The following is a 56250-nucleotide window of genomic DNA, read 5'->3' as shown; positions in this document are numbered from 1 at the left end:
CCGTGGAGGTCCTGCTGATCGCGCTCGCGCCCGACGTCGACGCCCGGTTCGAGCGCTGCTACGGCTACCTCAACGACGACGTCACCTGCCGCCACGCCACCATCGGGCTCGCCCTCGGCCTCTGCGGCGTCCCGGTCGCCTCCGCGACCGCCCGCCGTCTGTTCTCGGCCGACGCGCCCTTGCGGTCCGGCGGCCTCCTGGAACTCCTCGACACCGCGCGCCCGTATCCGACGCGGGGACTGCGCGTCCCCGACCGGGTCACCGCGCACCTGCTGGGCGACGACGGTCCTCCGGACCCGGCCGCCGTGCCGCCGCTGGGCGACGGCACGTTGGCCCGGACCGTGGACCGGCTCGTCCGGCTGCTCGCGCACCCCTGGCCCGTCCACCTGCGCGACAGCGGTGACAGCACCGCCGACACCGCGGCCCGGGCGGCACTGGATGCAGCGGGACGGCCCGCCCTCCATCTGGACCTCGCCGCGCTCGACCACGAACCGCACCCGGCCGGGTCCGTGCGGGCAGCGCTGCTCGAAGCCCGGCTGCGCGGCTGCGGGTTGATCGCCGGTCCCGTCGGCTCCTCCGACACCCGGCGCGTACGCGACCTCCTCGCCCCGCTCGCCGATGCGCCGGTCCCCCTCGTCCTCACCGGAAGCAGGCCGTGGGACGCCCGCTGGACGGACACGCCCCCGGTCCTGGCCGAGTGCCCTCCCCTCACCCAGGCCGAGCGCACCGCGCTATGGCGGCACGAACTACGCACCCGAGCAGCCCCGTTGCCGGCAGCCGACGAGGCCGCGGCCGCCGGTGCCCGGTACCGGGCCGGACCGGCCCGCATCCGCGCCATGGCCGCGGCCGCCCGCCGGCAGGCGGCCGCCCAGGGCGTGGACGTGGACGCGGACGTCGTCCGCGCGGTGGCCCGCTGCTGGCACGGCAGCGCCCTCGAACGCCTCGCCCGGCCCGTACGTCCCTCCGTCACCTGGGACGATCTGGTGCTGCCCGAGCGGACGCACGAGCAACTGCGCGACCTCGTCCGGCGCGTGCGCCACCGCGACCGGGTCCTCGGCGAGTGGCGGATGCGGCCGGGCGGGGGGCGCGGACACGGCGTGAGCGCGCTGTTCAGCGGTGGCTCCGGGACCGGCAAGACCCTGGCGGCCGAGGTGGTGGCCGCGGGCCTCGGTCTCGACCTGTACGTCGTCGACCTGGCCACGGTCGTCGACAAGTACATCGGGGAGACCGAGAAGCACCTGGAGCAGATCTTCGCCGCGGCCGACGCGGACGAGGCGGTCCTCCTCTTCGACGAGGCCGACGCCGTGTTCGGCAGGCGCACCGCCACCCAGGACGCCCACGACCGCTACGCCAACACCGGAACCTCCTACCTGCTGCAACGTCTGGAGTCCTTCGCCGGCCTGGCCGTGCTGACCACCAACATGCACGCCAACATCGATCCGGCGTTCCTGCGCCGCCTCGACCTCGTCGTCCACTTCCCTGCGCCGGACGAGACCCGGCGCCAGGCCCTGTGGGACCGCTGCCTGGGACCCGCCGTGCCCCGGGCCGCGGACGTCGACCGGGCCGGACTGGCCTTCCTCGCCTCGGCCTTCGACCTGACCGGCGGCGCCATCCGCTGCTGCGCCGTCACCGCCGCCTACCGCGCCGCCGACGACGGCCGCCCGCTGGCCATGGCGGATCTGCTGGCGGCCGTCCGCGAGGAGTACGCCAAACTCGGCCGCTACGTGGACGAGTCCGCCTTCCCTCCGGAGGTACGGCCATGAGCCCCGGCCCCCTGCCCGCGCCGACCACTACCGGCCCGGAACCGGCCGCCCCGGAGCCCGCACCGCCCGTCCCGGAGCCGGCGGCGGACACGGCCACGACGCTGACCGAGCGGCTGCGCGGCCTGCAGCAGGAGGCCGGCAACGCCGCGACCGCGGCCCTCGCCGGACCGGCCCGGCAGGGCGCCGCCGTGCCGCCGTTCGGCCACCGCCGCCTCCTGGCCTCGCCGGGCTGGCACCAGGCGGCCGAGCTGTACGAGCAGCGGCTCGGTGCGGCCCTGGCCGCCGCGCCCGAGGTCCGCCGTGCCGCCCGGACCGCCGTGCTGCGGCTGTACGAGGTCCTGAGCCGGGGCTTCACGCCGGAAGCGGCCGCGGGCGCGTTCGTCCAGGACGACCCGCACAGTGCCGGCCAGGTGGGCACCGCAGGCGATCCCGGGGCGCGGCTCCTGCAGTGGACCGCGCCGGACTCGTCCGCCGGCGTCCGCGAGCTGGTCACCGCCTTCTACAACGCCGCGTACTACAAGTACGGCCCCCAGCCCCGGCCGCACCCCGACGAGCGTGCGGTGTCGCTCAAGACCCTCCTGCACCGCATCGTCCTCGACGGGGACCTGGGCCTGGCCCGCGAACTCGGTCTGGACACCGAGGGCTTGACCGCCCAGCACGCCTATCTGACCGGACACGCCCGTGCCGTCCTCGCCCGCCTCCCGCACGACGTGCGGCGGCTGTTCGACGAGGACGTCTTCGCCCTGGGGAACCTGACGATCCAGCAGGGCGCGGGCACCGCTCTTTCGATGGGGCGCAGCCAGCGCGGCCGTTCGGAGCGCCCGGACCAGGACACCGCACCCGGCAAGCGGACCCTGCGCGACTACCGGGACCTGGGCGTGCCGTTGAGCGAGGCCGAGACCGCTCACGCCCGGCGCAGCACCACGCCTCTGTCCGTGGAGGGCGTCACCGACGACCTCGCCCCGGCCCGGCACGAGGTCACCGCCGAGGACGTGTGGATGGCGATGACCGAACCGGGTGAGGAGGGACCGGAGTTCCCCCTGCCGTGGGCCCCGGGCCAGGCCGTCTTCGCCATGAGCGCCAAGGACGACTGGTACCGCAAGCACCACGGGCGCGGCGCGCCCCTGGTGGCGGGCATCTCGGGCACGACCACGCGCATGCTCGGCGCGTTCCGCTGGCTGCGGGTCGTGCCGGGCTCCGGCGGCTCGGAGCTGTCGGAACGGGAGTTCCTCCTCGCCGTCGCCGCGTGGATGCTCACCGGCCGCGACCACTCGCTGTACGAGATCCTGCGCGGCGCCAAGGCCGCCGGCCTGCCCGGTCTGGCGGGCCTCACGGCCTCCTCCAAGGACGTGCCGCGGATGTACCGGGACTTCGACGCGTTCGCCCGGGACGTCCTGCCGTCGGCGGCCCTGCCCGAGCTGCCGTACGCCGCGCTGTACGAGGAGAAGGCCCGCGCCGCGCCCGCGCACGGGGGCCTGGTGACCATGGACGACCGGACGGTGGTCACGGCGCGCCGCACCCGCCGGGCCCTGCTCCGGCCGCAGCCACGCGCCGACCTGACCGACTGGCTGGCGGGACAGGGCCTTTCGGGCCCGGAGGCGGACACGGAGCGCGCCCGGCTGGGGGCCGAGTTGCGGCTTCCGTACCTGCTCGCGCTGGCGGAGTACACCGGCGGCAACCACCAGCTCGTCAACCGCGTCCTGTCCATGCCGTCGGCCCTGGCGACGACGGGCGTGCACCGGCTCGTCGACGAGATGATCTCGCTGTTCACCGAGGGGCAGACGGTCGAAGTGCCGTACGCCACCTGGCGCGACGCGGAGCTGCAGCGCCTGATCGACGCCTACCGGGCGCCGGGGCTCGACGACGCGGAGCGCAGGGAGCGTCTGGAGCCCGTCCGCAGGCGCATGCATGCGCTTGCGGAGACCCTGCGGGCGGAGGCCAAGACCCATGCCGACATGCTCACGGAGTCCCTGGGCAAACTGCCGCCGGTACGGGGCGTGGTGTACCGGGCGGGCTGGGAGCTGCTGCCCCGGAAGCGGTTCACGTTCGACGAGTTCACCAGCACCAGCCGCGAGCAGAAGGAGGCGGAGAAGTTCCTGCCGCTCCAGCATCCGACCGCCCGGGGCCGCCGGGTGCTGTACTGCCTGGAACTGACCGGCCACAGCGGCCGGGACATCGCCTTTTTCTCCCGGGAGCCGGACGAGAGGGAGGTGCTGCTGCTGCCGAAGGCGGCCTTCACGGTCAACATGCGCAGCCGCGGCCTGGACACGGAGGTCGGCGGCCGGCACCTGCAGTACGACTTCGTGTGGGCGACGGAGGTCGTGGGCGCCGCTGGCTGACTGCGGCGCCCACGGCCTCCGGCCTACCCGGCCGTCACCGGGCGCGTGCGGGGGCAGGTGAGGGTTGCGGATCCCCGGTACTCGGACACGGGGTCCAGGCCGCCGGCCTGGTTGCTCGCCTTGGCCTCCACGGTGAAGAGCACTTCGAGCGGTCCCCCGTTGACGACGACTTCCGTCGCGCCGTTGCCCGTCCTCGCGTACTTGGCGCGGTCTCCGGCGGGAACCTTCAGCTGGACCCGGACGGTTCCGGGATTCGGGAAGGACGGCGGTGCCGAGTAGGGGACGGGAGGGATGACCATGGACTCGATGTCGTCCGGTACGCAGGCGGGCAGCCCTTCGATCCGGAATCCCGCCGTGCCCCGCGGGACGGGAATCGGGGGCGGCGGGACGAGCGTTGCCAGAGGCGTCAGGGTCGGCAGGAGGGTGACAGTGTCGCTCTGCCGCACGACGACCTTCTGCATGGACGCCGCCTCAGCTGCTCTGGCCGGGCTGGCCGGCGATCTGGGTGATGGTGAAGTGGACGAACTCGGCCGGCCGCACCGGCGCAACGCCGATGTCGCAGATCACCTTGCCGGCGTCGATCGTCTCCGGCAGGTTGTTCGTCCGGTCGCAGATGACATAGAACGCCTCATCCGGCGTACGCCCGAGCAGTGCGCCCTGACGCCACTGATCGGTCAGGAAGCTCACCACCGAGTGCCGCAACGTCGCCCACAGACGGTCGTCGTTCGGCTCGAACACCGCCCACGTACTCGACTGACGAATCGAGTCGGAGAGGAACGAGACGAGCCGACGTACGTTGAGGTACTTCCAGTCCCTGCTACTGGACCGCGTCCGCGCACCCCACACCAACAACCCCCGCCCCGGGAACACACGGAGGCAGTTGACACCCTTGTCGTTGAGTGCCCCGTTCTGGTCGTCGGTCAGGAGGGTGGGGATGCTGAGCACCCCGCGCAGGTTCTGGTTGGCCGGGGCCTTGAACACGCCGCGTTCGCTGTCCGTACGGGCCCACACCCCGGCCAGGTGCCCCGACGGCGGCACCGTGCGCCGCACCCCGTCCACCCCCGCGACCTCGACCCACGGGTAGTACAGCGCCGTGAACTCCGCATCGACCGAATCCGGTGAGGCCAGCTGATCGTCGACGAACGTCTTGAGCGGCTCGACCAGTTGACCGGGAGGTGCGTCGACGACAGCGAGCCTGTTGCGCAGTTGGGTGCAGTGCGCGAGCACCTTGTCGATGAGCACCTTGCCAGTCGGCAGCACCGGGGGCGGCGGGGCGGCCGCATCGGTCGCGGCCACGGTCATGTCCCAGAGGCTGGGCACCGCCACCATGGTGACTTCCGGCACCGTCTCCAGGCCGCCCAGTCCCGTCCGGGCCTCGGCGTCTCCCCCGAGGCCCGTGTCGGTCACCACCGCGTCCGGGTTCAGGAAGCCGACGACGTAGCAGGAGGTGCCGCCGTTGGCGAAGAACCCGTACACCGCCTCGGCGAGCGTGAAGCACCGCTGGAGCACCTGGATCTTCTGGAGATCACCAGAGGCCAGGGTGCCGTCCTTCTGCTTCTTCAGCAGGGCGGCCAGTTCGTCGCCCAGCTCCTTGATGCTGTAGCGATCGACGAACTCCTGCCACCCGTTGATCGGTTGGGGAATGATGCGCTGGTCGACGGTGAACGGCGGGGTCGGCCGTTCCGGGGGCGGGACGTCGGACAGCTTGGTGTATCCGAGGAAGGCGGGCGTCGAGGTGCCCACCCCGACGATCATGCGGACGCCGCTGGACCTCTCGGTGACGTAGACGCCCGGGGGTTTCGGGTTCGTTGCCATCGCTGCTGCTCCTTCCGGCTGCTTGGCTACTCGGCCACTCGGTTACTCGGCTACTCGACGGAGATGTCCTCGTAGGTGACCGTCACCTGTTCCGTCGCGGTGCCGGAGTTGGCCGCCCCGAGCTGCGGGCCCTCCCAGCGGGAGGCCCAGGCGTTGGTGAGGTGGATACGGCGCACGGTCTGCTTCTGCGCGTCCTTCAGGGCGATGGTGATGTTCTGACGGGCACTGTCCAGGTCGGCGTTGACCAGGGTGGCCTTGATCCAGTCGGTGAACGCGGTGCTCTTGTCCATGCCGCGGGTGATCGTGATCTCGCCGGTCTTCCGCGCACCCGGCTGTTTGCGGACGATCAGCTCGCCGGTCGCGGACACCTGGCGGGTCTCGACCACGTCCTGTTCCAGGGTCAGTCCGGAGACGTCCTGGACGGTCTCGACCTGGAACTTGCCCAGTTCGATGGCGAAGGTGTTGCTGCTGAAGGTGTCACCGGTCAACACGTGCGTGGCCTCCCTGAATCTCAGCTGCCTTGGCCGGGCTGGCCGGCGGTCTGGGTGATGGTGAAGTGGACGAACTCGGCCGGACGCACCGGCGCGACACCGATGTCGCAGATCACCTGACCGGCGTCGATCGTCTCCGGCAGGTTGTTCGTCCGGTCACAGATGACGTAGAACGCCTCATCCGGCGTACGGCCCAGCAACGCACCCTGACGCCACTGGTCCGTCAGGAAGCTCACCACCGAGTGCCGCAACGCCGCCCACAGACGGTCGTCGTTCGGCTCGAACACCGCCCACGTACTCGACTGACGAATCGAATCGGAGAGGAACGAGACCAGCCGACGCACATTGAGGTACCGCCAGTCACGCGAGCCCGACCGCGTCCGCGCACCCCACACCAACAACCCCCGCTCGGGGAAGACCCGGAGGCAGTTGACGCCCTTGTCGTTCAGCTCGCCGTGCCGCTGGTCGGTGAGCCGGACGGGCAGTGCCAGGACGCCGCGCAGGTTCTGGTTGGCCGGAGCCTTGAACACGCCGCGCTCGGCGTCCGTACGGGCCCACACGCCCGCCAGATGCCCCGACGGCGGCACCGAGCGCTGCGCCCCGTCCACCCCCGGCACCTCCACCCACGGGTAGTACAGCGCCGTGAATGCCGCATCGTCCGAATCCGGCGACGCCAGCCGCGTCAGGAACTGCGGCACGTCGGCCGGTGCGGTGTCGGGCGGAGGCTCGCAGAGGGTGAGCCGGTTGCGCATCTCGGCGCAGTGACCGACCACCTTGCCGAGGATCGTCGCACCGACGTCGGGTGCCGTGCCCCGGCTCCACAGATCCGGCACCGCGACCATGGTCACGTCCGGGACGCTCTTCAGCCCGGCAAGACCGGTGCGCTTGTCGGGGTTTCCGCCGACCTCGCCCGCGAGGTCCTTGGTGGGGTCGAGCCGGAGGATGTAGCAGGAGCTTCCCCCATTGGCGAAGAAGCCGTAGACGGCCTCGTGCAGGCTCACGCCGCGTGCCTCGTCGAAGCACTGCTTCAGAAAGACCAGTTCACTCTGACGATGCCGCAGGGACGCCTCCTTCTCCCCCGCGGCGATCCACAACTGGTACTCGTCGGGGAAGGCCGGCTTCACCTTGGCCGCCGCGGCTTCCGCCGCCTGCCGGTCGGATGCGCTGACGCTCTCACCGGCCCAGTCGGCCGTCTGCACTTCGACGAGCTTGGCGAATTCCTGTTCAGTGACGGGCGGATGCTCGCCGGTGGTGGACTTCTGCCGGAGGGCCTCCTCCCGTTCCTCCAGCTCCGCTTCCGCGTCCTCGATGACCTCGGCCAGTCTCTCCAGCTCACGCGCCAGCTCCTCCGGCCCCATCGGCGACCGGAAGTGGAACTTGTCCACGAACTCGGACCAACTGCCGACCGGTGTCGGAGGCGTCGACGCCTCCGGCCCTCCGACGGTGTAGCCGAGGAACGCGGGTGTGGACGTACCCGCTCCAGCGATGGTCCGGACCCCGCTCGGGCGCTCCGTGACGAACACTCCGGGTGCCAAGGGACGAGCAGCCATGCCCAGTTTGCCCCTCTCTTCGGGAATGCGTATGTTCAGCGAACCAGCCTCCCGGACATCGCGCACGCAAAGAAGGGAAGCTACGTCAGATGTCGTAGCAGCACGGTCTCCCACCCGGTGTGAACAAGCCATCTGCCGGCGGGCTCAGCGTCCGGTGCCGTGGGCGGCCCGGTAGTCGCTGGGGCTCAGGCCGTGGGCCGCCTTGAAGACTCGGCTGAAGTGGGCGGGGTCCATGAACCCCCAACGGGCCGCCGTCGAGGCCACGGTGCGGCCGGCCGCGTACGGGCCGGCCAGGTCGCGCCGGCAGCCCTCCAGCCGGCGCTGCCTGATCCAGGCCGTGATCGTCGTCTGCGCCTCCTCGGAGAAGAGCTTCTGCAGGTAGCGCAGGGACACGTGGTGCGCCTTCGCGATCTGCTCAGGAGACAGATCCGGATCGGCCAAGTGCTGGTCGATGTAGGCGCGGACACGCAGGAGCGTGGTGCGGCGAACCGCTTGCCGGTCGCCGTCGCCCGGCCGTGACCGCCCCCGCTCGGCGAACATGGTGGCGAGCAGGTCACCGGTGGTCCGGGAGAGACTGTCCGCACTGTCCGCGTAGTCGCGGGAGTGTCCGGCGAGGCGGGTGAGGAACGGGGCGACCAGGGCCCCGACCCCTTCGGCCGCGGAAAAGCGGGTCGCCGTCACCCCGTCGGTCCGGCTGCTGTCCAGGTGGGCCAGGCGGTGGGGAAGCATGAACTCCAGCATCGAGAAGTCCCCGCGGCACACGAGCGTGTAGGGCCGCGTGGAGTCGTAGCAGGCGATATCCCCGGGTCCCAGAGCAGTTTCACGGCCGTCCTGCCGGACCACCGCGCTGCCGCGCCGGACCACGCCCACGAGCAGGTACTCGGCATCCGACCGGGCGATCAGCCGCGGCGTCCGGTCGACACGGCTCGGATCGGCCGACACCTCGGCGAGGTGGACCGCCCCGAGCCGGTCGGCCGTGAGCTCTCCGCGGAACGGCTCGTCCTGGAGCGGCTCGACGTGGACGGGCACGAAGCTGTCGCACACGACGTCCTGCCAGAAGGCACGCCGCTCCGCCGGTGCATGGTCCTGCGTCCGCAGGAGGAGGGTCTCGGCTCGCCCGTTCACATCTGTCACATGGCTGGGCAACGCGGCGGGCCGACAGCGGATTCCCGTGCGCGTACCGACAAATGGGCGTGCACCTGAGGACAAGCCGGCCGCGTTCGCAGCGGGCACCGTGGACGCATCAACCACCCGGACAGGAGATGGCGCATGCCTTTCGCATCGGTCAACGGTCAGCAGCTCTACTTCGAGGACACCGGGGGCGACGGGCCGGTGGTCGTCTTCAGCCACGGCAACCTCATGGACCACCGGATGTGGGCGCCCCAAGTCGAGGCGCTGCGCGGCGAGTTCCGTTGCGTCGTGTGGGACGAGCGTCTGCACGGCCGTACGAAGGACGACGGCGCCCTGTACACCTACTGGGACTCCGCCGACGACCTGCTGGGCCTGCTCGACCACCTCGGCATCGAGCGGGCCGCCCTGGTCGGCCACTCCCAGGGCGGGTTCCTGTCGCTGCGCGCCGCGCTGCGCGCGCCCGAACGGGCCGGGGCCCTGGTCCTGGTCGACACCGCGGCGGTGGCCTGGCCGCAGGAGGCCCTGGCCCAGATGGGCGGTATCGGCGACGGCTTCCGCACCGGCGGCCCGGATGCAGTGGCACCTCTTCTTCTCGACATGCTGCTCGGCAAGCCCGAGATCCACGGGGACTGGCTGCGCGCGTGGCACGAACAGCCTCGGCAGCGGCTGGCCGACGCGGTGGCCGTGCTCATGGGCGTCGACGACATCACCGCCCGCCTCGGGGAGATCACTCAGCCGGCCCTGATCGTGCACGGCGAGGCCGACCGGCCGGTCCCGCTGCCGCTGGGGCAGATGCTGCGCGACCGCCTGCCCGGGGCCGTGGACCCGGTGGTGGTGCCGGGCGCGGGACACACCCCGAGCCTGACCCATCCCGACCGGGTCAACGGCCCGTTGGCCGCCTTCCTCCGCCACCCGGCTCCGCCGATCGCGGATCCCGCCCTGCTGCCCGTCGCCTTCCAGGACGCACTCAACGCGCACGATGCCGAGCGGGTGCTGGCGCTGTACGCGGACGACGCGACGATGCGCACCGTCACCGGCGAGGTGATCTGCGGCAGCGCCGCGCTGCGGGAGGAAGTCGAGCAGACGATCGCCGCCGAACCCCGGATCACCAACGTCACCCGTCACGTCCTGGTCGGCGACGGTACCGCTCTGGTGATCGTCGACTGGAGCCTGCAGATGACGGCACCGGACGGCAACCGCGTCACCGCGTCGGGCACCACCGCGAACGTGGCCCGCCGCGGCGCCGACGGCGCGTGGCGCTTCACCGTCCTCAATCCGGCCGGCACTGCTTGACCCACTGGTGCCGGGGCGGTGCGGCGAGGTGGTGCTGGAGGCGGGCGTGGCGGAACTGGTAGACGGGGCCGACCTGGCGGAGGATGCCGAGCCGGTGCGCGTCGGCGAGGAACGCCTGGAGCTGCCAGGGGAGTTGGCCGCGGGCGGCGAGGAGCAGGCGGGCGATGGTGTAGTGGGGCCAGGAGTGGGCGGCCAGGGCGACGGCGGCGCCGAGGACGCCGCCGTGGAAGACGCCCATGACGGCAGCGAACACGGTGGTGCGCAGCGGGTCGGACGAGTGCGAAGGCAGGGCCCTCACGATGCCATCGGGAATGTCGAAGACCACTGCACAGGCCGCTCCGCTGATCAACGAAATCAAGCGATCCGCTTTGACGGAGGACATGGCCGTTGCCAGGTCATCAACAGTCGACGGGGCCCGGACCCAGTCCAAAGCGGCCAGACTGATGCCCAGCACGATGCCGATCACCAAGCCCCACGGTACGGTCCCGGGCGGCAGGACGGCCCCATACCCGGCAATCGTGTAACTGGTGAAGATGCACTCGCTGATCGCGGTGACTCCGATGACGAACACGAGCGCGCGGATCAGTTGCCTGCGCCAGCGTCGTCCGCCAGGCCGGCTCCGGCTCGGCATACAGGGAGGGGACGGCAGGCCTACGCCCAGCATGACGAGCCACAAGCTGAAACAGAAGAGCCCGATCGAGGCCACGATCACCGTCGCGGAAGCGCTGCCGTAGTAGCACCACGATGACGGTGGAATTGCAAAGCCGGCGGACAGAGCCACTGCGGCAGCCGTGGCTGACGCACGGGTCAGGCTGCGTTCCCGCCTGGTGATCAAGCCGCTGAGACCCAGCATGGGAACGACGGCAAAGGGTTCGAGCGCCGACAAGAGGAACCAGCGCAGGGCCTCTGGCCATGAAGGCGCGTCCAAAACCACCAGCAAGAAGGACGTGGTCAGCAGCAGTCCGGCACAGGCGACCAGGGCCCACGTCCACGCGCGCCGCCACGGCCTGGCGAGGGCCGGTGTCCACCGGTAGAGCTGCCACCATGCCAGGTCGTACGTGGCCTGGGCGTGCATTCCGGCTGCGAGTCGGGCGAGGTGGTCCCGGGCCTGCCGGGGGTCCCAGCTGTGGGCGGGGTGCTGTCGCCGGGCGCGGTGGTAGAGGGTGGGTATCAGCGCGTCGAGGAGGTGACGCTCGATGTCGGCGGGTGCGGAGAAGCGCTGGGTGTCGGCGAGTTCGGCGGGGTCGTTGTCGTTGTCGGCGTAGACGGACCGGGCCAGGGCCACCATCAGCGGGCTGGTCAGGGCCTGTGCGGCAGGGGCGTCCGGCTCGTGGTCGAGGTGCTTGGCCAGGGTGTCCCAGCCGTGCTGGCGCGGTCCCGGTGGCGTGGCCAGCCTCAGCAGGGCGAGGGCGTCACTGGTGCGTACGGGCGCGGGCTCCAGGACCGTTGCTCCGGTCAGGACACCGCTTTCCGCCACCGCCCGCACATAGTCGGCGGTGCGGCAGGTGAGCACGAGAGGCGTGTGGGACGGCAGGGTGTCGTTGAAGGAGGCCAGGGCAACTGCTCGGCTGCGTTCGGGGAGTTCGTCCAGACCGTCGAGCACGGGGATCAGGCGGTGCTCGGTGAGGAGGTCCTCGATGACCCCGGCACCGTAGGTCTCGGCGTCGGCTATCGCCGGGTAGTCCGCGGCGATGCGACGGTGCAGCCAGGTCCTGGCACATTCGCGTGCGGGGTCGAAGGAGGAGAGCGACAGGAGCACCGGCACCGGGTCGCCGGTGGTGCGTGTGCGCAGCAGGGCGAGCATCAGCAGGAGGGCGAAAGTCGTCTTCCCCGATCCTCCCGGCCCCAGGAGCACGAGGCGCCGGCGTGCAAGAGAGTTGAACGCTGCGGCAAGTACTTGTGGGTCGTTGACCCGGCAGACCACTGCGGCGCCCACCAACTGGCGGTGGTCGGAGACCTCGGGGCGGGAACAGTCCGACCACACCAGGGGCAACGGCGCCGGGTCGTACACCTGCCGGAGCACCGCCTCTTCCTCCCACTGCCGACGGGCCGTGCGGGCCAGCACCTCGGCGGCGTCGTCGACTTGTGCACTGCTGGAGTGCGCAGGGCTCCTGCCCGCGCGCCGGGCCCATATGGACACCACTCCGAACAGGGCGAGGATGCTGCTCAGTGCCGCGGCGGCAGCGGTTATCCGTGCCGGATCCCGCAGCGGCCACCCCGATATCAACCCGTACGCGACCGCGGCGCACAGCGCCCAGGTCACCGTCCATCGCCAATTCACGCACCGTAAAACGACGGCCATGAACCGGAGTCACAGCGGAGGTCATCGAGGCGACAGGCCCGTGCGTCCGTTCTTGAGGTCGTACAGGACATCGGTCTTGGTGAAGGCCGGCAGCCCTGCGAGGATCAGTGGGCGGGCCTGCAGGCCGTAGCTGACCAGCGGGGTGGAGAGGGCGTTCATCGGCTGCTTCCCGGCGGTTTTCCGGGCCGGCATGCGGTACGTCCACTTCCAGTCGGCCGTGGTCACGGCGAGCGTGACCTGCCGGCCGAAGGTGTCGATCATGCCTCCCTTCAACACGGCGCCCGCCACGGGCCCTTGGAAGCGCGGTGCCTCCAGTGCAAGGGTCGGCGTGCCGGTGTCGAAGAGCACCGGGGCGCACCGGGTGTTCAGCACGCCGGTCACGGTCAGACAGCCCTGCAGCGGGGCGGGATCCCAGGCCGTGACAGTGGTCGGGGATCCACCGGGCGACGGGGCGAGCGTGGCCGACCGTTTCAGGCTGACGGTCGTGAAGCGCTCCAGGGTCTTCCGGTCGGGGTTGAGCACGAGTTCGGGGTGCTGCTCGTCGAAGTGGACAGTGAAGGCACCGTTGTTGGTGAGGCCGGCCATGGGGTTGGCGCAGCATCCCCTGACGCCCTGGTCGCGTTCGGCCAGGCCGATGCCGAGGATGCCGTCGAAGACCCCGCCGAACTCCTCCGGCGTCCCGTGCGCGGCCTCGCAGTCGGGAACCTGGTCGATGCAGCCGAGGGAGTCGACGAGCAGGACGGTCTGGTTGCGGGCGGTGACATCGCCGAGGCGCAGGTCGGCCTGCGCCTCCCGCCCGCTGATCTGCAGTCCGCTGAGGTAGCTGCTGCTCCCGGTGACTCCGGTGGGCGTGGCGTTGCCGTCGCCGACGGCCGAGGTGAGCACCTTCAGGCCGGTGGATCCGGTGTCCACGAGGAGGCTCACCTGTTTGCGCCCGATGGTGGCGGTGGCCTGGAGCCGGGGTTCGGAGAGCTTGCCGCCGGCGCTCCCGGCCGGCATGTAGCGCAGCGGCACGGTGACGCCACCGGGCACGGCGGACCGGTCCGGTCCGGAGCCGGCGCAGCCGCCGGGCAGTGCCGCGGCGAGCAGCGCGGCACAGACGGCGGCGGCCGTGCGCCACCGCCGGCCTCGGCGCGGACGGAGGGAGGAAGAGGAGGACGGGTACGGCGTCGGGTGCACGATCGGCTCCAGCTGCGGAGGGAAGGTCTCCTGCACGAGCATCCGTGCCGCACCGGCGCGGGGCTCTGTGAAGAGGACCGTTCGGGTGCCGGGCACTCCGCCGGCCGTACGCGATGAGGGTCAGGCGGACGGGGTGCGGATCTGCATCCCCGGCCGGCGGTGGTGGACGGTGAGGTAGGAGAGGCCGTCCGCTCCCGCGGTGATGCTGCGGGAGGAACCGTGGGGAAGCCAGGTGAGGCCGCCCTCGGCGAGTGGCTGCGGGCCGAGTGCCGTGCCCAGGGTTCCGGCGCCGACGGCGACGAGGGCCACGATGTCGCGTACCGTCCACGCCTCGCACCACGTGCCGTCGTCGGGCCTGCGGGCCTGCACGGCGTGCAGGAAGGGGGACGGCTCAGGCAGCGTGTCGCCGGCTCGGGAAGGGGTCACGCGTCGGCGCCGGCTGCGCCGGCCCTGCCGATCAGCTCGTGCAGCGCGCCGGGGTCGGGCGCGACGACCTCACCGATCTTGACGCCGTTGCAGAAGGCCATGAAGACGGGCACGGGCCCGACCCCGGCCTTCTGCGCGATCGGGAACGCCTCGTCGAGGTCCACGGAGTAGAAGCCGACGCGCCCGGCGAACTCGGGGAGCCCGGAGAACCTCTCGAACACCGGGTCGATCGCCCGGCAGAGGGCGGCCCACGTCGCGCAGAAGTCCACCACCACGCCCTTGTCCTGCGCGATGGCGTTCTCGAACTCGTCCAAGCACGTCAACGGGGTGACCGCCATGTTCTCCGACTCCTCCGCTCCGCGACTCACCGGCTCACCTGCTCACGAGAACCACCGTTCCACACCCCTTGCGGCCGCGCACGCCGACGGTCGACGTGCGTGCCCGCGCAGGTGACGCGCCCGGCCGAGGCCCTACCGGGCCGTTTCCGTCCAGGTGACCGGCAGCTCGTGGACGCCGTAGATGTTCATGTCGGTCCTGAGCCTCACCTCGCCTGCGGGGACGGCGAGTTCGAGGGTCGGGAAGCGGCGCAGCAGTCCGTCGAAACCGGCGCGCATCTCGACGCGGGCCAGTTGCTGGCCGAGGCACTGGTGGACGCCGTGGCCGAAGGACAGGTGACCGCGGGCCTTGCGGCGGACGTCCAGGGTGTCGGGGTCGGCGAAGCGCCGGGGGTCGCGGTTGGCGGCCAGCAGCGAGACGACGACGGTCGATCCCTTGCCGATGGTCTCGCCGCCGAGTTCGATGTCCTCCGTGGCGTAGCGGAAGAAGATGTCGCCGACGGACAGGTAGCGCATGAGTTCCTCGACCGCATCGGGCATCAACTCCGGTTCGGCCCGCAGGTCGGCCAGCTGCTCGGGGCGCTCCAGGAGCGCGAAGGCGCCCAGTGCCAGCATGTTGGCGGTGGTCTCGTGGCCCGCGAGCAGCAGCAGGAAGGCGATGCCGATCAGCTCCTCGATGCTGAGGTCGTCATCGCGGGCCAGGTCGGACAGGATGTCGTCGCCGGGCTCGGCCCGTTTGCGCGTGACGAGTTCGGCGAGGTACGTGGTCAGCGCGTTCCACGCGGCCATCTTCTCTTCGAGCGACTGCTCCTTGACGAGGAACTTGGCGGAGTTGACCTGGAAGGTCTCCCGGTCCTCGTAGGGGACGCCGAGCAGTTCGCAGATCACCAGCGAGGGCACCGGCAGGGCGAACTCCTTGACCAGGTCGACCGGCGGGGTGAGGCGCGCCATCGCGTCCAGCTGCCGCTCGGCGATCTCGCCGATGTGTTCCTCGAGCTGTTTCATGCGTTTGACGGTGAAGGCACCGATGAGCTTGCGCCGCAGCCGGGTGTGGTCCGGCGGGTCCATGGCGACGAACATGCCCGGTATCTGCGGTGCCGGTTCGGTGGCGGCGGGCATGCCGGGGGTCTCGTACGGGATGTGGAGAACACCGAGGTCCTGGCGGGAGCTGAACCGGGTGTCCGCCAGCAGTTGGCGGACCGCTTCGTAGCCGGTGACGAGCCAGCCCTCGTGGCCGTCGGGGAAGACCATGGGGCTGACCGGGCGGGTCTCGCGCAGCCGGGTGATCTGACGGGGCGGGTCGAAGGGGCCTGCGTCGCGGTCCATGGGGAGGCCGTGCGGGACGGGAAGCGTTTCACTCATCGGATTCTCTTTCGTTGCGGTGAAGTGGCCGGGGATGCGGGCGGGTTGACGGGGTCGGTGCTCAGGCCTTGGCGCGGCGGATGTCGATGTTGCCGTAGCGGGTACGGGCGCGGACCTTGACGGCGTCCCCGGCTGCTTCCGGGGCCTCGGAGGCGGCAAGCGTGTTGCGCACCTGCCCGGTGTCGGCGCTCGCGTCGAGCCAGGCGGCGGAGCCGTCGCGGATGCCGACCTCGATGGCGCCGTAGGAGGTCTCCAACTGGACGGTGCCGCGGGCGACATCGGCGACGCGCAGGGTGCCGTGGGCCGTGGTGGCGGTGACGGAGCTCTCGGCGCGCGCGATGTCGATGTCACCGTGGGCGCCGGTCACCCGCAGTTCGCCGGTCGCGGTGCCGACGGTGGTGGTGCCGTGGGAGTTCTTCAGGACGGCGGGCCCGTCGGCGGTGCCGACGCGCAGGCTGCCGGTGCTGGTGGTGATCTCGGCCATGCCCTCGACCCGGTCGACGGTGATCGAACCATGGGACGCGGTCAGCTGCAGCGGCCCCGTCTCGTCCAGACGGACGTCACCGGAGGAGGTCTTGATACGGACCTCACCGAGCCGGCCCTCACCGAGGACCTGGGACCAGGCGCCGGTCATGTCGATGCGCGAGCCGGTGGGCAGTTCGACCGTCACGTCGACGGTGCCGGGGCGGCGAAGTGTGTTGCGCAGCTTGGGGGTCTTCACGGTCAGGGTGCCGTTTGCGTAGGTGACCTCGGTCTGCTCGGCCGACCGCACGTCCCGGTCCTGCTGCGTGTCGCGGGGACGGACCTCGACGACCGTGTCGGTGCGGTCGCCCGCGGTGAACTGGATGGAGCCGGCCTCCACGTGGGCGATGACGGAGATCGGGGCGGGGGTGTCGAAAGAAGTCATGATCGCGGCGTCCTTTTGGCTCGTCGGGCGTCCCCGTCGGCGGGAACAAGGAGATAGTGGCACCACTATGGCGCCACGCGCAAGCCCTGATGGCACCTCGCACGACACAGGCCCAAGGACGGCCATCTTGAGCCGAGGAAAGACGAAGGGGGCGATCCGAGCCATTGCGGCGCCATCTCTGCCCACGCGCTTCCGGGAGAGCGGAGCAGTATGGGTGGCGCCGAGTGGCACCACGTCACGCCATCCGACGCCATGCGGTGCCATGTGATGCCACGTGTCCCGTCGGGAGGCGTTACGCGCTGCACCAGGTCCGCCCGAGAGGCACCCTGGAACCGGAGGGGTACCCGAAACCGGGCCCGTACCGCCCGAGCCGAGAAAGCGGGGCGCCACCATGCCTTCGTTCCACGATCCCGATCCCGAGCGCACACCCGGCCTGGAGCCCGGCGGCGGTGTGCCGCCCGGCGAGACCCCGCCCGGCGAGGACAGCACCGGCGGCACGGGCCCGCGCGACGAGCAGTCGCGCGGCTGGGGCAAGGGGCCGGTCATCGTCATCGGCGTCCTGGTGCTGTTCTTCGCCGTCACCGTCATCATCTGGGCGGCAATCGTGTGAGAAGGGCCGGACACGCCCCAGGCCCGTGTTCACCCTCCCGGGTGACTAGGCGGCTCCGTCACGCGACGTGCATGATGTCGATATATGCGCTCTTCAGTGACAGTTGGAGCGACCGGGGGGACCATCATGGGCGAGCCGATCACGAAATTCGATCCGAACGGCAAGGCGTCGATCCTCAGTTACAACGTTCCCGAGCCGACGTCCTACAGCGGGCGCAGCATCATCGCCCTTGAGCTGACGGGTCCCCTCTCCGACTGGTTCGTCCCCGCGGCGTTCGCCCCGCCGAGTCGTACGGCGGGGGTGCAGCCGGGGGTTCCGGCCGCTGCTCCCGTCACGGCCGACCAGGTCGCGACGTCGCTGCGGACGGGCGATCTGTCGATGTTCCCCGGGATCAAGGACCCGGTGGTCGGCAGTGCGGGGCTGTTCTCGGCACACGGCGCGGTGCTGGGGAGTTCGGGGGCTCTGGACACGGCCACGACCAGTGTGCTGGCCCAGGGGCTGCGTGACGGTGTGGTCTCGCCGGACCTGCTGCCCCTCGTCGGCGAGGGGCAGGGCTCTCCGGGAATCTCCGGCGCGAGGAGCGCGGGAGGCGCAGCAGGCGGCGAACAGGTCGCGGCCGCTGTGGAGGTGACGCATCTGCCGCAGGCCGTCATCGGTTCGGTGCTGTCCAGGATCGCACTCGGCGACCAGCGGGTCCGGCCGCAGATCACCGACATCGACGTCAAGCACATCACCGAGATGGTGAACCAGGGCAAGCGGCTGAGCGTGCACCGCACGTTGTGGGGCGACTACCGGCACACGTTCCTGCCCGACCCGCCGCGTGACGCGCAGGGGAATCTTCCCCAGGGCACACCGCAGATCGCTCTGGTGGAGAGCTACCGGCTCTCGTCCTTCCTGGGCCAGTACGGCGCAGGCCGTACGCTCAAGACCTTCAGCCTGCTCCCGGGCGAGAAGACGACGATCAGCGTCAAGACGTTCCGCAAGTCCGAGACCGACAGCAAGTCGGCTTCCAGCGTGCTGGATTCGTTCTCCAAGGAGAGTGCCGACGACTTCGAGACGACGCTCCTTCGGGAGCAGTCCGACAAGCAGGCGGAGCAGAAGAGCCTGGAGTGGCATGTCGAGGCGGAGGCTTCCGGCTCCTGGGGCTTCGCCAGTGCCAAGGTCAGCGGCGGCGTCAAGGGTTCGACCGCTTCCCAGCGCGAGCAGTTCTCCAAGAACGTCAGCAACGCGGTCAACAAGCATGCGGCCAAGGCGTCGGCAAAGCGGGACGTGCAGGTCAACACGTCCAGCGAGGTGAAAACGGAGAGCGGCGAGGAAACCTCGATCGTCCGGCAGCTGGAGAACATCAACGTCGGCCGCACGCTCAACTTCGTGTTCCGGCAGGTCAATCAGGAGCACATCTCACTCCTGCACCTGATCGACGTGCGCATCGGCTTCTGGAACGGCTACGGCGAGTCCGTGCAGGAAGTGCCGCTGTCCGGGCTGGACGGGCTCCTGGAGACCTATGTCCAGCAAGGCAAAAGGGCCGAGCTGCGGGCCATGGTCCTCGAACAGCTCTCCGCGATCTTCGACTACAAGGACGAGCTCGTGCAGCCGCCCATGGTCGAGGAGCGCGCCATCGGCACGAACGACACCTATCTGCGCTGGCGCAGGACGACGTCCACCTACACCGATGAAACCGGCAATGCCATCAGCGTCCCCGGCATCATCATGAACGCCGACAAAATCGTCCTGCGCACGGACGGCATCATCGTCGACGCGCTCCTCGGCCAGGGCGACGCCCTGGACGACTACTCGGCCGGCCTCCAGAGCAATGCGGTGCGTCAGCGCACGCTCGCCAACGACCGTGAATCCCTCGGCCAGAAGCTCGTCAACGATTCCGACAGCATCAAGGCCAACATCTACAAGGAGATCTTCCCGTCCTCCGTCGCGCTGCCCGGCAAGATCTCGGTCTCCGCGTCCGACTCCGGCGTGACCGTCTCCACCACCCCGCCCCCTTCCTCGTGAAGGCAATCGTCGTGAAGGCAACCGTCGTGAAGGCATTCGACGTGAAGGCGGAGGCAGCGTGACCGATCCCGATCCGCGGACTCCCGCGCTGCCGGTTGCGGTGTTCGCCGACGACGCGCAGGCACTGCCCACCACGGCACTGGGTCAGGCGGCCGCGGCTGCGGCCACGCCCAATGCGGTCACGCCTGTCCTGGTGATCGACCAACCGCAGCCGGGCGCCGTCCTCTTCATCGACGAGACGCCGACGGCTCCCGCCTTCACCTGTTCGGCGCGCATCGTCGGCGTAATGCCCGACCCCACACCGAACACCGCCTTCAACTGGACCATGACCACGGTGGACACGACCGCCCGGAGGGTGACCTGCAAGGCCCTGGAGGAAGCACCCGGGCTCGTCGGCGGACAGTGGACCCCCTCCCCCGACGTCCGGGGCGGTGACGTGACGATCACGGTCACCGCCACCGTCGCCGGCACCACAGTGACCGGCAAGGTCGGCCTGAAGATCCTCGGCAGGAATCCGGACGAAAGCGCCGTCAGGGCTTTCTGCCAGGCCGTGGGCGGCACCCAGGACGGAACCAACCTCATTCTGATCGCCCGGCACGAAACCCGCTTCCAGCAATTCGACCCGGCCACGCATCTCCCGAAGGTCAATCCCACGAGCGATGCAGGCGGCATCATGCAGTTGCTCAACCCGCCGGCCTCCTGCGAGGCGCGCTGGAACTGGCAGCAGAACGTCCGCGAAGCCGCCGACCTCCTCACAAAGAAGCGGGCCGGTGCCATCGGGGACCTGGCACCGTTCCGGGACGCGGCGGGCCATTTCCGCAGCGACCGGCAATGGCCCAACGACCAAGTCCTGCGCTACGAAACGCTCCAGAGGTACGCCGGCGGGACCTACTGGGACCGGGACCAGGACAAGAAAATCCTCATTCGCAATCCGGGACGGCGAGACGCCAAAGGGAACTGGATCCCGAGCGGGTTCATCAGTGAACTCGGCCTCCCCGAATGAGAAAGAGGTCCGGGGATCTGTCCGGTCTCAGCCCGCCAACGCAGCCAGCACGGCCCCGAGTCCGGTCGGCCCGGGCCGGTTGTGCGGGAGTTTGGCGAGGACGCGGGCCATGCCGCAGGTGTCGGTGAGGGCGGAGACGACCAGGCCGCCGGCGACACCGGCGGACAGCAGGCGCAGCGCGGGCAGGCGCCGTGCGGCGAGCAGTCCGGCCAGCACGAGGGATCCGGCGGCGAAGCGGACCTGACGCTCCATCGCCCAGACGGTACCCGTGACTTCGGGGTGGTCGAGGCCGTGTCCCTGCCGGGCCCAGGCGGTGGTGCCGCCGGTGAGGGTGGCGGCGGTGATGCCGTGCGCGGCCAGTTGCTCGCAGGCCTGTGCGGAGCGGGTCCCGGAGGCGCATACGAGGAGCAGGTCGCCCCGGCCGGCGGTGCTCTTCAGGGCGGGCAGGGCCTGGTCGAGGCAGTCGAGGGGGATGTTGCGGGCGCCGGGCAGGTGGCCGGAGGCGTACTCGCCGGGGGTGCGTACGTCGACGACGGTCAGCTCGTGCAGCCGGTCGCGGGCCTGTTCCGGGGTGAGGGGGATGGTCATCAGGTGCGTTTCCTTGCCTGTCTCGGGAAGGCCCCCTCCGGGTAGGATACCCGGAGGGGTATGGAAGATCGGAGTGGGTCGTGGAAATGGCGATGGCAGCCGACGAGCTGAAGACGGTGGTCAACCGGCTGCGTCGGGCGCAGGGTCAGATCGCCGGGATCATCAGGATGATCGAGGAGGGCCGGGACTGCGAGGACGTCGTCACGCAACTCGCGGCGGCCTCCCGCGCGTTGGACAAGGCGGGCTTCGCGATCATCGCCACCGGTCTGCAGCGCTGCCTGGCCGAGCCGGGGTCGGCCGGCGACGAGGACCGGGAGCAGATGCGGGCCCGGCTGGAGAAGCTCTTCCTCTCCCTGGCCTGACCCGGTATCCGGCCGGGCGGCCGGTCAGGCGGCCGGTCGCGTCACGTCAGGGCGTCGACGAGCATGAACGCGGCCACCGCCAGCAGCGTGATCGCGAAGGCGCGCCGGAGACGGGTGCCGGAGACCTTGTCGGCCAGGCGCTTGCCGTCCCAGGCACCCAGGACCGCCGCCGCGGTGAACGGCGCGATCACCGCCCAGTCGAGGCCCGTCGTGGTGGCGCCGCGCGTGGCCAGGGCGGCCAGCGAGTTGGCCGTGATGATCAGCAGGCTGGTGCCGACGGCCGCCTGCATCTCGAACGCCAGGACCGTGACCAGGGCCGGGACGGCGAGGAAGCCGCCGCCGACGCCGAGCAGTCCGGTCAGTGCGCCCAGTCCCGCACCGGCGCCCGCCGCCCTGCCCGGCCGGGCGGGGCGCGGCTCCGCCGAGGCCGGTGCACGGTGGGGGCGGAGCATTCCGACGGCCGCGAGAGCGGCTATGCCGGCGAAGGCCGCGGTCAGTGCCGGTTGCGGCAGACGGGCCGCGGCGGCTCCGGCGGCCGCGGCCGGCAGCAGTCCGGCCGCGGCGAACAGCAGACCGGCCTTCCACCGCACACGGCCCGCCCGGGCGTGGGCGTACAGGGCTGTCGCGGAGGTGACGGTGACGATCAGGAGACTGGCGGTGGTGGCGGCCGCGGGGCTGAAGCCCAGCAGGTAGATCAGCGCCGGCACGGCCAGCACGCTGCCGCCTCCGCCGAGCGCCCCGAGGGCCAGCCCGACGACGGCCCCGCAGACGAGCGCCAGGATCAGCGCACTCACGCTATGCCCCCGGTCAGGGGCCGGGAGACGACGAGGCCGGCGTCGGCGGCGGCGTCGAAGCCGTCGTCGACGGCGACCACCGCGCGGCCGGTGGCGTCCAGCAGGGACGCGGCGATCGCCGCGCGCATGCCGCCGGCGCAGTGGACCCACACCTCCCCGGGCGGCACCTCGCCGAGCCGGCCGCGCAGCTGGTGGAGGGGGATGTGCACGGATCCCTCGACGAAGCCGTTCGCGCGCTCGGAGTCGCGCCGCACGTCCAGCACCACGACGTTCTCGCCGCGGCCCCGCGCCTCGGCGAGGCCGGCGAAACGGGCCCGCGGGAAGGCGGCGAGCTGCTCGCCCGGCCGCACCCAGGCGGCGGGATCGCCGGTGGCCGCGGCGGCCGGGCGGTCGATGCCCACCCGCACCAGCTCCCGCTGCGCGGCGGCGACCTGCTCGGGCGTCTCCGCCAGCAGGGTGACCGGCTTGCCCCACGGAATCAACCACGCCAGGTAGAGGGCCAGTTGGCCCTCGCCCTCGAAGTTGAACGAGCCGGCGACGTGCCCCTCGGCGAACGCGATGCGGTTGCGCAGGTCCACCACCCACTCCCCCGCCGCCAGCCGCCCGGCGATCTCCTGCGCGTCGGCCTGCCGCACCGGGGTCAGGTCGACGGGGGCGGGGCCGGCGGCGTTGGCCGGAGCCATGTGCGCGTAGTACGCGGGCACGTCGTCCAGGCCGGCGAGCAGCTCGGCGACGAAGGTGTCCACGTCCTTCGTCAGCGCGGCGTTGTTCCTGCGCTCCGCGCCGATCGTGGTGGTATCCCCCTCGGCCTGGGACGAGGAGCAGAAGCTGCCGAAGCCGTGGGTGGGCAGCACCCGCACCTCGTCGTCCAGCTCACCGGCCAGGCGGTGGGCGGAGGCGTGCTGGGCACGGGCCAGCTGCTCGGTCAGCCCCGGCTCGACCAGGTCCGGCCGGCCCACGCTGCCGATCAGCAGTGAACCGCCGGTGAACGCCGCGACGGCCCGGCCGTTCTCCTCCAGGACGTAGGACGTGTGGTGGGGCGTGTGCCCCGGAGTGGCCAGTGCGCGCAGCGTCAGGCCCTCGTCCACCGCCACCGTGTCGCCGTCGGCCACCGGCGTGCGGGCGAAGGGGACCGCCGCACCGGCCGGCACCAGGTACTCCGCGCCGGTGACCTGGGCCAGCTGGAGGCCGCCGGTGACGTAGTCGTTGTGCACGTGCGTCTCCACCACGTGCGTGATCCGCACCCCGCGGCGGGCGGCCGCGGCAAGGACTTGATCGATGTCCCGCGGCGGATCCACGGCCACCGCCGAGCCCGGCCCGCCGGCGAGGTAGCTGCGATTGCCCAGGCCCTTGAGTTCCAGGGTGCTGATGAAGAACACGATCACGACTCCGTCCGCGTGGTGTACCCCGGGGGGTATCTGTTGGCCACCATAACAGGGATACCCCTGGGGGTATCCCAGGGAGGGGGATCCGGGGTAGACGAGGAACGAACTTCTGCCGTGCGATCCGGGAGTCCTCATGTCCTACGCCCGCAGCGTCCGCCTCGATGCCGACTTCGACACCGCCGTCACCGCCGTGCGCCAGGCCCTGGCCGAGCACGGATTCGGCGTCCTCACCGAGATCGACGTCAAGGCCACCCTCCAGGCCAAGCTCGGCCACGACATGGAGGACTACCTGATCCTCGGCGCCTGCAACCCGGCGCTCGCCCGCCGGGCCCTGGAGGCGGACCGCAGCATCGGCCTGCTCCTGCCGTGCAACGTCGTCGTACGCCGCGACGGCGACCGGACCGTCGTCCAGGCCCTCGACCCGGACACCATGGTCACCCTCACCGGTCTGCCCGGCCTCCGGCCGGTCGCCGCCGACGCCACCGCGCGCCTGGACGCCGCGCTCGCCTCCCTCACCTGACCCGCCCGCGATACAGCGGTCTCCACTGCGACGGTGGACGGCTGCACGGCCATGGTCAAGTGCGAGCCGGCCCCGACCTGTCATTCCACGCCACGGTGCCGCCCCCACCCGGCAGTTTCCGTCAGGAGGCCGTCGCGGACGGCGAGCCGGTGCCCAGCATCTTGCGCATCTGGGCGATTTCGGCGGTCTGCCCGGTGACGATGGTGCCGGCCATCTCCTTGGCCGGCCCGTAAGCACCTTGCCGCTTCTCGGTGTCGGCCATCTCGACCGCACCCTCGTGATGCTTGATCATCATGGTCAGGAACATGGCGTCGAAGGCGCTGCCGGAGGCGCCCTTGAGCTGGTCCATGTCGTGGTCGCTCATCATGCCGGGCATCGCGGACGGGCTCCCGTGGCCCATGCCGCCCATGTCCCCCATGCCGCCCATGCCTTGGGGGACTTGCTCACCCCAGGACTTCAACCAGGTGGTCATGGTGTCGATCTCCGGCGTCTGCGCCTTCCTGATCTTCTCGGCGAGGGCCTTGACCTCGCCGGAGGAGGCGTGTTCCGCGGCCGTGTCGGCCATGGCGATGGCCTGACGGTGATGCGGGATCATCCGCTGGGCGAAGGTGACGTCGGCCTGGTTGTGCTGCCCGGCCGATGCGGATGCACTGGAGCCGGCCTGCGCGGTCGATGCGGCCGGGGAGCCGCCGCCTTTGCCGGCGTTGCCGCCACAGGCGGCCAGGGCGACTGCCGCGACCGAAGCCGCGGCGGCCACGGCTGCCCGGCGTGGCAGAAGACGGAAGCTGTTCATGGTGCACGCTCCTGGAGGCGGTGACAGGTGGTGGCAGGGGTGGCCTCACCTGTACGCGCCGGAACGGCAGCCGAGAAGGATGCCGCGCCGTGGAAGCGTTTCTTCACACCGCTCTCACCCACGAACCGGGGCATGTCCCCGAAGGTCCGGCGTTGCGTTGTGGACCGCGTACACGCGCGGATCGCCGATGTAGACACTGGACCAGTCGGTGAGAGCGCGCCAACCGGCCGGGGTGCAGCCGGTCAGCAGGCGGAAGTCGCGGTTGAGGTGGGACTGGTCGGTGTAACCGCACGTCGCGGCAACCTCGGCCCAGGAGGGCGGGTGGGTGCTGCGCATGAGCAACATGACGCGCTGCAGCCGGGCGATGCGGGCAATGCTCTTGGGGGACAGCCCCACTTCCCGGTGGAATCGTGCGGTCAAGTGCTGCCGGGACCAGCCCACTTCGTCTGCAAGGGCGTCTATCGGCGCGACCCCTGAGCCTGTCAGACGTCTCCAGACCCGGCGGACCTGGCGTGGCAGTTCCGGCCCCGTGCCGATGCGGGACAGCAGGAAGGTGTCGGTGATCCGGAAACGGGTGGGCCAGTCCGGTGCCTCGGCGAGTTGTTCGGTGAGCCGTCGGCCGTCCGGGCCCAGGAGGTCGGTCAGATGCACGCTCCTGCGGGCCAGTTCCCACAGGGGGAACCCGAACAGCGCGCGGGCCCCCAGGGGCGTGAGGAGCGCCACCATGCCGTACTCCCGCCCGGACTGCCGGATGACGAGGGGGCGGTCGCTCAGTCCGGACACTGGAGAGAGCAGAAAGCTCTGTTGTGGCCCTGCCATGTCGGTGTCGGTGACGAGGTGCCGGACCGGTGCCTCGAAGTCGATGACGAGCATCACCGTCGCCAACGCCGTCACCCGTCGCACCTGCGGCTGAGAGAGCGAGAAGTCCTGCCCCGTGTACCCCAGCACATGGCCGGCCAGCAGGGGGTGCGGATCGCGGAAGGCCACTTCGGCCGAGTGAGCCTTCTGCACGACGGTCACCGTCGTCTGGTCGCCCATGCAGTCGCTCCTTCCGGAGGCGCATCGCACCGGATCCCCTTGCGCAGATCCTACATTTTTCCAATCCCCTTTCCAGGGGCCCCGGTTAACGTCATGTCGTCGTCTCTGCCGGACGCACAGGCCCCGCCGTGGACCACCTCCTCGGGGGAGAGGTGGTCCACGCGGATCCTCGCGCGGACGTCCGCCTCACGCCTCGCCGGACGCACGACGGGCCGCCATGGCGCGCCCGGTGAAGGCGGGGCTCCGGAAGGCCTCGGCCAAGGAGTCCTGCCAGGGCGGCAACGGTGCCATGCCGGCCGCCGTCCACCGGTCGTGGGCGAGGGCGCTGAAGGCCGGGCGGGGAGCAGGCCGGGGAAAGGCGGTGGAGGCGACGGGCCGGATGCGTGCCGGGTCGAGTCCGGCGAGGCCGAACACGGTCCGGGCGAAGCCGTACCACGTGGTGCAGCCCGCCGCCGTGCCGTGGTAGATACCGGCCGGGGCGCGTCCGGCCCGCGCCTCCCTCCCCAGCCGGCCGAGCTGCCGGGCCAGCGCGCGACTCCATGTCGGCTGTCCCCACTGGTCGTTCACGACCTGCAGCGTCTCCTGCCGTGCGGCCAGTTCCAGGACGGTGGCGGGGAAGTCGCGGCCGTGCTCGCCGTAGAGCCACGCGGTGCGCACGACACAGCCCGTCCGTGGCAGCAGTTCGACGACGGCCTGCTCCCCCGCCAGTTTGCCCCGGCCGTAGGCGCTGAGCGGTGCGGGCGACGCGTCCTCCGCATACGGCTTTCCGGCGTCGCCGGGGAAGACGTAGTCGGAGGAGACGTGCAACAGGAGAACGCCCGTGGCCCTGCAGGCCTCGGCGAGACGGCGCACCGCCGTGCCGTTGACCGCGGTGGCGGCCGCCTCCGCGGCCTCCGCGCCGTCGACGTCGGTCCACGCGGCGGCGTTGACGACGATGTCGTGGCCGGCGACGGCCTCGCGGACGGCGGCCGCGTCCGTGATGTCCAGAGCAGCTCTGCACGCGGCGGTGACCTCCGCCGTCGGGTCGCCGGCCAGCTCCGCGGCGACGTCCCGGCCGAGTTTGCCTCCTGCTCCGGTGACGAGCCACCGGATCCGCCCGGTCCGGGTCGTCATTCGTCCGTCGTCTCCGTGGCGACAGCCGCGAAGGGGCGCTCTCTTGCGCAGCAGGCCCGGTAGTCGGGCAGCAGTCCGCCGGCGTGCGCCTCTGCGAGCGAGGGGGCGGCGGCGTCGCGCGGGGACAGCAGGGGCGTCTCGGTCTGCCAGTCGATGGCCAGTTCGGGGTCGTAGGGGTGGATGGTGTGTTCGCGGGCGGGCCGGTAGGTCTCCGAGCAGAAGTAGGCCACCGTCGCGTCGTCGGTGAGCGCGCGGAAGCCGTGCCCCAGGCCCTCGGCGAGGTAGAGCGCCCTGCGGTCGACGTCGTCCAGCCGGACGCTCAGCCAGCGGCGGTAGGTCGGCGATCCCACCCGGAGGTCGACGACGACGTCGAGAACGGCGCCGCGCACGCACGTCATGTACTTGGCCTGGCCCGGGGGCACATCGGCGAAGTGGATGCCGCGCACCACGTCGCGTCGGGAGACGGACAGGTTGGCCTGGGCCAGCCGCAGCGGGTGGCCGACCTGCCGCGCGAACCGGTCGCAGTGGTACCACTCCATGAACAGGCCCCGGGAGTCCGCATGTTGTCGCGGCGTGATCTGCCAGGCCCCTTCGATCGCCAGCCGGACTGTCTCCACAGCTCACCACCTCGGTTGCGGGTCGTCGAGCAGATCGAGCAGATAGCGGCCGTAGCCGCTCTTGAGCAACGGGCGGCCGAGATCGCGGAGTTGGTCGTCGTCGATGAAGCCGCAGCGCCAGGCCGTCTCCTCCACGCAGCCGATCTTGAGCCCCTGGCGCTCCTCCACCACCCGCACGTACTCCGCCGCCTGCACCAGCGAGGCGAAGGTTCCGGTGTCGAGCCAGACCGTGCTGCGGTCCAGGACGGTCACCGCCAGCTCCCCCCGGCGCAGATAGGTCTCGTTGACCGCGGTGATCTCCAGCTCGCCCCGCTCGCTCGGCCGCAGGCCCCGGGCGATCTCCACGACCGTGTTGTCGTAGAAGTACAGCCCGGCCACGGCGTACCGCGACTTCGGCTTCTCCGGCTTCTCCTCGATCGACACCGCCGACCCGTCCTCGCCGAACTCGATGACTCCGTAGGCCGACGGCTCGGCCACGGCGTAGGCGAAGACCCGGCCGCCCCGGAGGCCGGCGTGCTCGCGCAGCCGCGTGCCCAGGTCCCAGCCGTGGAAGATGTTGTCGCCCAGGATCAGGGCCACCGGGCCGTCGCCGATGAAGTCCGCACCGATCAGGAAGGCCTGGGCGATGCCCTCGGGCCGCCTCTGCGTCCGGTAGGTCAGCCTCAGGCCGAGATGCGATCCGTCGCCCAGGAGCCGCCGGAACTGCTGCCGGTCCTCCGGGGCGGTGATGACCAGGATGTCGCGGATCCCGGCCGTCATCAGCGTGGTCAGCGGGTAGTACACCATGGGCTTGTCGAAGACCGGCATGAGCTGTTTCGACACCGCGCGGGACACCGGCCACAGCCGGGAGCCCGTCCCGCCGGCCAGCAGGATGCCGCGCATGGCGGTCACGGCGCCTTGCCCGCCACGACGAGCGTGACGTCGTGGCCGAGCGGCCGGTGTTCGACGTGCGCGAAGCCCGCCTCGCGCAGCCAGTCCTCGCACTGGTCGAGCCGGTAGTTGGTGCCGTGCGGGGTCATCAGCTGGAGGTTGATGCTGCGCATCAGGTTGCGCAGGTAGTCGTCCTGTCCCGGCACCAGCATCGGGTCCCAGACCAGGAACACCCCGCCCGGGTCGACCGCGTGGAAGGCCCTGGTGATCAGGGCCCGGCGCTGGTCGTCGGTCCAGTCGACCATGCAGTGCCCGATCGCCAGCACGTCGGCCGTGGGCAGCGGGTCGGTGAAGAAGTCGGCGCCCCGGAAGCGGACCCGGCCGGTCAGGCCGAGGTCGTCCATGTGCCGGTCGAACGCGCCCTGCAGCGGCGGCAGGTCCAGCACGGTGGCGTCCAGGTGCGGGTGCGCCTTCACCACGTGGGCCAGCACGTTGCCGCGGCAGCCGCCGAGTTCGACGACGGACCGGCGGCTCGTCCAGTCGAAGGCCGTGGTGAGCGCCCCGATGAGGGGCCGGCTCGCGTTCTCCGCCATGGCCACGAAGTCGTTCTGCTTGGCGCCGTCGCTGTAGAGCTCGCCGAACATGTCGGATCCGGAGTAGGTGGCCGCCTGCGGTGCACCGGTCCGCAGTGCCTCGCCGAGCCGGCCCCATGCCGGGTACATGACCGTGTCGGCCATGTGCAGGAAGTCGCCGAGGTACGCGTCGGACCCCGGCACCAGGAACCCTTGTGCGGCCGGGCCGTTGCGGTACACCTCACCGTCCCGGTCCAGCACGCCCGTCTCGGCCAGCGCGGCGAGGAAGTGCCCGGTGCCCCGCGCGTGCAGCCCGAGGCGCCGCCGGATCTCCGCCCCGGTGGCCGGGCCGTCCGCGAGCAGCCGGAACAGCCCCAGTTCCAGGCCGGTCAGGACGAGCTTCGCCGGCTGGAAGGCCATGGCGGCCGCGAGCACGTCCTCGGGGCCGCCCCGCTCCGAACTCTGTGTCATCGTCCGTCCCTTCAGCTCTGCCGTGCCGGGCACAGGCCCGCCGCCCCGGCGAGCACGGAGGCCAGTTCCTGTTGCGGGTCCGCGGCCGCACCCGGCGCGCGCCAGGCCACGAAGGCGTCCGGCCGGACCAGCACCGCCCCCTCGTCGCCGACCCCGTACGCGGCCGCCCAGTCCCACTCGGCCGGCACCAGCGCGCATCCCCGGCCCACGGAGTACGTGCGCAGCGGCACCCGCAGGTGCTGCGCCGCCTTCTCCGCGGCGTCGGCCCAGGCCTTGCCGCGCGCTCCGGTCAGCAGCACGAAGCCGTCCCAGAACAGGTCGATCGTGGAGATCCGTTCGCCGTCCCGCTCCAGCCACACGTGCGGTGCCCTGGTGCCCGGTTCGCCGGACAGTGCGAGGTGCGGGGTGAGCACCGGGGCCTGTGGTGCGCCGGCGATCGCCGCCGACCGGTAGCGGTAGCCGAGGGTGACGATGACGTCGTCCACCATGGCGGCCTTCGTCTGCTCGTCGGCGTAGCCGTGGCGTATCCGGTTGCGGATCATCGCCTGTTCCGCCATGGCCTCGCCGACCCGGCGGCGCTCGGCGTCGTAGCTGTCGAGCAAGGCGTCGCCCGCCCACCCGTCCAGCACCGCGGCCAGCTTCCACGCGAGGTTGTGTGCGTCGTGGATACCGGTGTTCGCGCCGAAGCCCCCGGCCGGCGGATGCACGTGCGCCGCGTCGCCTGCCAGGAAGACCCGGCCGGTGCGGAACCGCTCGGCCACCAGCTGCGCTCCCTGCCAGGGCACCTTCCAGACGACCTCGACGGCCAGGTCCGGGTCGCCGGCGGCGGTGCGGATGATCTCGATGCAGCGCTCGTCCGTGAAGTCCTCGGGGCGTTCGCCCTTCTCCGGGTAGTACAGCGGCGTGGCCAGCCAGGGGTCACAGCCGTGCAGCCGGGACAGACTCATCAGGGTGCCGCGGGCCGCGGTGGCGTAGCAGAGGATGAACTTGCGGTCCTTCAGCAGCTTTTCGAGCTCCGGTGCCCGGAAGTAGATGCTCAGCGCGTTGAACACGGTGCCCCGGCCGCTCCGTTGCACCCCGAGGGTCCGGCGGACGGAGCTGCTCGCCCCGTCGGCGCCGACGAGAAAGTCGGCGCGCACCGTCGTCGTGCGGCCCGCGGCGTCCTCGACGACCGCGGTGACGCCCTCCTCGTCCTGCGCCAGCGACTGCAGCCGGGTGGCGAAGCGCACGTCGCAGCCGTGCTCCCGGGCCTTGTCGACCAGCACGCGCTCGTAGCGGTCCTGGCCGCAGCCCATCACGCGTTCCGGGCTGATCCGCGGACCGTCCAGCGAGGGCGCCTCCAGCGTGACGGCGTCGTCGATCTCGGCGAAGCACCGGGTGCGGATGATGCCGCCCTCGAAGTAGGGGTGCGAGTCGCCCATCTCCAGCGCGCGGATCTCGCGGTGCAGCCCGGCCGCCCGGAACAGCTCCATGGTGCGGGCCTGCAGGCCCGGCGCCCGCGGGAGCATCGAGGTGCCGTCACGCTTCTCCACCAGCATCGTGCGGACCCCGTGCCGCCCCAGGAAGAGGGCCGAGGACAGGCCGACCGGCCCGCCGCCCACCACGAGCACCGGGACCTTCACGTCACGCATCTTTGTCTCCTCGCGATCGGCGGACACGGGACGCCAACGCGACAAGGAATACGGCCACGGTCTCGAAGAATTCTGGCGCCGGGATCCAACCCGGGCTTCCAGACCGCTTCGACCGGGCTTCCACCGGCCGCTGTCAGCGTCTCGGTCACCGGCATGGCGTCCCCGCCATCCGCCCTTGTGGAAGGAGTCGGTCGTATGACGAGCAACGCCTCGGACACCAGCACCGCCGCGGGCATCCTCCGGCAGGCCAATGCGTTCTGCGACGCCAAGGCCCTGCTGACCGCCGTCGAGTTGGGGCTGTTCACCACGCTGCGGGAAGGGGCGGCCACCGAGCCGGAGATCCGGCAGCGGCTGGAGCTGCACGGCCGTGGGCTCCCGGACTGGCTGAACCTCCTGGTCGGGATGGGGCTGCTGGTCCGCGAGGACGGGCGGTACGGCAACGCCCCGGGCGCCGACCAGTACCTGGTCCGCGGGGAACCGGCCTACATCGGGGGCTTCCTGGAGCGGTCCAACCGCAACCTGTACCCGGCCTGGGGCAGGCTGACCGAGGCGCTGCGCACCGGCCTGCCACAGGCCGGCAGCGACTTCTTCACGATGATCGAAAACCCGGCGCTGCTGGGCCAGTTCGTCAACATGATGGACGCGCTCACCCAGGTCCTGGCCCCTCGGCTGATCGAGGCCTACGACGGCTGGGACGCCGCCGGTTCGGTACTGGACGTCGGGGGCTGCCGCGGCAACCTGGTGTGCCAGATCGTCAAGGCCCACCCGCATCTGCACGGGCACGTCTTCGATCTGCCGCAGATGGCGCCGTTCTTCGAGGAGAAGGCGGCCGAGCACGGTCTGACCGGCCGGACCGCCTTCCACGGCGGCGACTTCTTCGCCGACCCGCTGCCTCCGGCCGACATCGTCGTCTGCGGCCACGCGCTGCACGACTGGGACCGTGACCAGCGCAGGGCGCTGGTGGCCAAGGCGTACGAGGCCGTCAACCCCGGTGGTGTGCTGCTGGTGTACGACCGCATGCTCGACGACGAGCCTAGCCACGTCGAGAACCTGGTGATCAGCCTGGACATGCTGCTGGTGACCGAGGGCGGCTCCGAGTACACCGTCGCCGAGCTGCGCGAGCACGCCCTGGCCGCCGGCTTCGCGACGGTCGAGGACCGGGCGCTGGGCGACTACGACACACTGGTGGTCTGCCGCAAGGGCGGCAAGGCCGGCCGATGACCGCGCCCGGCACGGATCTGATGGATCCACAGGCGTTCACCGACGGCATCCCCTACGCGTACTTCCGCGAACTGCGGGCGCGGAAGGGGCTGTTGCGGGCCACCGACGCCGAGGGGTACGACTTCTGGTACCTGGTGCGGCACGCCGACGTCGTGGCGGCCTCGCGGGACACCGAGGTGTTCCGCAACAGCCCGAGCACGATGACCTCGGTGCGGCAGGACAGCACCGGACTGCCGTTGATCTCGTTCCTGGACGCTCCCGAGCACACCCGGCTGCGCAAGCTGGCGTTCAAGGGCTTCACCCCGGCCAGGATCGCCGCGCTCGAACGGCCGGTGCGCGGCATCGTCGAGCGGATGGCGGAGGAGGCCGCGCACGGCGACGAGTTCGACTTCGCCGAGGACATCGCGATGCAGCTGCCGCTGGAGGTGCTGGCGGAGCTGATCGGCATCCCCTCCCCCGCCGACCGGGCCATGGTGATCGAGTGGACCCGGCACACCCTCAACCTCGGTGACACCGCGTACCGGCACAGCTCGCCGGAAAAGGCCGTCGACGCCTTCCGGAACCTCATGGCGTACTTCGGGGAGCTGGCCGGGCAGCGCATGCGCGATCCCCGGGACGACCTGTTCTCGGTGCTGCTCTCCGGCCGGTACAAGGGGGAACGGCTCGGGCCCGAAGAGATCGCCCTGTTCGCCACCACCTTGATGGGCGCGGGGAGCGAGACCACCTACTCCTCCCTCACCGGCGGCGTCCTGGCCCTCCTGGACCACCGCGACCAGCTGGATGCACTGCGTGCGGACCGCGGACTCGTCCCCGGCGCGACCGAGGAGATCCTGCGGTACGTGACGCCCGCGACGCACTTCGCCCGGCAGGTGGCCGCGGACACCGAGATCGCCGGCCAGCCGATCAGGGCCGGGGAGCGTGCGGTCCTCTGGCTCTCCTCGGCCAACCGGGACGAGACCGTGTTCGCCGACCCGGACCGCTTCGACATCACGCGCAGCCCCAACCCGCACATCACCTTCGGAGGCGGCGGGCCGCACGTGTGCATCGGCAAGGCCCTCGCCGTCCTCGAACTGCGGCTGTTCCTCGACGTGTTCGCGGACCGGCTGCCGGCGCTGGAGCTCACCGGGCCGCCGGTGCGCACGGCGACCAACTTCATGAACAGCACACGGCACATGCCGGTCCGTTTCCGGTCGACGACAGGAGCACGTTCGTGAGTTCACCCGACACGCTGCCCGACGCATCGGGCGTCCTCTCCTGGTTCCCCGTGGAACTTCCCCCGCAGCAGCGGGTCCTGGGCCTGTTCGTGGCCAAATGGGCCATCGGCGCGCTGCGGCCGCTCGTCCAGCTCCGGGTACCCGATCTGCTCGCCGACGGGTCCCGCACCGCGCGCGACCTGGCCGAGGAGACCGGCGCCCACGGCGACTCGCTGTACCGGGTGCTGCGCTGCGCCGCCGCGATCGGGGTGCTGCGGGAGCTGCCCGGCGGCCTGTTCGCCCTGACGCCCGCCGGTGAAGGCCTCCGCAGCGGCACGCCCGGGTCGGCGCGGGAGATGTTCCTGTTCGCCTCGGACCCCATGATGTGGCGGCCTTACGAGGACGTGCTGCACTCGGTCCGGACCGGGGCTCCGTCGTTCGAGCACGTCTTCGGCACGTCGTTCTTCGCGTACCTGGAGGAGAATCCGGCCGGCGCGGAGCTGTTCGACAGGGCGATGGTGCAGAACCACTACCCGGGCACCGACCGGATCTTCGAGCAGTACGACTTCGGCCGCTTCCCGCGCATCGCGGACGTGGGGGGCGGCAGGGGCCAGTTCCTCGCCGAGGTGCTCAGCCGCTTCCCGCAGTGCACCGGCGTGCTGTGCGACCAGCCGCAGGTGGTCGCACAGGCCCGGGAGGAGTTCGAGCGGCGCGGTGTCGCCGGCCGGGCATCGGTGGCGGAGACCGACTTCTTCACCGGGCTGCCGTCCGGCTGCGACGCCTACTTCGTCAAACACACCCTGCACAACTGGGACGACGAACGGGCCGGGACGATCCTGCGCCGGGTCCGGGAGGCCGTCGGGGACGACGCCGGGGCCCGCCTGCTGATCGTCGACATGCTGCTGACCGGCCCCGGCGAATGGGACCTCGGCAAGCTCACCGACATCGAGATGATGGTGGCGCTCGGCGGCCGGGAACGGAGCCGCGACGAGTGGAACCGGCTCGCGGCCGCGGCCGGGTTCGAGCCGGCCAACGACCCGGCCCCCGGCGATCTCGCCCTCCTCGAGTACCGGCCCGTTCCGGCGTCATGAGAGTCTCCTTCCTCTCCCTCGGCTCCCGCGGCGACGTCCAGCCCTTCGTCACCCTCGGAACCGGACTGCGCCGCCGGGGCCACGAGGTGAGCATCGCGTCGGCGGAGACCGCCCGGTCGCTGGTCGAACGCTCCGGGCTGCGGTTCGAGTCCGTCACCGGCGGCATGGGCGGCGAGGCGTTCGAGGAACCCCGGGTGATCGATGCGGTCCGCAGGAGCGCCTCCCCCCTGCGGGCGGCGAGGGCGATGTCCGAACGGGCCCGGGACGAGGCGGTGGCGCAGATGCTGGCGGCCGTCGAGGCGGCGGGCGGCCGCGGCGACCTGGTGATCACCTCGCCGACGGTCGACCCCGTGCTGGCCGGCGGCCCGCGTCCGCGCTGGTGCGCCACGTCCTGGACACCGGCCACCCCGACCTCGGCGTTCCCGGTCTGGCGGGCCCCCGAACTGCCGCTGGGGCGCTGGTACAACAGGCTGTCGTACGTCGTGGCGCGGCAGACCGAGTGGCGGATGTTCCGGCCGGCCGTCAACCGCTACCGGGCGGCGCAGGGCCGACGCGCTCTGGGACGGCTCTCGCCGCTGTACCGGGTCTCCGCGGAGCGGCCCTGCCTGTACCCGTTCAGCCCGCACGTCGTCCCGCCGCCGGCGGACTGGCCACGGCACTGCCACGTCACGGGGTACTGGTTCCCCGACCGCACCGTGACGCCGCCCGGCGAGGGGCTGCGGGCGTTCGTCGCCGACGGCCCCGCACCCGTCGTGGCGACCTTCGGCAGCACCTGGCCGGTGCATCCGGGGCGGCGCACCGTCGGGCTGCTCGTCGGCGCGGCACGGCGGGCGGGCCGTCCGCTGGTGCTGGTGGGCGGGCCGCGGGACGAACTGCCCGACGGGGTGTTCCGGGTGGAGGAGGCCGATTACGACTGGCTCTTCCCGCGCGCCTGTGCCGTGGTGCACCACGCCGGATACGGCACGGCGGCCGCGGTGCTGCGCGCGGGTGTGCCGCAGGTGACCGTGCCGACCGTCGCGGACAACCCCTTCTGGGCCCGGCGGATGGCGGCGATCGGTGTCTCGCCGCGGCCGTTGCCGTTCACCGCGCTGACGGCGGAGGCCCTGTCCGGGGCCCTCGCCGCGGCCGTGCACGACCCGCGGTTCCGGGACCGTGCCGCCCGGACCGCCGAACTGGTGCGCGCCGAGCGGGGTGTCGAGACGGCGTGCGACGTGATCGAGGAGTGGTGGGCGCGCCACGGCGACCTGCGATGACGTGCGCGCCGGCCGGTTTCAGCAGGACTGGACGGCGCGACCAGCGGGCGTTGGGAGCCTGGCAGCGCCCGTCTGACGCCACCGTGAGGAGTGCCGATGCCCGCCGAGGACGCCGCGCCGTCGTTCCCCTTCGCCGTCGAGGACCCCGTCGAGCCGCCTCCGGAGTACGCCGGACTGCTCGCCCGCCGGCCGGTGTCCCGGGTGACGATTCCCACCGGGGACCGGGTGTGGCTGGTGACCCGGCACGAGGACGTCCGCAGGCTGCTGGCCGACCAGCGGTTCAGCCGCGAGGCGATCACCGGGCCGGGCGCGCCGCGACTGCTGCCCATCGCGCGCGACTCCAAGTCGATCTTCGTCATGGACCCGCCGGAGCACAGCCGGCTGCGGCGCCTGGTCTCCCGGGCGTTCGCCCCGCGCCGGATCGAGCAGTTGCGGCCCGGCATCGAACGGCTCGCCGGGGAGCTGGTGGACGGCATGGTGGCCGCCGGACCGCCCGCCGACCTCGTCGCCGGGCTGGCCCAGCCGCTGCCGATCACCGTGATCTGCCACATGCTGGGCGTCCCCTACGAGGATGTCGGCCGGTTCCGCGAGTGGACCGACATCATGCTCAGCTACGACCGCGACCGGCACCAGGAGGTGCTGGCGGCGCGGGACAGCATCAACGACTACCTGACCCGACTGATCGCCGAGAAGCGCGCCCGGCCCACGGACGACCTGCTGATGGTCCTGATCGACGCCACCGAGGACGGCGACCGGCTGAGCGACGAGGAACTGCTCGCCTTCGGCTACACGCTGCTGGGCGCCGGCTACCACGCCACGACCGCCGGGCTGGTGCACGCCGTGCTCACCCTGCTGCGCAGGCCGGACCGGCTCGCCCGGCTGCGTGCCGAGCCCGCGCTGCTGCCCGCGGCGGTCGAGGAGTTGCTGCGGCGTTCCCAGGCGGGCGGCGGGCTGGGGGCGTTGCGCATCGCCACCGAGGACGTCGAGATCGCCGGCGTGCGCATCGCTGCGGGTGAGGCGGTGCTGCCGCTGATCACGGCGGCCAACCGGGACGGAACGGTGTTCGAGGACCCCGACGGCCTGCTCCTGGACCGTGCGTCCAACCCGCACCTGGCCTTCGGCCACGGCATCCACCACTGCCTCGGCGCGCAGCTGGGACGCGTGGAACTGACCGCGGCCCTGGGCGCGTTGCTGGCCAGGATGCCGGGGCTGCGGCCGGCGGTCGAGGAGACCGAACTGGTCTGGTCCTCGGGGCTGGCCTTCTCCCGTCCGCGTGAACTCCCCGTCGCCTGGTGACCGACGTGGCGGGCCCTTCCCTGCGGGAGCAACTGCAGCAGATCGCCGAGCCGTTCGTGGCCGAGGTCGTCGCCCACCCCTTCTGGGCCGGCCTGTGCGACGGTTCGCTGCCGCCGGAGTCGCTGGCACACTTCGTCCTCCAGGACACCGCCTTCCTCCTGCCCGCCTGCGGCAGGGCGTTCGCCCACTGCGCCTCGATCGCCGCCGACGACGCCTTCTCCGCGCTGCTGGCACACTGCGCCTTCGCCACCGTGGAGTCGGCACCGCGACTGCGCGACGCGCTCGGCGGACTGGCCCCCGGTTTCGGCGTGGAACTGCCCTCCGGCAGGCCGGACATCGCCCCCGAGACGCACGCGTACTGCTCGTTCTTCCGGGCCTGCGCGACGGAGTCGTTCGCCGCCGGGATCGGCGGCCTGCTGCCGATGATGTGGTTCCACCTGGAGGTGTGCCGCACGCTGCGCACGAGCGGCCGGCCCGGTTCGCGGTACGCGGCGTGGGTCGACGTCTACGACCCCGGTGAGGGCGCGTGGCAGGCGGTCCGTGCCGTCCTCGGCATGGTCGACGGGTTCGGCGAGCGCTGCGCCCCGGCCGAGCGGGCACGGCTGGCCGAGGCCTTCTCCCTGGGCGCGCGGCACGAATGGGCCTTCGCCGACGGCGGCCTGCGGCGGCCGGGATGGCCCGCCTGATCCCGACTTCATTGGAGAGGTGCAGATGGACCAGCTCGTTTCCTCACCCGTCGCTGCCGCGGCCGGCCGCAGAACCGCCGGCTCCGGCACCCTGATCGCGTCGCTGGTGCTGGCCGTGGTCGCCTGCCAGCTCTGCATCTCGATGCCCACCCCCGCGCTGCCCGACATCGCCGACCGGCTGTCGGTGAGCACCGCGGCGGTGGGCTTCGCCCAGGCGTTGTTCTTCCTCCTCGGCGGCCTGCTCTCCGTCGTCGTGTCGGCCTACAGCGACCATTCGGACTCCCGCAGACTGATGACCTGGGCGCTGGTGGTCATGTGCATCGGCTCGGCGGTGGTCACGGCGGCCCCCGGCTTCGGCGTGTTCGTCGTCGGCAGGCTGCTGCAGAGCGCCTCGGCCGTGGTCTTCCCGGTGGCGCTGCGGGTGATGCGACAGAAGCTGAGCGCCCGCGAGTTCGGCCGTGCGATGGGCCTGATCACCGCGGCCAACGGCGGAATCGTGGGCCTGGACGGCCTGTTGTCCGGCCGGCTCACCGACGCCTTCGGCTTCCGCGCGGTGTTCGCGGTGATGACCGTGTTCGGCGTGGCCACCGTCTTCGCCGTGCGGACCCTTGTGCCGTCCTTCGCGGGAACGGCCACCGGCCGGATGGACTGGGCCGGCGTGCTCACGCTCTCCGCCGGCCTGGGCTCCGTCGAGCTGGGCATCGGTGCGGCGGGCAGGGCCGGTCCGGTGGCGGTGGTGTCCCTGCTCGTCCTCGGTGCAGTACTGTTCGCGGCGTTCTGCCTCCTGGAGAAGCGCAGTGCACACCCGTTGATCCCGGTCGCGTACCTGCGTTCGCGCCGCACGTGGCCGGTACTGCTGACGTCGGTGCTCACCACGGCGGGGCTGCTCGGCGTCGTCAACTACGTGGTGCCGATGCTCAGCCAGCACCACGGCTCCGGGTTCGGCATGACGGCCACCGTGTCCGCGCTGCTGTTCATCGTTCCGATGTGCCTGGTGAACGTCGTCTTCGCACCGGTCGCCGGTTCGCTGGCTCCCCGGGTCGGGTGGCGGCGCATGCTGCGGTACGCCCTGTTGTTCAGTGTCCCCGCGCTGATGGTGCTCGCCGTGGGCATCCGGTCCCGCTGGCTGGTGTTCGCGATGGTGCTGGTCATCGGATTCGGTCTGGCCGGGGCGCTCACGCCGCTCAACGGGCTCAGCGCGCTCCTCGCGCCGCAGGACAGCCCGACGGTGCTGCCCGGTGTCAACTCCGCCTGCTACGGGGTGGGTTCGTCGCTCGGCATCGCCATGTCCTCCTCGCTCATCGGCGGGAAGAGCACGGCCGGATTCCAGAGCGCCGTGTGGGCCGCCGCCGGTGCCGTCGCGCTCGCGTTCCTGGTGTCCCTGCTGATCGCCGGGAACGGCGACGGACGAGAGGGGCGGACCCGATGACCGGACCGGAGGCCCGCCGGGCCGTCGTGGTCGGCGCCGGCATCGGGGGACTCGCCACCGCCGTCGGGCTCGGCCGCTGCGGGTGGCAGGTCACCCTGCTGGAGCGCGCGCCGGAACTGCGCGAGGCCGGGGCGGGGATGTCGCTGCTGTCCAACGCGCAACGCTGCCTGGACCGGCTCGGCGCCGGTGCCGCCGCACGGGCGTTGTCCGCGGAGATGATGCCCGGCGGCGACGGGGTGCACACCCCGCGGGGACGGCGACTGATGCGGCCCACCGATCCGGTCTTCGTCCGCGACCACGGGCTGTCCACGATGGTCCTGCTGCGGAGGGACCTGCAACGGGTGCTGCAACAGGCGCTGCCCGCGGGGTGCCTGCGCACCGGGGCCGAGGCCGTGGGCGTCGACGGGGCCGGGGTGCGGTACCGGACGGCGGACGGCGAGCACACGGCCGGGGCCGACGTCGTGGTCGCCGCCGACGGTGTGCACAGCAGACTCCGGGCGGACCTCTTCCCGGACGCCCCCGGCCCCGTGCACAGCGGGCACTCGGTGTGGCGCGGCATCACGGGACGGCCCTTCACGCCCGAGGAGGGCGGCACGGCCTGGGGCCGGGGCAGGGAGTTCGCCCGGATGCCGCTGGCCGACGGCCGCGTGTACTGGTACGCGGTCGCGAACACCCCGGCGGGCGCGCAGTTCCGGGACCACCGCGAGGAGGTGCTGCGCCGCTTCGGCACGTGGCACGGCCGGATCCGGGCCATGGTCGAGTCGACGCCGGCGGAGACCGTGCTCCACCACGACGTCCTGGAGCTCCCCCGGCCGTTGCCCGGCTACGTCCGCGGCCGGGTCGCCCTGCTCGGCGACGCGGCCCACGCAATGACCTCCGACCTCGGGCAGGGCGCCTGCCAGGCACTGGAGGACGCGGTGGTGCTGTGCGCGGAGCTCGCCGCCGGCCCCGACGTACCGGCCGCCCTCGCCCGCTACGACCGGATCCGGCGGCCCCGCAGCCAGATGGTCGCCGAGGCGTCCCGGCGGATGGGGCGTATGAAACTGACCGAGCGTCCGCTGCAGCTCCTGGTGCGCAACCTGGCGCTGCTGGTCACCCCGCCGCGTGCCGGCGAGCGGGCCATGGCACGCATCGGGGACTGGCATCCGCCGGTGCTGCCCGGACCACAGACCCGGAGCACAGAACGGAGAGGTGTCGGCTGATGATCGTGGTGTTCGGAGCGACGGGAACGGTGGGCAGGCAGGTCGTGGCCGCACTGGCGGCCCGCGGTGAGCCGGTCCGCGCCTTTGTCCGCGACCCGGCCCGGGCGTCGTTCGGCAGCGGGGTCGAGCGGGCCGTGGGCGACCTCGGCCGGCCGGACTCGGTGCGCTCGGCTCTCGCCGGTGCGGACCGGGTCTTCATGGTCTCGGCGGGGCCCGACGCCCTGGTGCACGACAGGACGGTCGCCGCAGAGGTGCGCCACGCGGGCGTCCGGCACGTGGTGAAGGTGTCGTCCGTCGCGGCCCTGCCGCCCGTCGGCGACGCCTACGGCGGGCAACAGGCCGCCGCCGAGCGCGCCTTCACCCTGTGCGGCGCCGGCTGGACCTTTCTCCGTCCCGCCGCATTCATGTCCAACGTGCTGCAGTGGAGCTGGTCGATCACGGCGGAGGACACGGTGTACGTGCCCTTCGGCCACATCGCGCGGGCGCTGGTCGATCCCCGCGACGTCTCCGAGGCCGCGGTCACCGCCCTGACCTCGCCCGGCCACGAGGGCCGGGCGTACACCCTGACCGGCCCCGAGGCGCTGACGGCGGCCCGGCAGACCGAGGCGATCGGGCGCGCGCTGGGGCGCCGCCTCCGCTGTGTGGACGCGCCCCCGTCCGCGGCCCGCAAGGCCATGGCCGACGCCGGGATGCCCGCCGCGTACGCCGACGGCGTGCTGGCCTCGCTGGGCGACCCCGACCCTGCCCGCGGCGGGACCGTCCTGCCCACCGTGGAACGGCTGCTCGGCCGGCCGGCCGGCACCTTCGCGTCCTGGCTGGCCGAGCACGTCGCGGCGTTCTCCGCCTGACCGTCCCCGGCGCATGTGCAGGTGGTCCCGCCCCCGTTCGGGGGCGGGACCACCTGTGTGCGTCCGCCGGGCGGCTCAGCCGTCCCCGTCCTCCTCGACCGTGATCGACCGGGTGGGGCAGCTGCGGGCCGCATCCCGCACGGACTCGTGCAGTTCGGTCCGCGGCCTGGAGTCCAGCAGGATCACGTGACCGTCGTCGTCCTGGTCGAACACCTCCGGCGACTTGTACACACAGAGACTGCTCACCGTGCAGGTGTGGCGGTCGGCGGAGACCTTCATGCCGCTCACCAGGTGACCGGGATCTCGGTGAAGCCCTCGGTGAAGCCGCCGAGCCCGCGCGGCAACTCGTCGCCGGGGAGCGCGAGTTCGATCTCGGGCAGGCGCTTGAGCAGCGTCTCCATCGCCACCTGCAGTTCCATGCGGGCCAGTGCGGCGCCCGCGCAGTAGTGCAGGCCCGCGCCGAAGGTCATGTGGTGGTTGTCCCGGCGCCGGATGTCCAGCTTGAAGGGGTCGTCGAAGACGTCCCCGTCCATGTTGGCCGACTCCTCCGACAGCAGCACGCTGGTGCCCTTCTTGATCACCGTGCCGTCCGAGAGGTCGATGTCGGCCACGGCGTACCGCAGCGTGCCGATCGACGAGCCCATGATCTGGGTGCGCAGCAGCTCCTCGACCGCCGAGGGGACGAGCGACCAGTCCGCCTGGATCTCCTTGACCAGGTCCCTGCGGTGCAGCAGCACCGCCGTGCTCGCGCCCAGCTGGCTGGCGGTCGTGACGTAGCCGGCGATGAGCAGACCCTGGGTCCAGAAGCGCAGTTCGTGCTCGGAGAGCCGGTTGTCGTCCTCGTCGCGCACCCGGATCAGCTCGCTGACCAGGTCGTTGCCCGGCGCCTCGCGCTTGGAGTCGACCAGGTCGCCGAGGTAGTTCCACAGGCCCTCGCGGCAGCGGGCGACCTCCTCCGGCGGCAGTTTGGTGACCGACAGGAAGCCGTCGACGAGGTAGCGGAACTTGGTCCTGTCCTCGGTCGGCACACCGAGCAGCCGGCAGATCACCCGGATCGGGAGGGGGAACGCGAACGCCTCGTTGAAGTCGGTCGGCCGGGGACCGGCCTCCATCTTGTCCAGCAGGTCGTTGCAGATCGCGCGGGCCACCGGGCGCAGCGCCTCCACCCTGCGGGCGGTGAACGCCCTGGTGACCAGGCCGCGCACCCGGATGTGGTCCGGCGGGTCGGGGTTGATCTCGGGGTCGGCGAACAGTTCGTTGTCCGCCGATATCCGGGCCACGTCCGGGCGCTGGCGGCGCGAGATGTTACGGCTGAGCCGGTGGTCGGCGAAGAGTGCGCGCACGTCCTTGTAGCGGGTCACCATGAGCGCCGTGTCGCCGCTGGGCAGGGTGACCTGCACTGCCGCCTTCTCCCGCAGCCCGCGCAGCGCCTCGGGAATCTCCATCGGTGGTGTCCACGGAAACGGGTAGGGGATCGGCGATTGTGCGTTCATCCGGTCTGCACCTCTCGTTCTGTCCGGTGTGTCGCTGTCCGGTGTGTCGCTGTCCTGTCTCGCGCTGTCCTGTGTGCCGGAGGATTCCTTCAGATCGGCCATGTCCGTCTCAGCCACGAGGCCTCGGCGAACGCCCACTCGTAGCGGATGCCGGTCGTGAACGTCTCGACCAGCAGCCGCCGTTCGGACTCGGAGCAGCGCCCGCCGATCTCGTCCGCGGTGGCGAGGAACTTCCGCACGACGTGCCGGTAGCCCTCCGCAGGCCGGTAGATCCGGATCCACGGCTCGTAACGGGAGCCTGGTGTGCAGTGCTCGGCCAGGTTGTCGGAGACGTTGAGGTTGAACCACGCCATCGGCAGCACGGCACCCATGCCCGCTGCCGGTGAGGTCGCCGCCGCCGCGGTGAAGAAGGCGCAGTGGGCGTGGGTGGCGGGGCCGGCGGGGGTCTGTTCGGCGGGCCAGTCGATCCCGAGTGCGGCTGCCGTCCCGGCGGACGCCTCGCGCAGCCGGTCCCTCGCCTCCAGGGTGCCGAGGGCTCCCCGCGCGAAGAAGGCGGCGTGGGCGTCGTCCGGGGCCTGTGCCGCGCAGCGGGCCAGTGCCCGCCCGTAGGCCGGCAGCAGATGGCCGGTGTCCTGCTGCAGGAAGTACACCAGCGACTCGGGGGGCAGTGTGCCGTCCCGCAGGCCCGACCAGAAGGGGTGGTCGACGACCCGGCGCAGCACCGGGTCGGCGATCTCCAGCAGTTGTTCGTGCAGCAGCATGTGTCCTCCTTCCTCAGGGGTTCCTCAGATCTCCAGCCGCACCCGGTAATGGCGGAGCCATGCGTCCAGTTGCAGCACCATCTCGACGTTGCGGCGCTCGCCCCAGCCGGTCGTGCGGACCGGGCGGCCGGCGGCGAGCAGTTCGCGGGCCGCCGGCATGTCGACCAGGGGGCGCACGGGGCTGCCCGGGTCCGCGAGGACGGCGTCCAGCCGGTCCCGCAGCACCTCTCCGTAGCGGGGGTCCTGGGTGATGGGAAAGGGGCTCTTCTTGCGCCGCAGGACCGATTCCGGCAGCAGGCCGGTCATGGCCTGGCGCAGCGGGCTCTTGTCCCGGCCCCCGTGGTTCTTCAGCTCCCAGGGGATGTTGAAGACGTACTCGACCAGCCGGTGGTCGCAGTACGGAGCGCGGATCTCCAGCCCGACCGCCATGCCGAGATGGTCGTTGCGGTTGAGCAGCATGGGCAGCCAGCGGGTCATGTGCAGGTAGCCGACCTTCCGCAGGAGCGCGTCCCGGGCGGACTCGCCCTCCAGTGCGGGGACTTCGGCGACCGCCTCGGAGTAGCGGCCGGCCGCGTAACCGGGCACGTCCAGCTTCTCCAGCAGCGACGGATCGAGCAGTCCGGTGGACATGCCGTGCGGCGCGACCGAAAAACCCATCGTCACCCAGGGGAAGTTGCCGCTGTCGAGCAGCTCGCGGTCGTGGAAGGACCGGTAGCCGCCGAACAGTTCGTCGGCGATCTCGCCCATCAGGGCCACCGTCGAGTTCCTCCGCACCGCGCGCAGCAGCAGATAGAGCGACCGGTCCATGTCGGGGGTGGGCCGCGGCAGGTCCTGTGCCCGCAGCGCGGCGGTGGCGGTGACCGTGTCGGCGAGGTCGGCCGTGCGGAGGACCAGCACCTCGTGGTCGGCACCGATGTGCCGTGCGACCTCGGCCGCGTACGGGTTGTCCGGATCCTCGTGCCAGTGGTCCTTCTGGAACCGCTCGCTGTGGCCCTCGAAGTCCACCGCGAAGGTGCGCGGCGGCGGGCCGTCCGGCCGGGCCCGCGCGGCCAGGGCGGCGATGGCGCTGGAGTCCACCCCGCCGGAGAGCAGGGTGCACAGCGGAACGTCGGAGACGAGGTGTGCGGACACCGACTCGGCCAGCAGCTCGCGGACCGTTGCGACGGTCGTCTCCCAGTCGTCGGTGTGCTCACGGCCCGGCAGGGCCCAGTAGCAGCGTTCGCGGAGGGAGCCGTCGCGCACCGTCAGGACGTGGCCCGGCCGCACGGAACGGATGCCGCGGTAGATCGCGTGGCCCGGCGTGGCGATGTAGGCGAGCAGTTCGGCGAGTCCTTCGCCGTCCACCACGGCGTCCACCAGGGGATGCGCCAGCAGGGCCTTGACCTCGGAGCCGAACACCACGCCGCGGTCGGTGGGGGCGTAGTAGAGGGGTTTCATGCCGAGCCGGTCGCGCGCGAGCATCAGCTGCTGCGTGCGCGGGTCCCAGACGCCGAAGGCGAACATGCCGTCCAGCCGGTCGACGCAGTGCTCGCCCCACTCCAGGTAGGCGCGCAGCACCACTTCGGAGTCACTCCCGGTGCGGAACCGGTGTCCTCTGCCGGTCAGTTCCTCGCGCAGCCGCCGGTAGTTGTAGACCTCGCCGTTGTAGACGAGGACGGCCAGGACGCGCCCGTTCTCCTCGGCGACCATGGGCTGTGCTCCCCCGGCCGGGTCGATGACGGCGAGCCGGCGGAAGGCCAGCGCGGCGCGCCGGTCGGTCCATACGGCCTCGCCGTCGGGTCCGCGGTTGGCCAGGGTGCCGGCCATGACGCGGACGGTGTGGGCCTGGTCGCTCAGGTCGCGCTCGAAGTCGATCCATCCTGCAACGCCGCACATGCCGTTCCCTCACCCCTCGTGACGGGTCCGCACCGGGACGGACGCCAGGACCCGCAGGTCGTCCGCGAGCGCGGCCGGTGACGGCTGCGCGAGCATCTCCGCACGCAGCAGTCGGGCCGCTGCCCGTCGTTTCCCGTCGTCCAGCAGTTGTCCGGTCCGTTCGCGCAGCCGGGCCGGCGTCGCCTCGTCGGCCGTCAGCACGTCGCCCGCGCCCGCCGCGAACACCTGGGCGGAGTGCCCTGCGTGGTCCGGGAGTTGGGGCACCAGGAGCAGGGGAATGCCATGGGCCAGCGAGGTGAGGATCGTGCCGGCCCCGCCGTGTCCGATGACCAGGTCGCATCCCGGCAGTACCCGGTGCAGCGGCGCGTCGACGAGCACGTGCACGCCGTCCGGTACCGCACCGAGCAGTTCGCGCTGTGGCGCGGAGACCGCGGCGACGACCTCGGCATCCGTCCCGGCGAGAGCGTCGACGACCGCAGGGAGGAGGAAGCGCTTCGGGTCGAGCCGGGCGAGCGTGTGCCCCCAGGTGACGCAGACTCGTGGCCGCCCGGACGGCGGCGGCACAGCGGGCGGGTGTCCCGGTCCGTTGAACGGTACGTACTGCACGGGAAGGCGCCAGGGCGCGGAACCCGGCTGCATGCTCTGCGGTACCGGATCGATCGTGACGGTGCCGAAGGGGTCGACGTCGCCGACCCCGTTGCGCTCGGCGAGCGGTGCGAGCAGGTCCGGCAGCACGGCGCGGGCCCGCAGCAGCAGGTCGGTGCCGTAGAGGTGCCGCACGGCGGGCACGCCGGCGGCCGCGGCGGCGATCGGGCCGGCCCATGTCGTCGGCTCGTGGACGACGATGTCGGGCTGCCAGGTCCTGGCGACCCGGACCAGGTCGTCGGTCATGGAGTCTGCGTGCGCCAGGAACATCTCCGCGGCGCGCGGGCCGGCGGTCCTGCCGGACGGGCGGGCGGCCGGGGACGCGGCGGTCGGCAGGAGGTAGCCGCGCACCATGCCCACCGTGTCGACGTCGCGGCCGACCTCGACCGCGTTCAGGCCGCAGCCGACGGTACGGGCGGTCAGCCCCGGCTGGCTCGCGACCAGTACCTCGTGGCCGGCGGCCCGGCACGCCCACGCCAACGGCACGAGCGCGTACAGGTGCGACGGCCACGACCAGGTTGTGAAGAGCACGCGCATCGGGCTCCGTCCTTCCCCTCGTCGACGGACATCGTGCGGGCCTCGACTCGTGGTGGACTCGAAGACGGCTCGGCACCATCCACCAGCCGCCTTCGAGTCGGCGTGCTTACGGTGGCGCGGTCCCGGCAACCGAGGAGGCACGTTGACGCAGCCCCGTACAGCACTGGTGACCGGCGCCAACCGCGGTCTGGGCAGGGCGACCGCCGAGCTGCTGCACGCCATGGGGCTGCGCACGGTCGTGGCTGCCCGCGATCCCGGTGAAGCCGCGGCGCTGGCAGCCGAGTTGGGGCGGCCTGCGGCCTGGACCGGGCTGGACACCACCGATGCGGACAGCGTCGGGGCGGCGCGCGACCGGATAGGCCCCGTCGACATCCTGGTGAACAACGCCGGGGTGCTGCTGGATGCGGGCAACAACCCCCTGACGGCGCCGATGGATTCGGCGCTGCGGACGCTGGAGGTGAACGTGCTCGGCACGTGGCGGCTGTCGCAGGCGTTCGTCCCGGCCATGATGGAGCGCGGGTGGGGCCGGGTGGTGATGGTCTCCAGCGGCACCGGCACCTTCAGCCACGGCCTGTTCACGGGCGCGCCGGCCTACTCCCTGTCGAAGACCGCCCTGAACGGGCTGACGACCCTGCTCGCGGCCCACACGAAGGGCACCGGCGTGCTGGTGAACGCGGTCAACCCGGGGCCGGTGCGGACGAGGATGATGCCCCGCGCGGAGCGGACGCCCCGGGAGGCGGCGGAAGACATCGCAGGTGCCGCGACACTTCCGGATGACGGTCCGTCAGGCGTGTTGTTCAAGTGCGGGCGAATCAGCGGATGGTGAGTGAAGCCGAGTATTCATCGTCGTCAGAAGCGGGTACACACCAACTGTCGCAGAGGTATTCGAGAGTCCCTCTAGCATTCGTCGAGAGGCTCGGACTAGTCTCTGGGCGACTAATGCGAGGAGCCGGTTGTCTGCTGGTTCCAAACACCTCGCTTGGCGAAATGCTGGGGGCGATACATGCACGTCAGCGTTCTAGGAGCATTTGAGGTCACTCGCGGTGAAACGATACTCACACCATCGGCACCAAAACTCCGCCGAGTGTTCGCTCTGCTCGCCATGCATGCCAACCGGGTGGTCCGGGTCGACCAGATCATCGAGGAACTCTGGGAAGACCGTCCGCCCTACTCCGCGACGACAACTCTGCAGACCTACGTCTACCAATTACGCAAACTGCTCGGCCGCTCGGTACGGGCCCGCAACGTTCCCGTCGGACTCGACTCGTCGGTCTCGCTGTCCACCACACCGGGCGGCTATTCCCTCAGCCTGCCCCACGCGGCGGTCGACGCCCAGCAGTTCGAACTGCTCGTCGAGGAGGGCAATGCGAGGCTGGAGGCCGACGACCTCGAAGGCGCCTCCCGCATCCTGCACGACGCGCTCCGCCTGTGGCGGGGACCGGCGTTCAGCGCCATCAGCATGGGGCCGCTGCTCCAGGCCGAGGCGGTCCGGCTGGAGGAACTGCGCAAGATCGTCCTCGGCCACCGCATCGACATCGACTTCGACAGGGGACGGCACGCCGAGCTCGTCGGCGAACTGACCGCCCTGGTCGCCCAGGAGCCCACCCACGAGGGCTTCCAGGCCAAGCTGATGCTCGCCCTGTACCGCACGGGGCGGCGCTCCGAAGCCCTGCAGGTCTACCAGCGCGCCCGCGAGGCGCTCGACGCCGAGCTCGGCCTGGAGCCGACGGCCGAACTGCAGCGGCTGCACGGCGCGGTCCTCGACGCCGACCCCTCGCTGGACGCCCCGGTCATCGGGGCCGGCCTGGTGCGCGGGGGCAAGAAGGCCGAGCCGCCCAGCCAGTTGCCCCCCGACCTGCCGAGCATGGCCGGCCGCACGGAACCCCTCCGGGAGGTGCACTCGGCCCTGGAGGACACCCGGCGCTCCGCGCCCCCGGTCGTCCTCGTGGTGGGCGCGCCGGGATCGGGCAAGTCGGCCTTCGCGGTGCACGCCGCCCACCGGGCCGGGACCGACTACCCGGACGGCATCTTCTACGCCCGGCTGCTCACCGCGGACGGCGAGCCGGTACCGCCCGAGGACGTGCTCCTCGGCTTCCTCACCACCGTCGGCCTGCCACAGGACCGCACCGCGGCCTCGCAGGAGGCGCTCAGCAGGGCGTTCCGCAGCTGGACAGCGAGCAGGAGGGTGCTCGTGGTGCTGGACGACGCGGTCGACAGCGAGCAGCTGGAACCGCTGCTGCCGAGCGGGCCCGGCTGCGCCACCGTGGTCGTCGGCCGCAGACTGCTCTCGCACGGGGCCATATCCTCCCGGGTCGAACTGCCCCCGCTCGCCGCCGCCGACGCGGTCGGCATGCTCGGCGCCATGCTCGACCCGCACCGCGTGGCCGCCGAGAGCGAGGCGGCGCGGGAGCTGGCGGAGCTCTGCGAGGGACTGCCCGTCCCGCTGCGGGCGGCGGCGGACGTCCTGCACCTGCGGCCGCACTGGCGGATCGGCAGACTGGTGTCCCGGATGCGCGGTGACGTGGGGCGGCTGGCACAGCTGGCCACCAACCGGTCGAGCATCACCAGGAGCGTGGAACTGACCTGGCAGCTGCTGCCCGAGGAACAGCGCACGACCTTCCGGACCGTGGCCCGCGCGACGTCCGAACCGATCTCGCTGATGGACGCGGCCGCGCTCCTGGACATCGACGAGTCGCGGGCCGAGGCGCTGCTGGAGGACCTGGTCGAGTCCTACCTGGCCGAAGTGGTGGACGCCGGCACGCAGGACGCCTTCTGGTACCGCTTCCGGCCGCTGTTCCGGACCGTCGCCGCCGGGCTGGACAGCGGGACCGGCACCCCCGCCGCGTTACCCGTGCCGGGGCGCCGGTACGCCATGCCCATGCTGGCCGCGGCAGCGCTCTGACCGTTCCGAGCCCGTCTCGAGGCTGTTTCGACCCACGGCTGGAAGAGTCCCGTGGCCGACACCGGAGAACGTCCTCCCCGAGAAGTGGAGACTCGCATGCGCGGATCGACCCAGGTTCTCGTCATCGGCGGCGGCCCCGCCGGGTCCACGACCGCAGGACTGCTCGCCCGGCAGGGGTTCCAGGTGACCCTGCTCGAAAAAGACCGGTTCCCCCGGTACCACATCGGCGAGTCGATCCTCCCGTCCTGCCGGCCGATCCTCGAACTGCTGGGAGCGTGGGAGAAGGTGGCGGCGCACGGCTTCCAGCCCAAGGGAGGCGCCTACTTCTTCTGGGGCGGCGAGGAGTGGGAGGTGCGCTTCTCCGAGCTGGGCGAAGACGGCGCGAACGCCTGGCAGGTCGTGCGCTCCGAGTTCGACGCGCTGCTTCTCGGCCACGCCCGGGAACTGGGGGTCGACGTCCACGAGGCCACCTCCGTCAAGGAGTTGGAGTTCGACGGAGACCGGCCGGTCGCCGCGCACTGGGCCGGGGAGCACGGCCGGGGCCGGATCGCCTTCGACCACCTCGTCGACGCGTCGGGGCGCGGCGGCGTCATGGCCACCAGGTACCTGCGCAGCCGGCAGTTCCACGACGTCTTCCGCAACGTGGCGGCCTGGACCTACTGGAAGGGCACCAAGAAGCCGGCCAAGGGGCCGGACGGGGCCATCACGGTCGCCTCGGTCCCCGACGGCTGGTTCTGGGCGATCCCCCTGCACGACGGGACCCTCAGCGTGGGGCTGGTCACCGGCCGCGACGCCTTCAACTCCCGGCGCTCCGAACTGGGTGGCGTCGACGAGGTCTACCACAGGGCGCTCGCGCAGTGCCCGGCCGTGCGGGACCTGGTCGACGGCGCGGAGCAGGTCGGCGGCATCAAGGTCGAGCAGGACTATTCCTACGTCACGGAGCGCTTCGCGGGCCCCGGCTACCTGCTGGTCGGCGACGCGGCCTGCTTCCTCGACCCGTTGCTGTCCACCGGCGTCCATCTGGCCACCTACAGCGCCATGCTGGGCGCGGCCGCCATCGGCAGCGTGCTGCGGGGCGAGGTCGGCGAGCAGGAGGCCCGGGACTTCTACGGATCGGTGTACCGGCAGGCCTACGAGCGGCTGCTGGTGCTGGTCTCGGTGTTCTACGAGAGCTACCGGGGCAAGGACTACCACTTCTACAACGCCCAGCGGCTGTCGGTGGCCGACCGCGACAAGCTGAACCTCCAGGCGTCGTTCGACCGGATCATCACCGGCATCGCCGACCTCAAGGACGCGGAGGACGTCTACCGGCGGGTGCAGCAGCACCTCCACGGCGCCGAGAGCGGCGACCCGAACCCGCTGGCGAACCTGAACAAGCAGCACGAGATCAAGCGCGCGCCGGTCAGTCCGGACCGGGCCGTCGCCGGGCTCTATCTCACCTACGAGCCGCAGCTCGGCCTGCGCAGGACCCAGGACCCCGACGGCAGTCGTTGATCCGGCGCACCGGCGCCGGGGACAGGAGGAACGGTGGACCAAGGGCTGGCAGGGAAAAGGGTGTTGGTCACCGGAGGAACCCGGGGCATCGGGCGGGCGACCGTGCTCGCCTTCGCCCGCGCGGGAGCCTCGGTCGTGACCTGCCACCACCGTGCGGACGAGGCCGCAGAGGCACTCGCGCGGGATCTGAAGGACATCGGCGGCCCGCACCGGGTCGTCCGGGCCGACGTCACCGGCCGGCAGGGGGCCGACGAGCTCGTGCGCACCTGCGCCGAGCGGTTCGGCGGGCTGGACACGCTGGTCAACAACGTCGGCGTGGACGGCCCGGCCCCGCTCGAGGACGTCGACGAGGACGAGTGGCAGCGCGTGTTCGACCACAACGTCAAGGCCGGATACCTGGTCACCAGGGCGGCACTGGGGATACTGGCCGACGGGGCGTCCATCGTGAACGTCGGGTCGTCCGTCGCCCTGCGCGGCCGGGCGAACGGCGTGCACTACACCGCGTCCAAGGCTGCGCTCATCGGCTTCACCCGGGCGCTGTGCAAGGACCTCGGGCCGCGGGGCATCCGGGTCAACACGGTGGCCCCCGGCCTGACGGAGACCGTGCCCGGGGCGGGGCTCCCGCCCGCGGCGGTGGAACGCATCGTCGGCATGACCGCGCTCGGCCGGATCTGCCGGCCGGAGGACGTCGCGGGTGCCGTGCTGTTCCTGGCCGGTGACACGTCCCGCTACGTCACCGGAGTCACCCTCAACGTGGATGGAGGTATCTGATGCCGTACGCCGCGATCACCTACCGCGTCAAGCCGGGTCACGAGGACGAGATCGCGGAGATATTCCGCGATTTCCGGCGGGTCGACGACCCCGTCCTGCGTGCCGGGGACGGGCGCGAGGTCGGCAAGCTGCTCGGCACGGCCGTGTTCGTCAAGGACGACGTGATGGTCCGAATGATCCATTACGAGGGCGACTTCACCGCCATCGGCCGGCACATGAGCCGTCAGCGCGGAGTGCACGCCGTCGAGGAGAAGCTGGCGCCGCTGCTGGACGAGGAGCGCGACACCGCCACGCCCGAGGGCTTCGGCGCCTACTTCCGCAACGCCACGATGCGCTGTGTCTGCCAGCTCAGTGTCGAGACCCACCCGGCCGGGGGCTGACGCCGTGACGAAGCGACAGGTCGCCGTGGTCGGCCTCGGCGGCATGGGCGGCGGCATGGCCCGTGCCCTGCTGGCCGCGGGATGCGACGTGACGGTCTTCAACCGCTCGGCGGACAGGGCGCGTCCGCTCGCCGAGGCCGGCGCCCGCGTGGCGGGATCGGCGGCGGAGGCGGGCGCGGCGGCCGATGTCGTCGTGCTCAGCCTGGCCGACGAACCAGCGGTGGAACAGGTGCTGTTCGGCGAGATGATCGGGGCCATGCGCCCGGGCACGACGGTCGTGGACACCACGACCGTGTCGCCCTCCTACGCCCGCACCACCGCGACGCGTCTGACCGCCTCCGGGATCCATCGCGTCGAGGCCTGCGTCGTGGGCAACCCGGACATGGCCGCGGCGGGGCGTCTGCGGATCTTCACCTCCGGCCCCGGGCCGGCCGTCGACCGGGTGCAGGACGTGCTGACGGCGCTGGGGCAGGAGTCCCGCCACCTCGGCGCGGCCGGCAGGGCCAGTGCGCTGAAGCTGGCGTTCAATCTCATGCTCGGTGTGCAGACGGCGGCACTCGCCGAGGCCGCCGCGTTCGCCGAGGCCGCCGGAGTGGAGCGGGAGCTGCTCCTGGACGCGCTGCTGAACAGCGGGTGGCGCTCCCCCGTGCTGGGATTCCGCGCCGAGTTCATGCGCCGCCGCGTGTACGAGCCGGCCGGATTCCGCGCGGCGCTGATGCACAAGGATCTGGAACTGGCGCTGGAGCAGGCCGCCGCGAACGAGCTGCACCTGCCGCTGTGCGAGCGGGCAGCCGGCAGGTACGCGTCGGCCCTGGCCGCCGGGCACGGGGACGCGGACGCCGCCGTCGTCGTCGAGGTCGCGCCATGACGGGAGAGGAGGCGGCGATGACTACGGAGGCGAAGCCGTCGGACGCGTCGTCGGTGACCGGGCTCGGACTGGGCTTCGCCTCGTCCAAGATCCTGCTCACCGCACTCGAGTTGGGCCTGTTCACCCTGCTGGCCCGCGGACCGCGCACTCGGCAGCAGCTGTGCACGGAACTCGGCCTGCAGGGCAGAGGGTCGACGGAGTTCCTCACCGCGCTGGTCGCCATGGGCCTGCTCGAACGCGACGGCGAGCAGTATCTCGACTCCGGGACGGCCGCGCGGCTGCTGGTGCGGGGTCCCGGCTACGCGGGCGGCTTCCTGGAGGGCGCCAACGCCGTCCTCTATCCGGCGTGGGGCGGCCTGTCCGACGCGCTGCGCACCGGGATGCCGCAGAACTCGGGGGACTTCGAGCAGATGCTCACGGATCCCGGACGTCAGCGCATGTACCTGGCGATGATGGACGCGCTCAGCGGTCCGCTGGCACCGGACCTGGCCGCGGCGCTCGACTGGCGCACCCACTCCGTCGTCACCGACGTGGGAGGGGCACGGGGCAACATGGTGTCGTTGCTGCTGCGCGAGCACGGCCACCTGTCCGGCGTGGTGTTCGACCGCCCGCAGAACGCGGGGGCGTGCGCGGAGCACAGCGCGTCGCTCGGGGTCGGTGAGCGCGTCACCTTCACCGGGGGCGACTTCTTCACGGACGAACTGCCCGCCACGGACGTGATGATCATCGGTCACGTACTGGCCGACTTCGCCCCCGCCGAGCGGGAGTTGCTGGTGCACAAGGCGTTCCGGGCCGTCCGCCCAGGCGGGGCCCTGCTGGTCTACGACCCCATGCCGGACCCGGACAGCCCCGATCTCGACGCCGCCGTCGCCGGCATGCACCTGGTGGTGATGTCGCCGGGCGGCGGGGGCTACCCGCCCGCAGACTGCGCGCAGTGGATGCGGGACGCGGGCTTCGCGTCCGTGTCCGTCCGCGGGCTCGGCCTGGGCAACACCCTGGCGATCGGAACCAAGTCCCGCTGACGACGGAGGAGTTCGACCGTGGAGATCTCGGTGGGGCTGCCCACGACCGTACCGGGCGTGAACGGGCCGGCGCTCGTCGAGTTCGCCCGGCGGGCCGACCGGCTCGGCTTCGCGGGCCTCGGTGCGGTCGACCGGCTGGTGTACGACAACTACGAGTCGCTGGTGGCCCTGGCCGCCGCCGCTGCCGTCACCGAGCGGATCCGCCTGGCGACCACCGTGCTGCTGGCGGGCTACCGGGGCAGCCCGGCCCTGCTCGCCAAGCAGCTGGCCACCCTCGACCATCTCTCCGGAGGGCGGCTGGTCGTCGGGCTGGCCGCGGGTGACCGGGAGGACGACTTCGCCGCGGCCGGGGCGCCGTTCCGCAGCCGGGGCCGCCTGCTGGACGCCGCCGTCGAGGAGATGCGCGCGGCCTGGGCGGCGGGGTCCGTCGGCCCCCGGCCGCCCCGGGGCCTGCCGCCGCTGCTGTTCGGCGGTCATTCCGCCGCGGCGATGCGGCGTGCCGCCCGGCTGGGCGAGGGCTGGATCGCCGGCGGCGGTTCCGCGACCGGATACGCCGAACTCGTGGCGCGGGCCCGCGCGGTCTGGGACGAGCACGGCCGCACCGGGCGGCTGCGGGTGGTCTCGCTCTGCTACGTCTCGCTCGGCCCCGGCGGTGCCGCGGCGGCGGGTGACTATCTGCGCCGGTACTACTCCTGGATCGGCCCCAAGGCGGAACAGCTCGCGTCGCGGGTCGTCGCCGACGGCGGCCGGCTGCGCGAGGTGGTGGCCGGTTACGCCGAGGCGGGCTGCGACGAGCTGCTGCTCTTCCCCTGTGTCGCCGATCCCTGCCAGGCCGATCTGATCGCCGGGGCGGTGATGAGGTGATGGAGCGAACCCTGGCCGTCCTGGTGGTGGTGAGCAGCGGGGTGGTGGCGGGCGTGCTGTTCGCGGTGGCGCTGAGTGTGCTGCCCGCGCTGTCCGCGATGCCCGCCGACCGCTACGTGTACGCGCACCAGCTCCTCGGGCGCAACTGGGATCCCACGATGCCCCTGGTCGTGCTCGGTTCGACCGTCGCGGACGTGGTGCTGGCGGTGGCGGCGCCGGGCTCCTCCCGCGTACCGTTCACCGCGGGCGCGGTGCTGCTGCTCGCCGTCTCCGTCGTCTCGCACTTCTGCAACGTGCCGATCAACCGCCGGGTCAAGGCCGTCGACCCGGCGGACATCCCGCACGACTGGCAGGACCCCCGCCCGCTGTGGCGACGCTGGCACCTGCTCCGGACCGTCCTGGCGGTCCTCGGCGCCGCGGCCAACGCACTGGCACTGGCGCTGTACTGACGCGCCGCCGGAGGGCCGGCCCCCGCCACCGGGCGGTGGTGGGGGCCGGTTTCTAGCGAGGGTTGATCTCGTCGGAGGAGCGGGGGATCCACGCCGGGATGCGCCCTTCGGCGTTCACGCCTTTCTGGATGAACGCGATGTTGTGGTAGACGTGCAGGCCGACGGTGTTGCGGGCCACATGGTCCGGGTCGGCGCCGTCGCGCTCCTCGTGGTGGATGCGGTCGATGATGCCCTTGAGGAGACCGAGCGAGGTCCCGGGGTTGTCGAGGTTCTCGTCGTCCCCGCCGAATCCCGGGCAGTACGCGGTCCACAGGTCCTCGACGACGTAGAAGCCGCCGGACCTCAGGTGCGGGAAGAGCGCGTCGAAGGTGGCGAGCACGTGCTCGTTGACATGGCTGCCGTCGTCGATGATGACGTCGAACGGACCGTGCTGTTCGGCGATCGAGGCGAGGAAGGCGCGGTCGCTCTGGTCCCCGCGGACCGTGCGCAGGCGCGCGGCGTCGAGACCGTGCTTCTCGACGATGTCGACGCCGAGGACCAGGCCGCGGGGGAAGTAGCGCTTCCACATCTGCAGTGACTCCCCGCCCGAGTCCGCCTCGGCGTAGCCGCCGATGCCGATCTCCAGCACGCGCACGGGCTCGTTGCGCAGGTCTCTGAGATGCCGGTCGTAGTGCGGGGTGAACCAGTGGATCACGCTCCACTT

At 71.7% G+C, this 56250-nt stretch carries 53 protein-coding genes (2 of these 53 only partly in view); 26 read left to right on the top strand and 27 right to left on the bottom strand.

The annotated features are described in order from the left end of the window. Both ACMATS_RS34530 and ACMATS_RS34525 read left to right on the top strand, forming a co-directional pair. Positions 1 to 1763: the 3' portion of an AAA family ATPase gene (locus tag ACMATS_RS34530; RefSeq protein ID WP_414170188.1), read on the top strand. Its footprint begins 358 nt before the window's first position; 1763 of the gene's 2121 nt are visible here — the last part of the coding sequence; its start codon lies off the left edge, out of view; the stop codon is at positions 1761 to 1763. After that, positions 1760 to 4102, top strand: coding sequence for a hypothetical protein (locus ACMATS_RS34525; RefSeq protein WP_414170187.1), 2343 nt, complete (start codon positions 1760 to 1762; stop codon positions 4100 to 4102). The genes ACMATS_RS34530 and ACMATS_RS34525 overlap by 4 nt, the downstream gene beginning before the upstream one ends. A 23-nt stretch (positions 4103 to 4125) precedes the next feature. On the opposite strand, the gene ACMATS_RS34520 is transcribed toward ACMATS_RS34525, so the two are convergent. From ACMATS_RS34520 to ACMATS_RS34500, 5 genes are all read right to left on the bottom strand, one after another. Continuing rightward, positions 4126 to 4563, bottom strand: a complete 438-nt coding sequence (locus ACMATS_RS34520; RefSeq protein WP_414170186.1) for a hypothetical protein — start codon at positions 4561 to 4563, stop codon at positions 4126 to 4128. A 10-nt stretch (positions 4564 to 4573) separates the two neighbouring features. Further along, positions 4574 to 5917 carry a phage tail sheath family protein gene (locus ACMATS_RS34515; protein ID WP_414170185.1) on the bottom strand — a complete coding sequence of 448 codons (1344 nt, stop codon included), beginning with the start codon at positions 5915 to 5917 and terminating at the stop codon, positions 4574 to 4576. Between the two features lie 50 nt (positions 5918 to 5967). After that, the gene (locus ACMATS_RS34510; protein WP_390775456.1) at positions 5968 to 6408 is read right to left on the bottom strand and encodes a phage tail protein; all 441 of its coding nucleotides are present in this window, start codon (positions 6406 to 6408) and stop codon (positions 5968 to 5970) included. Between the two features lie 20 nt (positions 6409 to 6428). Continuing rightward, on the bottom strand, positions 6429 to 7958 hold the full coding sequence (locus ACMATS_RS34505; RefSeq protein WP_414170184.1) for a phage tail sheath family protein: 1530 nt from the start codon (positions 7956 to 7958) through the stop codon (positions 6429 to 6431). A gap of 144 nt (positions 7959 to 8102) precedes the next feature. After that, complete coding sequence (locus ACMATS_RS34500; RefSeq protein WP_390775458.1) at positions 8103 to 9083, bottom strand: helix-turn-helix domain-containing protein; 981 nt, start codon at positions 9081 to 9083, stop codon at positions 8103 to 8105. Positions 9084 to 9227: 144 nt separating this feature from the next. Between ACMATS_RS34500 and ACMATS_RS34495 the strand changes: the two genes are divergently transcribed. Then, positions 9228 to 10382 carry an alpha/beta fold hydrolase gene (locus ACMATS_RS34495; protein WP_414170183.1) on the top strand — a complete coding sequence of 385 codons (1155 nt, stop codon included), beginning with the start codon at positions 9228 to 9230 and terminating at the stop codon, positions 10380 to 10382. Here ACMATS_RS34495 and ACMATS_RS34490 read toward each other — a convergent pair. The 6 genes from ACMATS_RS34490 to ACMATS_RS34465 form a co-directional block, all read right to left on the bottom strand. Continuing rightward, positions 10360 to 12663, bottom strand: coding sequence for an NACHT domain-containing protein (locus ACMATS_RS34490; protein ID WP_414170182.1), 2304 nt, complete (start codon positions 12661 to 12663; stop codon positions 10360 to 10362). The two genes, ACMATS_RS34495 and ACMATS_RS34490, sit on opposite strands and share 23 nt — an antisense overlap. Before the next feature lie 42 nt (positions 12664 to 12705). Then, positions 12706 to 13959, bottom strand: a complete 1254-nt coding sequence (locus tag ACMATS_RS34485) for a DUF3443 family protein (protein ID WP_414170181.1) — start codon at positions 13957 to 13959, stop codon at positions 12706 to 12708. Positions 13960 to 13983: 24 nt separating this feature from the next. After that, the gene (locus ACMATS_RS34480) at positions 13984 to 14289 is read right to left on the bottom strand and encodes a hypothetical protein (RefSeq protein ID WP_414170180.1); all 306 of its coding nucleotides are present in this window, start codon (positions 14287 to 14289) and stop codon (positions 13984 to 13986) included. Beyond that, entirely contained in the window at positions 14286 to 14657 is a 372-nt protein-coding gene (locus ACMATS_RS34475; protein ID WP_414170179.1) for a thioredoxin family protein, read from the bottom strand. The genes ACMATS_RS34480 and ACMATS_RS34475 overlap by 4 nt, the downstream gene beginning before the upstream one ends. A 102-nt stretch (positions 14658 to 14759) precedes the next feature. Further along, a complete protein-coding gene (locus ACMATS_RS34470) occupies positions 14760 to 15986 on the bottom strand; it encodes a cytochrome P450 (RefSeq protein ID WP_414170178.1) in 1227 nt (408 codons plus the stop codon). A 61-nt stretch (positions 15987 to 16047) separates the two neighbouring features. Continuing rightward, on the bottom strand, positions 16048 to 16893 hold the full coding sequence (locus ACMATS_RS34465) for a DUF4097 family beta strand repeat-containing protein (protein ID WP_414170177.1): 846 nt from the start codon (positions 16891 to 16893) through the stop codon (positions 16048 to 16050). A 391-nt stretch (positions 16894 to 17284) separates the two neighbouring features. On the opposite strand from ACMATS_RS34465, the gene ACMATS_RS34460 reads away from it, so the two are divergent. The 3 genes from ACMATS_RS34460 to ACMATS_RS34450 all read left to right on the top strand — a co-directional run bounded on the left by ACMATS_RS34460 (position 17285) and on the right by ACMATS_RS34450 (position 20513). Next, positions 17285 to 17503, top strand: coding sequence for a DUF6480 family protein (locus ACMATS_RS34460; RefSeq protein WP_391154651.1), 219 nt, complete (start codon positions 17285 to 17287; stop codon positions 17501 to 17503). 126 nt (positions 17504 to 17629) lie between these two features. Further along, on the top strand, positions 17630 to 19510 hold the full coding sequence (locus tag ACMATS_RS34455) for a hypothetical protein (protein WP_414170176.1): 1881 nt from the start codon (positions 17630 to 17632) through the stop codon (positions 19508 to 19510). A gap of 58 nt (positions 19511 to 19568) precedes the next feature. After that, entirely contained in the window at positions 19569 to 20513 is a 945-nt protein-coding gene (locus ACMATS_RS34450; protein WP_414170175.1) for a hypothetical protein, read from the top strand. 27 nt (positions 20514 to 20540) lie between these two features. On the opposite strand, the gene ACMATS_RS34445 is transcribed toward ACMATS_RS34450, so the two are convergent. Then, on the bottom strand, positions 20541 to 21101 hold the full coding sequence (locus ACMATS_RS34445; RefSeq protein WP_414170174.1) for a rhodanese-like domain-containing protein: 561 nt from the start codon (positions 21099 to 21101) through the stop codon (positions 20541 to 20543). Positions 21102 to 21181: 80 nt separating this feature from the next. Here ACMATS_RS34445 and ACMATS_RS34440 point away from each other — a divergent pair, with 80 nt between their 5' ends. Next, positions 21182 to 21463 (top strand): metal-sensitive transcriptional regulator, encoded by a 282-nt coding sequence (locus ACMATS_RS34440; protein WP_414170173.1) that lies wholly within the window; start codon positions 21182 to 21184, stop codon positions 21461 to 21463. Positions 21464 to 21504: 41 nt separating this feature from the next. On the opposite strand, the gene ACMATS_RS34435 is transcribed toward ACMATS_RS34440, so the two are convergent. Further along, positions 21505 to 22257 (bottom strand): sulfite exporter TauE/SafE family protein, encoded by a 753-nt coding sequence (locus ACMATS_RS34435; protein WP_414170172.1) that lies wholly within the window; start codon positions 22255 to 22257, stop codon positions 21505 to 21507. Further along, positions 22254 to 23636, bottom strand: a complete 1383-nt coding sequence (locus tag ACMATS_RS34430; RefSeq protein WP_414170171.1) for a rhodanese-like domain-containing protein — start codon at positions 23634 to 23636, stop codon at positions 22254 to 22256. The genes ACMATS_RS34435 and ACMATS_RS34430 overlap by 4 nt, the downstream gene beginning before the upstream one ends. A 139-nt stretch (positions 23637 to 23775) precedes the next feature. Between ACMATS_RS34430 and ACMATS_RS34425 the strand changes: the two genes are divergently transcribed. Beyond that, positions 23776 to 24162 carry a DUF302 domain-containing protein gene (locus ACMATS_RS34425; protein WP_391154711.1) on the top strand — a complete coding sequence of 129 codons (387 nt, stop codon included), beginning with the start codon at positions 23776 to 23778 and terminating at the stop codon, positions 24160 to 24162. A 121-nt stretch (positions 24163 to 24283) separates the two neighbouring features. Here the strand turns inward: ACMATS_RS34425 and ACMATS_RS34420 are convergent, their stop codons facing one another. From ACMATS_RS34420 to ACMATS_RS34390, 7 genes are all read right to left on the bottom strand, one after another. Beyond that, positions 24284 to 24955 (bottom strand): DUF305 domain-containing protein, encoded by a 672-nt coding sequence (locus ACMATS_RS34420; protein WP_391154657.1) that lies wholly within the window; start codon positions 24953 to 24955, stop codon positions 24284 to 24286. A 114-nt stretch (positions 24956 to 25069) separates the two neighbouring features. Next, the gene (locus ACMATS_RS34415) at positions 25070 to 25993 is read right to left on the bottom strand and encodes a helix-turn-helix domain-containing protein (protein ID WP_414170170.1); all 924 of its coding nucleotides are present in this window, start codon (positions 25991 to 25993) and stop codon (positions 25070 to 25072) included. A 186-nt stretch (positions 25994 to 26179) separates the two neighbouring features. Beyond that, complete coding sequence (gene rfbD / locus ACMATS_RS34410; RefSeq protein ID WP_414170169.1) at positions 26180 to 27106, bottom strand: dTDP-4-dehydrorhamnose reductase; 927 nt, start codon at positions 27104 to 27106, stop codon at positions 26180 to 26182. Continuing rightward, a complete protein-coding gene (rfbC, locus tag ACMATS_RS34405; RefSeq protein WP_390775476.1) occupies positions 27103 to 27723 on the bottom strand; it encodes a dTDP-4-dehydrorhamnose 3,5-epimerase in 621 nt (206 codons plus the stop codon). Before rfbC ends, rfbD begins: the two co-directional genes overlap by 4 nt. A gap of 3 nt (positions 27724 to 27726) precedes the next feature. Next, complete coding sequence (rfbA, locus tag ACMATS_RS34400; RefSeq protein ID WP_390776144.1) at positions 27727 to 28605, bottom strand: glucose-1-phosphate thymidylyltransferase RfbA; 879 nt, start codon at positions 28603 to 28605, stop codon at positions 27727 to 27729. Between the two features lie 5 nt (positions 28606 to 28610). Next, on the bottom strand, positions 28611 to 29636 hold the full coding sequence (locus tag ACMATS_RS34395; RefSeq protein WP_414170168.1) for a methyltransferase: 1026 nt from the start codon (positions 29634 to 29636) through the stop codon (positions 28611 to 28613). 11 nt (positions 29637 to 29647) lie between these two features. Further along, positions 29648 to 31267 (bottom strand): FAD-dependent monooxygenase, encoded by a 1620-nt coding sequence (locus ACMATS_RS34390; RefSeq protein ID WP_414170167.1) that lies wholly within the window; start codon positions 31265 to 31267, stop codon positions 29648 to 29650. Positions 31268 to 31462: 195 nt separating this feature from the next. Here ACMATS_RS34390 and ACMATS_RS34385 point away from each other — a divergent pair, with 195 nt between their 5' ends. The 9 genes from ACMATS_RS34385 to ACMATS_RS34345 all read left to right on the top strand — a co-directional run bounded on the left by ACMATS_RS34385 (position 31463) and on the right by ACMATS_RS34345 (position 41486). Beyond that, a complete protein-coding gene (locus ACMATS_RS34385) occupies positions 31463 to 32488 on the top strand; it encodes a methyltransferase (RefSeq protein ID WP_391154669.1) in 1026 nt (341 codons plus the stop codon). Further along, positions 32485 to 33702 carry a cytochrome P450 gene (locus tag ACMATS_RS34380; RefSeq protein WP_414170166.1) on the top strand — a complete coding sequence of 406 codons (1218 nt, stop codon included), beginning with the start codon at positions 32485 to 32487 and terminating at the stop codon, positions 33700 to 33702. Before ACMATS_RS34385 ends, ACMATS_RS34380 begins: the two co-directional genes overlap by 4 nt. Then, positions 33699 to 34772 (top strand): methyltransferase, encoded by a 1074-nt coding sequence (locus ACMATS_RS34375; RefSeq protein WP_414170165.1) that lies wholly within the window; start codon positions 33699 to 33701, stop codon positions 34770 to 34772. The genes ACMATS_RS34380 and ACMATS_RS34375 overlap by 4 nt, the downstream gene beginning before the upstream one ends. Continuing rightward, on the top strand, positions 34769 to 36025 hold the full coding sequence (locus ACMATS_RS34370; RefSeq protein WP_414170164.1) for a glycosyltransferase: 1257 nt from the start codon (positions 34769 to 34771) through the stop codon (positions 36023 to 36025). The genes ACMATS_RS34375 and ACMATS_RS34370 overlap by 4 nt, the downstream gene beginning before the upstream one ends. A gap of 96 nt (positions 36026 to 36121) precedes the next feature. After that, positions 36122 to 37321: a cytochrome P450 gene (locus ACMATS_RS34365; protein WP_391154689.1), complete on the top strand. Its 1200-nt coding sequence runs from the start codon at positions 36122 to 36124 to the stop codon at positions 37319 to 37321. 5 nt (positions 37322 to 37326) lie between these two features. Next, on the top strand, positions 37327 to 38007 hold the full coding sequence (locus ACMATS_RS34360; RefSeq protein WP_391154691.1) for a TenA family protein: 681 nt from the start codon (positions 37327 to 37329) through the stop codon (positions 38005 to 38007). 25 nt (positions 38008 to 38032) lie between these two features. After that, on the top strand, positions 38033 to 39436 hold the full coding sequence (locus ACMATS_RS34355; RefSeq protein ID WP_414170163.1) for an MFS transporter: 1404 nt from the start codon (positions 38033 to 38035) through the stop codon (positions 39434 to 39436). Beyond that, entirely contained in the window at positions 39433 to 40638 is a 1206-nt protein-coding gene (locus ACMATS_RS34350) for an FAD-dependent monooxygenase (RefSeq protein WP_391154693.1), read from the top strand. The genes ACMATS_RS34355 and ACMATS_RS34350 overlap by 4 nt, the downstream gene beginning before the upstream one ends. Next, positions 40638 to 41486 (top strand): NAD(P)H-binding protein, encoded by an 849-nt coding sequence (locus ACMATS_RS34345; protein ID WP_414170162.1) that lies wholly within the window; start codon positions 40638 to 40640, stop codon positions 41484 to 41486. Before ACMATS_RS34350 ends, ACMATS_RS34345 begins: the two co-directional genes overlap by 1 nt. Positions 41487 to 41561: 75 nt before the next feature. Here ACMATS_RS34345 and ACMATS_RS34340 read toward each other — a convergent pair whose 3' ends face one another. The 5 genes from ACMATS_RS34340 to ACMATS_RS34320 form a co-directional block, all read right to left on the bottom strand. Next, positions 41562 to 41765 (bottom strand): ferredoxin, encoded by a 204-nt coding sequence (locus ACMATS_RS34340; protein ID WP_390776145.1) that lies wholly within the window; start codon positions 41763 to 41765, stop codon positions 41562 to 41564. Between the two features lie 5 nt (positions 41766 to 41770). After that, positions 41771 to 42931, bottom strand: coding sequence for a cytochrome P450 (locus ACMATS_RS34335; protein ID WP_390775488.1), 1161 nt, complete (start codon positions 42929 to 42931; stop codon positions 41771 to 41773). 137 nt (positions 42932 to 43068) lie between these two features. After that, positions 43069 to 43740, bottom strand: a complete 672-nt coding sequence (locus ACMATS_RS34330) for a TenA family protein (protein WP_390775489.1) — start codon at positions 43738 to 43740, stop codon at positions 43069 to 43071. Positions 43741 to 43764: 24 nt separating this feature from the next. Then, positions 43765 to 45615, bottom strand: a complete 1851-nt coding sequence (gene asnB, locus ACMATS_RS34325) for an asparagine synthase (glutamine-hydrolyzing) (protein WP_414170161.1) — start codon at positions 45613 to 45615, stop codon at positions 43765 to 43767. A gap of 9 nt (positions 45616 to 45624) precedes the next feature. Further along, positions 45625 to 46797, bottom strand: a complete 1173-nt coding sequence (locus tag ACMATS_RS34320; RefSeq protein ID WP_414170160.1) for a nucleotide disphospho-sugar-binding domain-containing protein — start codon at positions 46795 to 46797, stop codon at positions 45625 to 45627. A gap of 142 nt (positions 46798 to 46939) precedes the next feature. Here ACMATS_RS34320 and ACMATS_RS34315 point away from each other — a divergent pair, with 142 nt between their 5' ends. From ACMATS_RS34315 to ACMATS_RS34275, 9 genes are all read left to right on the top strand, one after another. After that, positions 46940 to 47623 (top strand): SDR family NAD(P)-dependent oxidoreductase, encoded by a 684-nt coding sequence (locus ACMATS_RS34315; protein ID WP_390775492.1) that lies wholly within the window; start codon positions 46940 to 46942, stop codon positions 47621 to 47623. A gap of 177 nt (positions 47624 to 47800) precedes the next feature. Next, positions 47801 to 49699: a BTAD domain-containing putative transcriptional regulator gene (locus tag ACMATS_RS34310; protein ID WP_414170159.1), complete on the top strand. Its 1899-nt coding sequence runs from the start codon at positions 47801 to 47803 to the stop codon at positions 49697 to 49699. Between the two features lie 96 nt (positions 49700 to 49795). Next, on the top strand, positions 49796 to 51193 hold the full coding sequence (locus ACMATS_RS34305; RefSeq protein WP_391154702.1) for an NAD(P)/FAD-dependent oxidoreductase: 1398 nt from the start codon (positions 49796 to 49798) through the stop codon (positions 51191 to 51193). 33 nt (positions 51194 to 51226) lie between these two features. Next, a complete protein-coding gene (locus ACMATS_RS34300; protein ID WP_414170158.1) occupies positions 51227 to 51964 on the top strand; it encodes an SDR family NAD(P)-dependent oxidoreductase in 738 nt (245 codons plus the stop codon). Continuing rightward, positions 51964 to 52344 (top strand): SchA/CurD-like domain-containing protein, encoded by a 381-nt coding sequence (locus ACMATS_RS34295; RefSeq protein WP_414170157.1) that lies wholly within the window; start codon positions 51964 to 51966, stop codon positions 52342 to 52344. The genes ACMATS_RS34300 and ACMATS_RS34295 overlap by 1 nt, the downstream gene beginning before the upstream one ends. Before the next feature lie 4 nt (positions 52345 to 52348). Beyond that, entirely contained in the window at positions 52349 to 53212 is an 864-nt protein-coding gene (locus ACMATS_RS34290) for an NAD(P)-dependent oxidoreductase (protein WP_414170156.1), read from the top strand. A gap of 17 nt (positions 53213 to 53229) precedes the next feature. Continuing rightward, entirely contained in the window at positions 53230 to 54234 is a 1005-nt protein-coding gene (locus tag ACMATS_RS34285) for a methyltransferase (RefSeq protein ID WP_414170155.1), read from the top strand. An 18-nt stretch (positions 54235 to 54252) separates the two neighbouring features. Continuing rightward, positions 54253 to 55098: an LLM class flavin-dependent oxidoreductase gene (locus tag ACMATS_RS34280; RefSeq protein ID WP_414170154.1), complete on the top strand. Its 846-nt coding sequence runs from the start codon at positions 54253 to 54255 to the stop codon at positions 55096 to 55098. Beyond that, positions 55098 to 55547 carry a DUF1772 domain-containing protein gene (locus ACMATS_RS34275; protein ID WP_390776146.1) on the top strand — a complete coding sequence of 150 codons (450 nt, stop codon included), beginning with the start codon at positions 55098 to 55100 and terminating at the stop codon, positions 55545 to 55547. Before ACMATS_RS34280 ends, ACMATS_RS34275 begins: the two co-directional genes overlap by 1 nt. A gap of 52 nt (positions 55548 to 55599) precedes the next feature. Here ACMATS_RS34275 and ACMATS_RS34270 read toward each other — a convergent pair whose 3' ends face one another. After that, positions 55600 to 56250 carry the 3' portion of a class I SAM-dependent methyltransferase gene (locus ACMATS_RS34270; protein WP_414170153.1) on the bottom strand. It continues 531 nt past the right edge of the window, so only the last 651 of its 1182 coding nucleotides appear in the window; its start codon lies beyond the right edge, outside the window; it ends in the stop codon at positions 55600 to 55602.

Origin of the sequence: Streptoverticillium reticulum (genome assembly GCF_047456005.1) — a bacterium.
Lineage (GTDB): Bacteria > Actinomycetota > Actinomycetes > Streptomycetales > Streptomycetaceae > Streptomyces > Streptomyces reticulum.
Note: the sequence above shows the minus strand (reverse complement) of the source record. Positions and strands in the feature narration are given on the sequence as shown.

Coding starts and splice junctions, on each gene's coding strand:
- ACMATS_RS34525 (WP_414170187.1), top strand. CDS start 1,760: ATGAGCCCCGGCCCCCTGCCCGCGCCGACCACTACCGGCCCGGAACCG.
- ACMATS_RS34520 (WP_414170186.1), bottom strand. CDS start 4,563: ATGCAGAAGGTCGTCGTGCGGCAGAGCGACACTGTCACCCTCCTGCCG.
- ACMATS_RS34515 (WP_414170185.1), bottom strand. CDS start 5,917: ATGGCAACGAACCCGAAACCCCCGGGCGTCTACGTCACCGAGAGGTCC.
- ACMATS_RS34505 (WP_414170184.1), bottom strand. CDS start 7,958: ATGGCTGCTCGTCCCTTGGCACCCGGAGTGTTCGTCACGGAGCGCCCG.
- ACMATS_RS34495 (WP_414170183.1), top strand. CDS start 9,228: ATGCCTTTCGCATCGGTCAACGGTCAGCAGCTCTACTTCGAGGACACC.
- ACMATS_RS34470 (WP_414170178.1), bottom strand. CDS start 15,986: ATGAGTGAAACGCTTCCCGTCCCGCACGGCCTCCCCATGGACCGCGAC.
- ACMATS_RS34465 (WP_414170177.1), bottom strand. CDS start 16,893: ATGACTTCTTTCGACACCCCCGCCCCGATCTCCGTCATCGCCCACGTG.
- ACMATS_RS34460 (WP_391154651.1), top strand. CDS start 17,285: ATGCCTTCGTTCCACGATCCCGATCCCGAGCGCACACCCGGCCTGGAG.
- ACMATS_RS34455 (WP_414170176.1), top strand. CDS start 17,630: ATGGGCGAGCCGATCACGAAATTCGATCCGAACGGCAAGGCGTCGATC.
- ACMATS_RS34445 (WP_414170174.1), bottom strand. CDS start 21,101: ATGACCATCCCCCTCACCCCGGAACAGGCCCGCGACCGGCTGCACGAG.
- ACMATS_RS34425 (WP_391154711.1), top strand. CDS start 23,776: ATGTCCTACGCCCGCAGCGTCCGCCTCGATGCCGACTTCGACACCGCC.
- ACMATS_RS34420 (WP_391154657.1), bottom strand. CDS start 24,955: ATGAACAGCTTCCGTCTTCTGCCACGCCGGGCAGCCGTGGCCGCCGCG.
- ACMATS_RS34415 (WP_414170170.1), bottom strand. CDS start 25,993: ATGGGCGACCAGACGACGGTGACCGTCGTGCAGAAGGCTCACTCGGCC.
- rfbD (WP_414170169.1), bottom strand. CDS start 27,106: ATGACGACCCGGACCGGGCGGATCCGGTGGCTCGTCACCGGAGCAGGA.
- rfbA (WP_390776144.1), bottom strand. CDS start 28,605: ATGCGCGGCATCCTGCTGGCCGGCGGGACGGGCTCCCGGCTGTGGCCG.
- ACMATS_RS34395 (WP_414170168.1), bottom strand. CDS start 29,636: ATGACACAGAGTTCGGAGCGGGGCGGCCCCGAGGACGTGCTCGCGGCC.
- ACMATS_RS34390 (WP_414170167.1), bottom strand. CDS start 31,267: ATGCGTGACGTGAAGGTCCCGGTGCTCGTGGTGGGCGGCGGGCCGGTC.
- ACMATS_RS34385 (WP_391154669.1), top strand. CDS start 31,463: ATGACGAGCAACGCCTCGGACACCAGCACCGCCGCGGGCATCCTCCGG.
- ACMATS_RS34380 (WP_414170166.1), top strand. CDS start 32,485: ATGACCGCGCCCGGCACGGATCTGATGGATCCACAGGCGTTCACCGAC.
- ACMATS_RS34370 (WP_414170164.1), top strand. CDS start 34,769: ATGAGAGTCTCCTTCCTCTCCCTCGGCTCCCGCGGCGACGTCCAGCCC.
- ACMATS_RS34365 (WP_391154689.1), top strand. CDS start 36,122: ATGCCCGCCGAGGACGCCGCGCCGTCGTTCCCCTTCGCCGTCGAGGAC.
- ACMATS_RS34355 (WP_414170163.1), top strand. CDS start 38,033: ATGGACCAGCTCGTTTCCTCACCCGTCGCTGCCGCGGCCGGCCGCAGA.
- ACMATS_RS34350 (WP_391154693.1), top strand. CDS start 39,433: ATGACCGGACCGGAGGCCCGCCGGGCCGTCGTGGTCGGCGCCGGCATC.
- ACMATS_RS34345 (WP_414170162.1), top strand. CDS start 40,638: ATGATCGTGGTGTTCGGAGCGACGGGAACGGTGGGCAGGCAGGTCGTG.
- ACMATS_RS34340 (WP_390776145.1), bottom strand. CDS start 41,765: ATGAAGGTCTCCGCCGACCGCCACACCTGCACGGTGAGCAGTCTCTGT.
- ACMATS_RS34335 (WP_390775488.1), bottom strand. CDS start 42,931: ATGGAGATTCCCGAGGCGCTGCGCGGGCTGCGGGAGAAGGCGGCAGTG.
- ACMATS_RS34330 (WP_390775489.1), bottom strand. CDS start 43,740: ATGCTGCTGCACGAACAACTGCTGGAGATCGCCGACCCGGTGCTGCGC.
- asnB (WP_414170161.1), bottom strand. CDS start 45,615: ATGTGCGGCGTTGCAGGATGGATCGACTTCGAGCGCGACCTGAGCGAC.
- ACMATS_RS34320 (WP_414170160.1), bottom strand. CDS start 46,797: ATGCGCGTGCTCTTCACAACCTGGTCGTGGCCGTCGCACCTGTACGCG.
- ACMATS_RS34310 (WP_414170159.1), top strand. CDS start 47,801: ATGCACGTCAGCGTTCTAGGAGCATTTGAGGTCACTCGCGGTGAAACG.
- ACMATS_RS34305 (WP_391154702.1), top strand. CDS start 49,796: ATGCGCGGATCGACCCAGGTTCTCGTCATCGGCGGCGGCCCCGCCGGG.
- ACMATS_RS34295 (WP_414170157.1), top strand. CDS start 51,964: ATGCCGTACGCCGCGATCACCTACCGCGTCAAGCCGGGTCACGAGGAC.
- ACMATS_RS34285 (WP_414170155.1), top strand. CDS start 53,230: ATGACTACGGAGGCGAAGCCGTCGGACGCGTCGTCGGTGACCGGGCTC.
- ACMATS_RS34275 (WP_390776146.1), top strand. CDS start 55,098: ATGGAGCGAACCCTGGCCGTCCTGGTGGTGGTGAGCAGCGGGGTGGTG.